The sequence below is a fragment of the Actinomadura coerulea genome, from assembly GCF_014208105.1.
GTDB lineage: Bacteria > Actinomycetota > Actinomycetes > Streptosporangiales > Streptosporangiaceae > Spirillospora > Spirillospora coerulea.
Genome location: NZ_JACHMQ010000001.1, coordinates 6,676,137 through 6,733,108, shown reverse-complemented (window position 1 = coordinate 6,733,108; position 56,972 = coordinate 6,676,137). Strand labels below are relative to the sequence as shown.

Here is a 56,972-nt window from a genome sequence, read left to right as displayed (position 1 = left end):
GCGGGAGCCCAGGACGTCTATGGCCATGTTCGCGCAGTGGTGCTGGACGGCCTGGAACGAGCCGACCGGGTGGCCGAACTGCTCGCGTTCCGTGGCGTACTGGACCGTCATGTCGAGGACGCGTTGGGCCGCGCCCACCATTTCCGCGCAGGTGGCGGCAGCGCCGAAGAGCGAGATCGCGGCGGCGGCGTCGGGGCCCAGGGCGGCTTCGCCCGGGACCCAGAGGGCGTCCAGCTCGGCGTGGCAGGGGCGGTCGTGGCCGATCGTTCCCAGCGGTTTCAGGGCGACGTCCGCGGCGTCCACCCAGAAGGCGTGCGGCTCGCCGTCCAGGCGCGCCACCAGCAGGATGTGCTCGGCGGACGCGGCGAACGGGACGAACGTCGCCGTGCCGTCCAGGACGTAGCCGGAGTCGGAGCGCGACGCGACCGGGCCTTCGCCTGGGCGGTCCCAGGGGAGCGGTGCGGCGGTCACGATCTGGCCGTCCGAGATGGCGTTCAGCCAGCGCTCCTTCTGCGCGGACGTCCCGAACCGCGCGACGGGCATGCCGCAGCAGGCGACCGAGGCCAGCAGCGGGCTCGGGACCTGCGCGTACCCCAGTTGCTCGAACAGCAGGCAGACGTCCAGGAAGTCGCCGCCGACGCCGCCGTGCTCCTCGGGGAAGGCCAGGCCCGTCCAGCCGAGCTCGACCATCTCCTTCCACAGCGGCGCGGAGAAGCCGGCGGGGTCGCCGCCGAGGGCCCGCGCGCCCGCCGCCGGGGCCTTGGACTCCAGGAGTTCGCGGGCCGTGGCGGCGATCAGCTCCTGGTCCTCGGTGAGGCTCAGGTCCATGGCGGCGGCACCTTGTCCGAGCGGACCCACACGCCCGGCCGCTCCTCCCAGAACAGCTGGACGAGGATGCCGCCGGTGTGCTTCGGGTGGACGAACGTGTGCTTCCAGGCGGCGCCGTCGGTGACACCCTCCTCGTCGTCGAAGGTGGGGACGTCGTGGTGCTCGCAGGCCGCCAGGGCCGCGTCCCAGTCGGCGACCTCGAAGGTGACGTGGTGGGCGCCCGGGCCGCCGCGCTCCAGGAAGCGGTCGATGAACGAGTCCTCGCCGCGCGGCATGATCACTTCCCAGCAGATCGTCGAGCCGGGGATGTTCAGGACGAGGTCGGCCATGTCGGGGTGCTCCTCGTCCGCCGTCCGCCAGACCTGCACGAACCCGGCGAGGTCGCGGTACCAGCGGGCGAGGACGTCGCGGTCGTGGAACGCCTGGCAGATGTGGTCGAGCGCCACGACGCCGAGCGACGGGCCGTCCGGCTCGGACGGCTCGGCGGCCGAGGCGGCGCCGTCGCCGCACATGTCCAGGGTGCCCGGCCCGCGGAGCCGCCACAGCACGCCGGTGCCGTGCTCGGGCGGGCTCAGCGACGCCTCCAGCCAGCGTCCCCACGCCCAGTCGGTCGGCTTGATGCCGCGCACCTCGAGTTCCGCGCGGACGGCCTCCAGGTCGGGGACCTCCGCGCCTACGTGGTGCAGGCCGGGACGGCCCTTGTGCTCGTCCAGCCAGGTTCGCAGGGACGAGTTGTCACCGGCCGGCGCGACGACCTCCCAGGCCTGTCCGCGGCTCCCCGGGATCTCCAGGCGGGCGCCGCGCACGCCCTCGGCCGGGTTGTCCCAGCTCCGGACGCGCCGGAACCCGAACAGCCCCTCCAGCAGGGCGACCTGCCGGTCGAGGTCGGGGGTCACCTGCGCGACGTGATCGATGCGGTAGATCTGCACGGGTCCTCCTAGCTCGGGTGGGGCTCGATCCAGTCGTAGCCGTAGGTGACGAGTTCCTTGACGAGCCGCAGGTTGTAGCGGTTCATCGCCGCGATCCGCTCGGCCAGCTCGCCGATCCGCCTGTCGAACTCCGCGGCCGGGTAGACGTCGTTGACCAGGCCGAGCCGCAGCGCCCGTTCGGCGCCGATGCGGGCGCCGGTGAACAGCAGCTCCTTCGCGCGGGCCTTGCCGATCCGCTCCGGCAGCCGCTTCACGCCGCCCCAGCCGGGCGCCGACCCGCCGAACTCGGGCTGGTCGGGGTCGCCGTCCTCGGTCATCTTCGGGCGGTACGGGGGGCGCGCCGACAGGGTGATCTCGACGAGGCCCATCTTGGCGTCGTCGGAGGCGATGATGAAGTCGGCCGCGAGCGCCAGCTCCAGGCCGCCGCCGACCGCGTAGCCGTGCACCGCGGCGATCACCGGGACGGACAGCCGCTCCATCATCGCGAACGTCTTCTCGCCGAGCCGGCCCTGCTCGATCCGCTCGCGCGGGGTCAGCTTCTCCGACCAGGACAGGTCCATGCCGGCGCAGAACGCGCGCTCGCCCGCGCCGCGCAGCACCACGACGCAGACGTCCTCGTCGTCGTCCACGCGCGTGAAGATGTCGCGCAGCTCCGTCATCGTGGTGGGCGTCAGCGCGTTCAGCTTGTCCGGCCGGTTCAGCGTCAGCCAGGCGACCCGCTCCTCGATCCGCAGGTCGATCGTCTCGTAGGCGTTCTCGTCGAGCATGGGCGTGCGCTCCTCCCGTGTGTGGTCAGCCGCGGGGCAGGTTCAGGCCCCGGGTGGCGATGACGTTGCGCTGGATCTCGGTGGTGCCGCCGAGGAAGGTGGAGGCGACCGCGTCCCGGCGCATGTGGGTGTACAGCGCGTCGAGCGGCGCCCCCTCGCGCTCCCACAGCGCGGCGGACCGCCCGAACGCCAGCGCGCCCGTCCGCGCGAGCCGCTGGTGCAGCTCGGCCCCGAACAGCTGGTTGACGGACGCCTCGAAGCCGGGCTCGTCGCCCGCCGCCTGCCGCGACACGGTGTAGCGGGCCAGGTTGTACAGGACGGCGATCTCGGTCCGCCGGCGCGCGATCTCCTGCCGGAGGGCGGGGCCGCGCCGGGCGTGCCGCTCCCCCTCCGGGGACCGCAGGCAGCCCACCAGATCGGCGAGGGCGTGCTGGTACTTGATGGTGGCGCCGATCCCGGCCCGCTCGAAGCCGAGCGCGGACATCGCCACGTACCAGCCGCGGTTCTCCTCGCCGACCCGGTTCGCCACCGGCACCCGGACGCCCTCGAAGAAGATCTCGCAGAACGGCGCCGCCCCGCGGATGTCGGTGATGGGACGGATCGTGACCCCGGGCGCGTCCGCCTCGACCAGCAGGAACGTGATGCCGCGGTGGGGACGGTCGGCGGACGGGTCGGTGCGGACGAGCACGAACAGCCAGTCGGCGTACTGGCCGAGGGACGTCCACACCTTCTGGCCGTCCACGACGTACTCGTCCCCGTCGCGGACGGCGCGGGTGCGCAGCGAGGCCAGGTCGGAGCCGGACCCCGGCTCGGAGAAGCCCTGCGCCCACGTCGCCTCGCCCGACGCGATCGGCGGCAGGTGGACGGCCTTCTGCTCGTCGGTGCCGTGGACCAGCAGGGTCGGGCCGAGCAGGAACGCGCCGATGCCGTTCACGGTCGGCACCCGGGCCCGCATCATCTCCTCGTGCAGGACGAACTCCTCCAGCGCCGGCAGCCCTGCGCCGCCGTACTCCCGCGGCCAGTGCGGCGCGATCCAGCCGCGCTCGGCCAGCGCCGCCGCCCACGCCCGCGCGCCCTCGCGGCGCCCGGGGTCGTCCGCGACCCGGTCGACCGGCCAGTTGTAGCCGGCGACGTCCTCGGGTTCGAGGCTCTGCTCCTCGGCCCGCGCCGGACGGTACGACGCGGGGAACCGCTCCCTGACGAAGGCCCGGACCTCCTCGCGGAAGGCGGCCTGCTCCGGTGTGTCGTCCCAGTTCACGGGTTGCTCGCCTCCCGGTCCCAGGTGGTCGGGGTGATCCCGCCGTCGCCCTGCGCGCGCAGCTTGTACTTGGCGACCTTGTCCGTCGGGGTGCGCGGCAGCGCGTCGATGAACTCGACGTAGCGCGGCACCATCGAGCGCGGCAGCCGCTCCTCGCAGTAGGCCACCAGTTCCTCCGGGTCGAGCCCGGTGTCCGGTTGCACCACGACCGAAACCTTGATGTCCTCGTCCTCCAGTTCCGAGGGCACGCCGATCGCGGCGCACTCCAGCACGGCCGGATGCCGGTTGATCTCGGTCTCCAGGTCGAAGGCCGAGATGTTCTCCCCCCGCCTGCGGATGGCGTCCTTCATCCGGTCGAGGAAGTAGAAATACCCGTCGTCGTCGCGCCACACCCGGTCGCCCGTGTGGAACCACATGTTGCGGAAGCAGCGGGTCGTGGCCTCCCAATCGCCGTAGTAGCCGGTGGTGAGGACGAACGGCTGCTTCGGCCGCAGGACCAGCTCGCCCGGCTCCCCCGGCCCGACCTCGCGGTCGCACTCGTCCACGACGGCCACCTGGAACCGCTCCTCGTGCGCCTGCCCGCACGAGCCGAGCCGCCACTCCCCGTACGGGCTGCCGGTCGCGATGCCCGCCTCGGTGCTGGTGTAGGTCTCCACGGACCGGACGCCGAACCGCTCCCGCAGCGGCTCGTCCAGGCTGGACTTGCCCATGTAGAACGTCTCCAGCCGGTGGTCGCGGTCGCGGGACGTCGGCGGGCGGTTCAGCAGGATCGGGATCATCGAGAACACGCTCATGCACACCTGCGCGTCGAAGCGGCGCACGTCGTCCCAGAACCTCGACGCGCTGAACCGCTCGACGATCGCGATGGAGCCGCCGCCGAGCAGCGCCGAGAGCATGCCGTCCCAGAGGGCGGCGGCGTGGAACAGCGGCAGCGGGCAGTAGACGGTCTTGCCCCAGCGGTCCAGGAAGTCCAGCGAGTCGTAGGCGCAGGTCAGCGCGAGCGCGTGCGGGACCATCGCGCCCTTGGACGGCCCGGTCGTGCCGGACGTGTACATGATCGCCTGCATGTCGCCGAAGCCGACCTTCACCTGCACCGGCCCGGAGCCGCCGGCCGGGAGGGCGGACATCTCCCGCGCGGGCTTGCCGAGCCGGTCGAGCAGCACCCCGGCCTCCGCCGCGTTCCGCACGACGACCCGCTCCAGCCTGGGCAGGCGGCCGGCGATCTCGACGAGCCGCTCGGCGTAGGGGCCGTCGACGATCAGCCAGCCGGAGTCGGAGCTGTCCAGGACGTGCCGCAGCAGCTCGCCCCGGTAGGCGATGTTGATCGGCACGGCGACCGCGCCCAGCCGCGCCAGCGCGAAGATGACGTGGACGAAGTCGGCGCAGTTGGGGAGCATCACGCCGACGTGGTCGCCGCGCGCGACGCCGGCGGCGGAGAACGCGCGGGCCAGCCGGTCGGCGGCGGCGTCGACCTCCCCGTAGCTGATCTCCCCGTCGCGGAATCTGAGGAACGTCTGTCTTCGGTGAACCTGCGCCTGTGACCGGAGGACGTCCCCGAGGACGAAGCTCTCCAGCGTCTCCTTGCGCATCCGGACCTCCGCTGTCGCTGCGTGGCGTGGGGCGGCTCGATGGCTGGCGGCTCAGTGGCTGGCGGCTCAGTAGCTGGCGGCTCGGTGGCTGGGCGGGTCGGTGGGCGGCTCGACGGCGGACGGGCGGGCGGCGGCGCGGAAACGGGCGGCGGCGTTCCGCAATCAGACATTGCCTTAAATAGAGGAACACGAAACGCTAAACACGGCAATACTGACCTAAAGGCCACAAAGACGTTCATGCGGTTAGTTACTGGGACGTCTGATCGTCCATGTGACGCGGGCCACACCGTCCCGCTCGCCGGGTTTCGGACACAAGCCCCCACAGGCGAGGTACCCCGCTGGGACGTTACGGTCGGACGATGGCTGAGGTGATCATCGAGGCCCGCGGTGTGGCGGTGGAACTGGGCGGCGCTCCGATTCTGGCCGGCGTGGACCTGACGGCCGGGGTGGGCGAGGTCGTCGCGATCGTCGGCGCGAACGGGGTGGGGAAGACAACGTTGCTGCGTTGCCTGGCGGGGTTGCAGGCGGCGGACGGGCGGGTCGGGGTGTTGGGTCGCCCGCCGGTCGACGAGCCGGGGTTCTGGCGCGACGTCGCCCTGGTCGGCGACGAGCCTGCGTGGTATCCGGGGCTGAGCGTCCGTGAGCACCTGGAACTGATGCGGACGGTGTACGACTCGGGCGGCTCGCCCCGGCCGCGGATGGACGCCGGAGCGGCACTGGAGCTGTTCGATCTGACCGCCCGGGCCGACCTGGCGCCGCTGTCGCTGTCGACCGGGCAGCGGCAGCGGTTGTCGCTGGCGATGGCGCTGCTGCGCCCGAGCCGCGTGCTCCTGCTGGACGAGCCCGAACGCGGTCTGGACACCTCTTTCCGGGGTCGGCTGGCCGGGATCCTCGCCGGGTACGCGGACGAGGAGAGCACGGTGGTGATGGTGACCCACGACCTGCGCCTGGCCGAGGCCGCCGGCGCCCGGCTGGTCACCCTGGCGGCGGCATGACCGGCGTCGCGAGTATGGCGGAGGTCCAGGCGTACATGCAGGGGCGGGGGCGCCGCCGGCGTACGTGGTCGGATCGCTACGCGGGCCTTCTCGGACTGGCTCTGGCGGTGGTGATCGCTGCTCCTGCGGTGGGCACCGCGCTGGCGGCCGTTCCGCCCGAGGTGGACCCCTCGCGGGTGTGCGCGGGCGTGGCCCTGCTCGCGCTGCTGTCGGCGGGGGCGCTCTCGGCGGTCAGAGCGATCGGACCCGTGGCGCTGCCCGCGGCGGACGCGGCGTGGCTGGTGCTGTCGCCGCTGCCGCGCCGTGCCGTGCTGGGCCGTACGGCGCTGATCCTGGCGGGGGTGTCGGTCGTGGCCGGCGCGGTGGTGGGGGTGGGCCTGCTGACCGTTCTCGGCGCGGGGGACCAGGCCGTCCCGCGCCTGCTCGCCGCGCTGGCGCTGGGCGTCGCGACGATGGCGGGCGGGATGTCGGCGGCCGTGCTGGCCCAGGCGTCCGAGCGGTGGGACGCGTGGCTGACCGGCGGGATCACCGTCATCGTGATCTCGGCGGGCATCGCGGCCGTCATGAGTTTCGGTCCGGGCCTCCACCTGGCGGCGTCCGTCGCGGCGGCGCCGCCCTCGGCCGTACCGGCGGCGGTGGCCGCGGTGACGGCGGCCGCAGGGCTTGCCGTCCGCGCGTGGACGGCGCTCGGCCGCATCCCGGCCCGTGTCGTACTGGACGCCTCCACCCGTGCCGGTCACGCGGCCGCGGCGGCGATCATGATGGACCCCGGTGCTCTGACCTCGATCGTCGAGGCCGCCCACTGGCGTGGCCGTTCCCTGCGTTCGCGTCCCTGGCCGAGCGGCCTGGCCGGGGGCCGCGTACCCGCGCACGTGCGGGAGCCGCTGGCCGTCGCCTGGCAGGAGTGGCGGTGCCTGGCTCGCCGCCCTGTCCGCGTCGCCCTTCTGGCGTCCTCCTCGCTTCTTCCGGCGCTGGCCGCCCGCGCCACGACGGACGCGGCGGGCGACGGGGTTCCCGCTGTCGCCGCCGTCGTGCTGGGCGTGGGGGCGCTGGCGGCCGCGGCCACGGTGACGACCGGAGCCCGCCGCGACGGGGAGGACCCGGCGCTGGCGCGGCTGCTGGGCGTGCGTCCGCGAGCGCTGCTCGCCGCGCGGGCGGCGCCGCCGGCGCTGCTGGGCGGCGGATGGCTGGTGGCGGCGCTGACGGTGCTGGGCGCGACCGGGGCGGTGCCCGCCGGGCCGTGGTGTCTGCTGGGCGCCGCGTGCGCGCCTGCGCTGGCGGCCGGCACGCTGCGGATGGCGCGGCGGCGGCCCGTCGATCACGGGCTGCCCGTACTGGACACACCGGTCGGCGGGGTGCCGACAGGGCCCATCCTGTGGGTGCTGACCGGGGTGGACGTCGCGGCGCTCGGCTGCGCGCCCGCGTTGACGGCGCTCACCGGCGGGATTTCCGCGGGGCTCCTGGCGGCACAGGCGGCGTCGGGCGCCGCGGTGCTGGCCGCGTACCTCGTCCTGCGAGGACGCCGCTACTGAATCGTCCCTGCCCGCGAAAGATTTTGCAGACGAATCGCTTCGCCGCGCAACTGAAGGGTGAACCTCCGGGCAGGACACCGGGCTATGGAGAGGATCGGTCCAGAGCCCGGTGAGCGGGACGAGTACCCCGGGACCGAGCCCGTGAGCCTGGTCAAGCGCGGGCGCCCGCACACCGACTGGATCGTCTACGGCGTCGCGGCCGTGCTGTCGGCCTCGTTCGTGATCTGGGGCGGGGCCGACACCGGCGGTCTCAGCTCGGTCGCGGAGGCGATGCTGGACTGGCTGCTGACGAACCTCGGCTGGCTGTTCGTGCTCGCCGCCACCGGCTTCGTGATCTTCTCGCTGTGGCTGGCGTTCAGCCGGTACGGCCGCATCCCCCTCGGCCGGGAGGGGGACGAGCCGGAGTTCCGCACCGTTTCGTGGATCGCGATGATGTTCAGCGCGGGCATGGGCATCGGGCTGATGTTCTTCGGCGTGGCCGAGCCGCTCACGCACTTCGTCGAGCCGCCGCCCGGCACCGACCCGCCGCGGAGCGAGGCCGCGATCGAGACGGCCATGGCGACCACGATGTTCCACTGGACGCTGCACCCCTGGTCGATCTACGCCGTGCTCGGCCTCGCGATCGGGTACAGCCACTACCGCCGGGGGCGCACCCAGCTGATCAGCTCGGCGTTCGTCCCGCTGCTCGGCCGGCGCCGCGCCGCTGGCCCGGCGGGCAAGGTCATCGACATCCTCGCGCTGTTCGCCACCCTGTTCGGCTCGGCCGCCTCGCTCGGCATCGGCGCGCTGCAGATCCGGACCGGGATGCAGGAGGCGGGCTGGATCTCCTCGCTCGGAACCACCGTCCTCGTGCTGATCATCGTGGTGCTGACGGTCTGCTTCGTGGTGTCGGCCGTGTCGGGCGTCGCGCGCGGCATCCAGTGGCTGTCCAACATCAACATGGTGCTGGCCGTCGTCCTCGCGGTCTTCGTGTTCGTGGTCGGGCCGACCGTGTTCATCCTGGAGCTGCTGCCCACCTCGCTCGGCGTCTACATCCAGGACTTCGGGCAGATGGCGTCCCGGTCCGGCGCGACGGGCGGGGAGCCGATGAGGACGTTCCTGTCCAACTGGACGATCTTCTACTGGGCGTGGTGGATCTCCTGGGCGCCGTTCGTCGGGATGTTCCTGGCCCGGATCAGCCGCGGCCGCACCATCCGGCAGTTCGTCGGCGGCGTGATCCTCGTGCCGAGCGCGGTCAGCGTCGCCTGGTTCGCGATCTTCGGCGGGACGGCCATCGACCAGCAGCGCAAGGGCCTGAACCCGTTCGGGAACGGCACCGAGGAGCAGATCACCTTCAACGTCCTCGGAAACCTGCCGTGGGTGGCGGTGACCGCGGTCGTCGTCATGGTCCTGGTGGCGATCTTCTTCGTGTCCGGCGCGGACGCCGCGTCGATCGTCATGGGCACGCTGTCGCAGCGCGGCTCGACCTCCCCGTCCCGCTGGGTCGTGATCTTCTGGGGCGCGATGACCGGCGGGGTCGCCGCGGTCATGCTGGTGATCGGCGGGGACAAGGCGCTGAACGGCATCCAGAACATCACGTTCATCGGCGCGCTGCCGTTCGCGATCGTGCTGATCCTGCTGTGCGTCGCGCTGGCGAAGGACGTGCGCTCCGACCCGATGATGCGCCGCCAGCACAAGGGCGCCGAGGTCCTGGAGGACGCCGTCATCGCCGGGGTCATCCGCCACCGGGGCGAGTTCGAACTCCAGATCAAGCCGTCCGAGCCGGGAAGCGCCGCCGGGGACGCGAAGGACGCCGGCCAGGACCCGCCCCGCTGAGGGACGCGGTCACACGATCGGGCGCCCGGTCCTCAGGCGGCGGCGGACGTCGCGCAGGTAGAGGTTGAAGGGGAACTCGCGGGCCGGGCGCGGCAGCGCCCGGTTGCCCACCGCCAGCACGCGGACGAAGCGGTCGAAGCGCGCCTGGTCGCGGGGCGTCCACGGGAAACCGAGCTCGTCGCGGAACGGCTGGGGCAGGAAGCCCATCGTCAGGAAGCGGTGGAACCGGCCGAACGTCCGGTGGACGGGCGCGGGCAGGAAGCGCATCTCGGCGAGGTCGCGCAGGTAGCCGCGGGTGACGTCGTCCATCTCGATCTTCGCCAGGCCCGCCCGCCAGTACTCCTCGAAGGCGTCCCGGTCGGGTGGCCACATGTCCGGGGTGACCTGGAGGGTGGTGCCGAACCGGGCGCCGTGCCGGTACAGGTCGGCGGCCTGGTCCCGCGACGGAGTCCCGTACAGCATCGTGTAGATCATCTCGATGCCCGTGTAGAGGCACGCGGCGACCCACAGCTGGAGCTCGCGGTCGAACGCGTTGTAGGCGACGGGCTCCTTCGCGCGGACGTGCCGGTGCGCGCGGTTCACCTCGCGGCGCATGGCCTCGCGCTCGGCCTCGGTGCCGAGCATGGCGACGGCGATGTAGCTGAGCGTGGTGCGGGCCCGCTTGACCGGGTGCTTGTCGACGCGGCCGCTGTCGACCGTGCTCTCCGCGACGCCGCGCCCGATCGGCAGCCGGGAGAGCTGCATGACGACGTTGGACGCGGCGGCGGCCAGCGCCACCCCGCTGATCGAGTCCAGGACGACCTTCGGCGGCGTCTCCTCAGCGGTCGCGGTCATGCGGGCCCCACCTCCGTACGGGCTCGCGCCTGCGCCCGTACTTGATACAACGAGTCGATTTCCGTCTCACTGTGCCAGTGTAAGTAAGCACTTGCAAGGCGTCCGCGGCGAGAGCGCCCTCACACGCGGCCCGCCCGGAGGCCGGGACCGGGCGGCCCCGGCCCCGTGCGGGCGGCCCGGTCAGGTGTAGGGGTTCTCCTTCGCCAGGACGCGGCCCGCGAACTCCTTCAGGGAGTCCAGCGCGCGCAGGTACGGCATCGGGCCGTAGGAGACGCGCGCGACGCCCAGCTCCGCCAGCTCCGCGAGCGACGTGCCCGGGAAGTTGTTCGCGTTGACCGGGCCCGGGATCCCCTTGACCAGGGCCGGGATCGCGTCCGGCGGCGCCGCGATCGGGTACACGCAGTCGGCGCCGGCCTCCAGGTACAGCCGGCCCCGCGCGATCGCGGCCTCGACCGGGTCCGGGGCCCTGGCGACGAACACGTCGGCGCGGGCGTTGATCACCAGGGCGTCCCCGGCCGCCTCCCGGACGGCCGCGATGTACTCCGCCTGGACCCGCGGTTCGGCCAGTTCCCCGGCGTAGGTGTCCTCCAGGTTGCAGCCCGCGGCGCCGATGGCGAGCAGCCGCTCGACCAGCTCGCCCGGCTGAAGCCCGTACCCCGCCTCGGCGTCCACGGTGACGGGGACGGTCGCCGCGCGGATCACGCGCCCCGCGGCGGCGAACATCTCCTCCGCGGGCGCCCCCTCGTGGTCGGGGTAGCCGAGCATGGCGGACACGGCGGCGCTCGCGGTGGCGAGGGCCGGGAACCCGGCCTCCTGAACGATCTTCGCGCTCCCCGCGTCCCAGACGTTGGGCAGCAGCAGCGGATCACCGGGACGGTGCAGATCCCGCAGGCTCGCGGCGTTGTCGGTCATGTATGTCTCCCTTCCTTCCCAGGAGGAACGGAGGACGCGGCCGCTTTGTGACATCCGCCGAGGGCGGCCCCCTCCCGCCGTCCCGGCCATGGGCTAGCGTCGAGCTGATCATTCGCTTGCGACGAGGGAGTACGCAATGCAGCCGTGGTCCGCCGATCTCGCCGGCCGCCTCGAAGACCGCGTCGTCAGCAGCGAGCTGCTGCGCGGCAACCCGCTCGACGACCCGCACGAGCGGCCGGTACTGGTGTACCTACCGCCCGGCTACGACGACGAACCGGAACGCCGCTACCCCAGCGTCTACGTGATCACCGGGTTCACCGGGCACGTCGGGATCTGGCGCAACCGGACGCCGTACCGGCGGTCCTTCCCCGAGACGGCCGACGCGGTGTTCGCCTCCGGGGAGGCGCCGCCCGCGATCGTGGTGTTCGTGGACGCCTGGACGGCGCACGGCGGCAGCCAGTTCGTCGACTCCCCCGGCACGGGCCGCTACCACTCCTACATCTGCGACGAGATCGTCCCGTGGGTGGACGGCCACTACCGGACGCTCGACGCGCCCGAGCACCGGGCGATCAGCGGCAAGTCCAGCGGCGGCTACGGCGCGATGATCACGCCGATGCTGCGTCCCGACCTGTTCGGCGCGCTCGCGACGCACGCGGGCGACGCCCTGTTCGAGTACTGCTACCTGACCGAGTTCCCCAAGTGCGTCCGGCACCTGCGCAAGTACGACGGCGACATCATGCGCTGGTGGGACGACTTCGGGAGCCGCACCTCGTTCACCAAGCCCGAGGACATGGAACTGCTCAACATCCTCGGCATGGCGGTGTGCTACTCCGCGCGCGAGGACGGCACGCCCGACCTGCCGTTCGACCCGGTCACCGGTGTGCTCCGGCCCGAGGTGTGGGACCGCTGGCTCGCCTGGGACCCGGTGCGGATGGTGCCGGGGCACGCCGAGGCGATGCGCTCGCAGCGGGCGATCTGGATCGACGGCGGCACGCGCGACGAGTGGTACCTCGACATCGGCGCGCAGGCGTTCCACCGGGCGCTGCTCGACGCCGGCGTCGCCGAGGACGTGATCCACTTCGAGCTGTTCGACGCCGGCCACGGCGCCATCGACTACCGCTACCCGCTGGCGCTGTCCTGGCTCTGCCGCCGCATCGCCCCCTGATCCCGCCCGGGGCGGGCCGGGCGTCTCAACGCGCGCGCCGCCCCCGCGGTTCCCTGCCGGACGGGCCGGGCCGATCCTTCGGCCCGGCCCGTTCGCGCTGCTCCGCCACGGAATTCCATTGGTTTCAGAGAGACGCCCGTCAGAATTGAAAATCCAGAACCAAATGGATTTATTGACACCTTTCTCGAACCAGGGTGCACTTCGGGTCAGCTCATCCGGATGAGTCCCCCATCCAACCCCCCCGCCGGGCGGGCGGCGGTTCACGGATCGCTCTTACCAGGGCCTCCGCGTGCCCACCCCCTCCGCCCGCCCGGCACGTGGAAGGAGCACCCCCGTGAGACACCAGACCGCGATCGGGGCGGCGGCGTTGTCCGTCGGCCTCGCCGTGGCGATGTCCTCGCCCGCCTCAGGTGCGACACCCCGCACCCCCGCGGCTCCGGCCAAGCCGGACCCCCGCACCGTCGCCGCCGCCTCGGCCGACCGCCTGGTCGCGGCGAAGCCCGCCGCGTTCAAGAAGGCCCCCAAGGACAAGATCGTCCGGCGCGGGGTCACCTCGGGCCTGCGCGGCCTCCAGTACGTGGCCTACGAGCGCACCTACGACGGCCTGCCCGTCTACGGCGGCGACTTCGTCGTCACCACCAACGCGAGCGGCGGCGTGCTGAGCACCTCCGTCGACCAGACCCGCACCCTCGACGTCTCGACCAAGGCGTCGATCGGCGCGGCGCAGGCCGCCGAGACCTCGCGCGCCCGCGTGTCCAAGGTCGAGACCGCGTCCACGCCCCGCCTGACGGTGCTCGCCGAAGGCTCCGGACGCCTCGTCTACGAGACCGTCGTGAGCGGCACCCAGAAGAAGGCCCCGACGAAGCTGCACGTTTTCGTCGACGCCAGGACCGGCAAGGTCGTCAAGACCTATGACGAGGTCCGGGACGCGGCCGACGACCGCAGCTACTACCACGGCACCGTGGACCTCAGCACCGCCGCCACGTCCATGACCGACCCGCAGCGCTCCGGCATCCGGTGCGGCGGCCAGAACGGCTCCGCCTACACCGGCACCGACAGCGCCTGGGGCAGCGGAAGCGGCACAGACCTGGAGACCGCCTGCGTCGACGCCCTCTACGCGGTCCAGAAGGAATGGGACATGCTGGGCTCCTGGCTCGGCCGCAACGGCATCAACGGCAGCGGCGGCGGCTTCCCGCTCCGCGTCGGCCTGAGCGACGTCAACGCCTACTGGAACGGCAGCTACACCAACTTCGGCCACAACCAGGCCGGCACCAAGCAGGCCACCTCCGTCGACGTCGTCGGCCACGAGAACGGCCACGCCGTCTTCACCACCACGCCCGGCGGCGACAGCGGCGGCAACGGCAACGAGAAGGGGGGCATGAACGAGTCGGCAGGCGACATCTTCGGCACGCTGACCGAGCACTACATGAACGAGCCCTCCACCTACGACCCGCCGGACTACCTGGTCGGCGAGGAGGTCGACCTGGTCGGCCAGGGCCCGATCCGCAACATGTACAACCCGTCCGCGCTGGGCGACCCGAACTGCTACTCGTCCTCGATCCCGAGCACCGAGGTGCACGCGGCGGCCGGCCCGCAGAACCACTGGTTCTACCTGCTGGCCGAGGGCTCGAACCCGAGCAACGGCAACCCCACCAGCCCGACCTGCAACAGCTCCACCGTCACCGGCATCGGCATCCAGAAGGCCGGCCAGATCTTCATGGGCGGCCTGAACCGCAAGGTGACGAGCTGGAGCCACGCCCGAGCCCGCGTCGAGACGGTCAACGCGGCGCTGCAGCTGTTCCCCGGCTCGGCCACCGAGTGCAACGCGGTGAAGGCGGCGTGGAGCGCGGTCAACGTCCCCGCGCAGAGCGGCGAGGCGTCCTGCGGCACCCAGCAGAACGACTTCTCGATCACGCTGAGCCCCGGCTCGGGCAGCGCCCAGGCGGGCGGGACCGCGACCTCCGCGGTCGGCACCCAGACCACGGGCGGCAGCGCCCAGCAGATCTCGCTGTCGGCGACGAGCAGCCCGTCCGGCCCGACCGCGACGTTCTCCCCGTCCACGATCACCTCGGGCCAGTCGTCCACGATGACCGTCACCGTCCCGGCCGGGACCGCCGACGGCACCTACAGGCTGACCGTCCTCGCCGACGGCGCGTCCGTCGACCGCACGGCCACCTACACGCTGACCGTCGGGCAGGGCCAGCCCGGCTCCGTCTACTCCGACGACTTCGAGTCGGGGACGGGCTGGACGACCAACCCGAACGGCAGTGACACCGCCACCGCGGGCCGCTGGGAGCGCGGCACCCCGCAGCCGACCAGCTACTCCGGCACCAACCTGCAGCTCGCCGCCGCGGGCGGCAGCGGCGCCCTCGTGACGGGCGCGGCCGCCGGAACCGACGCCGGGACCTACGACCTCGACGGCGGCGTCAGCAGCGTCCAGTCCCCGGCGATCAGCCTGCCGAGCGGCACGCTGTCGCTGAAGTTCTCCTGGAACCTCGCCTACCTCAACAACAGCTCGACCGACGACTACCTGCGCGTCCGCGTCGTCGGCGCGAACGGGTCGAGCACCGTGCTGAACCAGAGCGGCGCCGCGGCCAACAAGGTCGGGGCGTGGCAGACGGCCACGTACGACCTGTCCGCCTACGCCGGCCAGTCCGTCCGCATCCTCGTCGAGGCGGCGGACAACGGCACCGGCAGCCTCGTCGAGGCCGGCATCGACAACGTCTCCATCACCAAGGCCTGACCGCCCCCCGCCCGCGGCCCGTGACGGGGCCCGCTCCCCCGTCACGGGCCGCGCCCCTACCTGGAGGAACGCATGAGATCGCGCATGATCGCGACCTTGGGCGCGGCGGCGCTGGCGGCGTCGGCCCTGCTCGCCCCGTCCGGCGCGTCGGCCGCCCCCGCCGCGCTGGCCGCCCCCGACATCTCGCTCGCCAACGTCAAGGCGCACCTGTCCCAGCTGCAGAGCATCGCCACCGCCAACGGCGGCAACCGCGCCCACGGCCGCCCCGGCTTCCGCGCCTCGATCGACTACGTGAAGGGCAAGCTGGACGCCGCCGGCTACCAGACCAGCGTCCAGTCGTTCACCTACAACGGCTCCACCGGCTACAACCTCATCGCCGACTGGCCGGGCGGCGACACGAACAACGTCCTGATGACCGGCGCGCACCTCGACAGCGTCACGGCCGGGCCCGGCATCAACGACAACGGCTCCGGCTCCGCCGCGAACCTGGAGATCGCCCTCACCATCGCCCGCGAGAAGTACGCGCCCAAGCGGCACCTGCGGTTCGGCTGGTGGGGCGCCGAGGAGCTCGGCCTCGTCGGCTCGACCAACTACGTCAACAACCTCGCCTCCACCGAGCGGTCGAAGATCAAGAGCTATCTGAACTTCGACATGGTCGGCTCCCCGAACCCCGGCTACTTCGCCTACGACGGCGACGGCTCCAGCGGCAGCGGCGGCCCCGCCGGATCCGCCGAGATCGAGCAGACGCTGCGCGCCCACTTCCAGTCGATCAACGTGCCCGTCCAGGACACCGCGTTCGACGGCCGCTCCGACTACGGGCCGTTCATCCGGTACGGGATCGCCGCCGGTGGCCTGTTCACCGGCGCCGAGGGCCGCAAGACGACCCAGCAGGCGCAGCTGTGGGGCGGCCAGGCCGGCGTCGCGTTCGACCGCTGCTACCACTCGTCCTGCGACACCACGTCCAACATCGACGACACCGCGCTCGACCGCAACGCCGACGCCATCGCCCACGCCGTCTGGACGCTCGGCGGCGACGGCGGCACCACGGAACCGCCCGGCGACACCGTCTTCACCGACGACCTCGAATCGGGCACCGGCTGGACCGTGAACCCGAATGGCACCGACACCGCCACCGCGGGCCGCTGGGAGCGCGGCACCCCGCAGCCGACCAGCTACTCCGGCACCAACCTGCAGCTCGCCGCCGGGGGCGGCAGCGGCGCCCTCGTGACGGGCGCGGCCGCCGGAACCGACGCCGGGACCTACGACCTCGACGGCGGCGTCAGCAGCGTCCAGTCGCCCGCGATCGCGCTGCCGGCCGGCTCGAAGACCCTGTCGTTCTCCTGGAACCTCGCCCACCTGAACAACAGCTCCGTCGACGACTACCTGCGGGTCCGGGTCGTCGGGCCGAACGGCTCCACGACCGTCCTCGACCGGGCGGGCGCGGCCTCCAACCGCGCCGGCTCCTGGCAGACGCAGACCGCGGACGTCTCCGCCTACGCCGGCCAGACCGTCCGCATCGTCGCCGAAGCCGCCGACACCGGAACCGGCAGCCTCATCGAGGCCGCCCTCGACAACATCAAGATCACCAAGTAGCCGCTGGCCGGGGGCCGGTTTCAGAGTTTTCCACGGCCCCGTTCACACGGTTGAAAATCCAGTGGCGGATGGATTCGTTGACACCACCCCACCCGCCGGGATCCACTCGTGAACAACCCGACCCAAGGAAGACGGGGCCCGCCCCCCGCCCGAACCGCCTCCCCCGGCCCTGCCGGGGGAGGCGGTTTTTGTCGACACTCGAAGCCGCATCACCATCACCAGTGGCCCCAGCCGTCACACCAACCACGCGACAACCTCAATGGTTGCGATCGCGTCCGAAGGCAGGTTCGAGCGAAGCGAGAACCTGATCGCGCAGCGAGCCGCCAAGGCGAGACGGGGCGATGCCAGCGATCGCCCGCATTGCACGACGATGGAGGGCCGCCAGGCCCGAAGGAGGAGTGCAATGCTAGAGGCATGTGCCGCAGTATTAAAACGCTTCGTCCGCCGTACTCCGACGACGTCACCGATGAGGACGTGCGGGCGGCGGCGCTCCAGTATGTGCGGAAGATCTCCGGGTTCCGGGCGCCCGCCTCGCATAACGCGGAGGCGTTCGACCGGGCCGTGGAGGAGATCGCGCGGAGCACCGCCGCCCTTCTCGAAACCCTGGAGGTGCGGGGGCGCCGTTAGTTCTCGGCGGCGACCAGTTCGGCGATCTGGACGGTGTTGAGGGCCGCGCCCTTGCGGAGGTTGTCGCCGGAGCAGAACAGGGCGAGGCCGTTCTCGACGGTCTCGTCGCGTCGGATGCGGCCCACGTAGGTGGGGTCCTGGCCGGCGGCCTGGAGCGGCGTCGGGACGTCCGAGAGGACGACGCCGGGCGCGCCCGCCAGCAGCTCGCTCGCGCGCTCGGGGCTGAGCGGGCGCTCGAAGCGGGCGTTGACCTGGAGGGAGTGGCCGGTGAAGACGGGGACGCGCACGCAGGTGCCCGACACCTTCAGGTCCGGAAGCTCAAGGATCTTGCGGCTCTCGTTGCGGAGCTTCTGCTCCTCGTCGGTCTCGGCGAGGCCGTCGTCGACGATCGAGCCCGCCATCGGGAGCACGTTGAACGCGATCGGGCGCACGTAGACCGACGGCTCGGGGAACTCCACGGCCGTCCCGGAGTGGGTCAGCCGGTCGGCGGTCTGGACGGTCTTGGCCGCCTGGTCGTGCAGCTCGGCGACGCCGGAGAGGCCGCTGCCGGAGACGGCCTGGTAGGTCGAGACGACGAGGGCGGTCAGCCCGGCCTCGGCGTGCAGGGGGCGCAGCACCGGCATCGCGGCCATCGTGGTGCAGTTCGGGTTGGCGATGATGCCCTTGGGGCGCCGCGTCGCGGCGTGCGGGTTGACCTCCGCGACGACCAGCGGGACGTCCGGGTCCATCCGCCAGCCCGAGGAGTTGTCGATCACGACGGCCCCGGCGGCGGCGACCTTCGGCGCCAGCTCCTTGGACGTGGCCTTGCCCGCGGAGAACAGCACGATGTCGAGTCCGGTGTAGTCGGCGGCCGCCGCGTCCTCGACGGTGACCTCGGTGCCGTTCCACGGGAGCCTGCGGCCCGCGGAGCGCGCCGAGGCGAAGAGCCGCAGCTCGTCGACCGGAAATCCTCGTTCGGCCAGGATCTCGAGCATCTTGGCCCCGACCTGTCCGGTGGCCCCGACGATGCCGACTCTCATGCCGCTCCCTCGTGTAGATCGCTTGACCGGGCGAGTCTGCCCAGGTCGCATACAGGACGTCCAGTGATTAACCCTACGCGGAGGGGTCGAGCGATGCTTAACGGAAGGCGTCCAGCCCGGTGACGGCCTTCCCCAGGGTCAGCAGGTGAACCTCCTGGGTGCCCTCGTAGGTGAGGACGCTCTCCAGGTTGTTCATGTGCCGGATGACCGGGTATTCGAGCGTGATCCCGTTGGCGCCGAGGACGGTCCGGGCCTCGCGGGCGACGTCCAGCGCGGCGCGGACGTTCGCGAGCTTGCCGAACGAGACCTGCTGCGGCGTCACGTTCCCCTCGTCCTTCAGCCGCCCGATGTGCAGCGCCACGAGGCCTGCCTGGCCGAGCGCGACCTCCATCCAGGCGAGCTTCTCCTGCGTGAGCTGGAACGATCCGATCGGCTTGCCGAACTGCTCGCGGGTCTTGGCGTAGTCGACGGCCGCCTCGTAGCAGGAGCGCCCGGCCCCGACCGCGCCCCACAGGATCCCGTAGCGGGCCTCTGCCAGGCAGCCGAGCGGGCCCTTCAGGCCCTTCACCCCGGGCAGCATCGCCGACTCCGGCAGGCGCACGCCGTCCAGCATCAGCTCGGAGGTGACCGAGGCCCGCAGCGAGAGCTTCCGGTGGATGTCGCTCGTCGTGAACCCCGGGGTGCCCTTGGGGACGAGGAAGCCGCGGATCCCGTCGCCGGTGCGCGCCCACACCACCGCTACGTCGGCGATCGAACCGTTCGTGATCCACATCTTGGCGCCGTCCAGGACCCAGTCGGCGCCGTCCCGGGTGGCGCGGGTGAGCATGTCGCCGGGGTCGGAGCCGCGGTCGGGCTCGGTCAGCCCGAAGCAGCCGATCGCCTCGCCCGCGGCCATCCTCGGCAGCCACTCGTCCTTCTGGTCCTCCGACCCGTACTTGTGGATCGCCGCCATCGCCAGGGACCCCTGGACGGACACGAAGCTTCGCAGCCCCGAGTCGGCCGCCTCCAGCTCCCGGCACGCCACGCCGTAGGCGACGGCGCTCGTCCCGGCGCAGCCGTAGCCCTCCAGGTGCATGCCGAGAAGGCCCATCTTGCCCAGCTCGGGCGCCAGCTCGCGCGCGGGGAACGTCCCGTCCTCGAACCAGTCCGCCAGGTGCGGCGCCACCTTCTCCGCCACGAAGGCGCGCACGGTGTCGCGGACCATCCGCTCCTCGCCGGTGAGCCGGTCGTCTACGCGCAGCACGTCCATGCGGGGTCTCCTCCGTCCGGGGCCGTCCGCGACGAGGGTACGTCGGAGGCCCGACCCTGACCGGGCAGGGGTGCGATCAGGGATGAATCAGGGCGAATCCGGATGTCAGAGTTACCTTTCGCTGGGCATGATCGAGGCATGGACATGGACAAGACCACGGGCACCACCCCGAGCAAGCAGCTCCGCCGCACACGCGAGGGACGCATGATCGCCGGGGTGTGCTCCGGCGCCGGACGGTTCCTCGGCGTCGACCCCAACCTGCTCCGGCTCGGCCTGGCCATCTTCACGATCTTCGGCGGTGCCGGCGTCGTGCTCTACGCGATCGCGTGGCTGCTCATCCCCGAGGAGGGCGCGCCGAAGTCGGTCGCCGAGGACCTGTTCAAGAAGGCCAGTGACTCGCCGACCGTCCAGGACGCGGTGCAGAAGACGAAGGACGCGGTGAACAAGAACCGCACCCACGCCTAGGACGCCGGGATGCCGGACAGCTCGTCGCCGCCCCCGGCGGAGGGGGTGACGACGACGGGCTCGACGTGCTCGCGCGCCCCGGCGATGACGCCGCCGCGGACCTGGTTCCAGCCCAGGGTGAGCATCGCGGCGGCCGACAGGCCGAGGACGCCGGCGAGCGCCACCACCGTCTCCGGCCCGAGCACCTGGGCCGCGGCGCCGCCGACGAGGATGCCGACGCCCTGCCCGGCGAGGATGCCGGACTGGGCGAGGCCGAACGCCTGCCCCCGTCCCGACGCGGGCACCGCCCCCACGAAAGCGGTGTTGGCGGCGAGCTGGTAGGCGCCGCCGACGCCCGACAGCGCCCACAGCGCGACGACGCACCACAGCGGCGGATGCGCGCCCGCGCCGATCAGCGGCAGGCACGCCAGCATCGACATCCACCCCATGACGTGGAGGCGGCTCGCCGGACGGACGAACCGGCTGAACAGCAGCGAGCCCACCACCATCCCCGCCGGCATCGCCGCCAGCAGCAGCCCGGCCGTCACCGCGCCGCCCCCGAACGTCGCCGCGTACGGGACGGCCAGGCCCTCGGGGATCACGTAGAAGGCGCACAGCCACGCGAACAGCACCAGCGACCGCAGCACCGGATCGCCGAACACCAGCCGCACGCCGTCGCGCGTCCCGCGCCACAGCCCGAGCGACTGGGGCTCCCTGCGCCGCTGCGCGGGCCGCCGCCGCAGCCCGCCGATCAGCACGACGGCGGACGCGGCGAACGTCAGCGCGTCCAGCCCGAGCGCCTCGTACGTCCCGACGACGGCGACGGCCGCGCCGCCCAGCAGGAAGCCCAGGACCTGCGTGATCTGCTGGGTGACGCTCGCGATCGCCGAGCCCGCCACATATCGGTCGCCTTCCAGCACGTCCGGCATGACCGCGGCGCGGGCGGCGGAGAACGGCGTCCCCAGGAGCACCGTCAGGAACACCAGCCCCGCGAGGCCCGCGACAGGCATCGGCACGAGCGCCATCACCGCCACGAGCCCGGCCCGTACGACGTCGCAGACGACCATCACCGTCCGGCGGGGGAACAGGTCGGCCAGGCCTGACAGCACCGGGCCGCCCACGATCGGCGGAAGGTAGGTCAGCGCGTACATCAGCGCCGTGAGCAGCGTCGACCTGGTGTGGTCGTACACGAGCACGGCCAGCGCGACCTGCGCGAGCTGGTCGCCGACGAAGGACAGGGCCTGCGCGAGCCAGAGAGCGCGGAACTCGCCCACCGCGAAAACCTCGCGGTAGGTCGCCTGCTCACCCGGCGGACGACGATGCCGGCCGGTCTGCCTTCCCGCCACGCACGCTCCAGTTCAGCCCGCCCGGTGCCGGGCGCCCTCCCCTATTAACTCACGCTGCGTGGCAGTCGCGTGACCTACAGTGCGCATTTCCCTGATCAATATCCGAGTTCGTGCAGCCGCTCGTCGTCGATCCCGAAGTGGTGCGCGATCTCGTGTACGACTGTTATCCGGACTTCTTCCACAACATCCTCCGCGGTGTCGCAAATCCGGAGTATCTCGTGGCGGTAGATCGAAATGTGATCGGGCAGGACGGCCCCGTACCAGTCGCCCCGCTCGGTGAGGGGGATGCCCTGGTACAGGCCGAGAAGGCCGCGCTCAGGCGCATCGTCCTCCACGACGATGACCACATTGCGCATGTGGGCGGTGAGCTCGGGCGGGACACTGTCGAGAGCCTCCGCCACGAGGTCCTCGAAGGCCTCTCGCGACAACTCCATCACACTCGTCATTCTGCTCGACAGAAGGGGAACACGTGCCCAAGGTCCGCGCCGCGTCGACCCAGGCCCTCGCCGCCGTGCGCGCGCAGGCCGCGCGCGCCCGCGCCGCCTGCTCGCCCGTCACCCGCCGCGCCCGGCCCGTCCTCACCAGCCGCTGGACGCGGTTCTCCCTCGTCGTCGTCGTCGGCCTCGCCGGGGGCTACCTCGGCCTCCTCGCCGGCGGCAGCTACGTCACCCCCGTCGGCCCCGCGGACGTCCAGCTCACCCTCCAGCCGTCCCTGCACGGCGGGACGACCCTGAAGCTGCCGCCGCTCGGCTCCCTCCGGCTCGACACCCACGGGGGGCCGGTCTCCCTGGAGGCCCGCCTCACCGACCTGCGCCCCGACCAGGCCAAGAAGCTGATCGAGGACGACACCGAACTCGACCGCCTGACCGACCAGATCACCGGCCAGCTCCGGCACGGCCTCGCCGAGCTCCTCCTGCGCGCCGTCCTCATCGGCCTGGCCACGAGCTTCGTCGCGTCCCTGGCCCTCTTCCGCTCCTGGCGGCGCGCCCTGCTCGGCCTGGGCTCCGCCGCCGCCGGCCTCGCCGCCGTCACCCTCATCACCTGGGGGACGTTCAACCCCCAGTCCATCGCCGAACCCCGCTACACCGGCCTGCTCGCCAACGCCCCCCAGGTCGTCGGCGACGCCCGCAGCATCGTCGAGCGCTTCTCCGCCTACCGCGCCCAGCTCGCCCGCCTCGTCGGCAACATCTCCGAGCTGTACGCCACCACCTCCACCCTCCCCACCTACGAGCCCGACCCCTCCACCATCCGGGTCCTGCACGTCTCCGACATCCACCTGAACCCCGCCGCCTGGAACGTGATCAAGTCCGTCAGCACCCAGTTCAAGGTCGACCTCATCGTCGACAGCGGCGACCTGATGGACCACGGCAGCAAGCCCGAGGACAAGTTCGCCGACGAGATCTCCGACCTGAAGGTCCCCTACGTCTACGTCCGCGGCAACCACGACTCCAAGGAGACCCAGAAGGCCGTCGAGCGGGAGAAGAACGCCATCGTCCTGGACGGCTCGACCCGCGAGGTCGCGGGGCTGCGCGTCTACGGCCTCGGCGACCCCCGCTTCACCCCCGACAAGAGCACCCGCGACGACTACGTCGGCGCCGACCAGCTCCGCGCCGAGGGCCTCAGGCACGCCGACGAGCTCCGCAGGGCGGGCAAGCTCCCCGACCTCGTCGTCACCCACGACCCCACCGAGGGCGAGGGCTTCTCCGGCGTCGCCCCCATGGTCCTCGCGGGCCACACCCACGCCCGCTCGACCAAGCTCCTGCCCACCGGCACCCGCCTCTTCGTCCAGGGCTCCACCGGCGGCGCCGGCCTGCGCGGCCTCGAACACGAGGAGCCCACCCCCATCGAGCTGTCCGTGCTCTACTTCAGCCGCGCCAGCCACCGCCTCCAGGGCTGGGACGACCTCCGCCTCGGCGGCCTCGGCCTCACCTCCGCCCAGATCGAACGCCACCTCGAACCCGCCCCGGACCGCGCCGTCCAGCCCCGGCCCCCGGCCGCGTCCCCGCCGGCGTCCCCGACGTCCCCGTTCCCCTCGGAGTTCCCGTCCGACTGGCCGTCCCGCACCCCGTCCCCGACCGCCAGCCCGTCCCGAACCCCCTCCCCGAGGTAACCGTTTGCGCGCCGCCCCGCCACGTCCTCTAGACTTGGCGAGTCGAGTGGCGCCCATCTCCGCCACCCCGGGCCCCCTTCGTCTAGCGGCCTAGGACGCCGCCCTTTCAAGGCGGTAGCGCCGGTTCGAATCCGGTAGGGGGTACACACGGTTAGGTGGGGTCCTCCTCGGATGACCCTCACCTCACGCCACCACCGAAAGAGCGACACGACCACACTCGGATCAGGTGCTTCCGGCGTGGTGGGTCGCGCAGTCCGCCGCCCGGCGCTGCATGGTCCTGCGCTGTTGCGTGTTCGCCGTCAGGGCCGCGGAGCTGAGGAAGTACTGCCGCGCCTCCTCGTGGTTCCCGGCGCCGCAGGACAGGTCGCCCGCGACGGCCGGGAGGAGGTGGTAGCCGCGCATCGCCGGATGGTCCAGGAGCGGGCGGACGACGTCGAGTCCGGCCTGCGGCCCGAACGCCCGGCCGATCGCGACGGCGCGGTTGAGTTCGACCACGGGCGACGAGGTGATCTGCACGAGCCCGTCGTAGAGGGCCGCGATGCGAGGCCAGTCGGTGTCCGCGGCGGTCGCGGCCCGGGCGTGGCACGCCGCGATCGCGGCCTGGAGCGCATAGGGCCCCACGGTGCCGCGCAAACGGTGGATCTGCTCGATGAGCGCGAGCCCGCGCTGGATCAGCAGCCGATCCCACCGGGTCCGGTCCTGGTCCATCAGGAGCACCGGGTCGCCCTGCGGGCCGACGCGGGCGGTCAGCCGTGACGCCTGGAGTTCGATCAGCGCGAGAAGGCCGAGGGTCTCGGTGTCGTCCGGTGTCAGGCTGGCCAGCATCCGGCCGAGCCGCAGTGCCTCGGAGCACAGTTCGGGGCGGACCCAGCTGTCGCCGCTGGTGGCCGAGTATCCCTCGTTGAACACCAGGTAGACGACCTCCCGGACGGCGGCGAGGCGGGCCGGACGCTCGGCCGGCCCGGGAAGCTCGAAGCGGATGTCGGCCGCCGCGAGAGTACGTTTGGCCCGGACGACGCGCTGGGCGATCGTCGCCTCGGGGGCGAGGAAGGCTCGGGCGACCTCGCCGGTGGTGAGGCCGCAGACCAGTTTGAGGGTGAGCGCGGACCGCGCGTCCGGCGACAGGATCGGATGGCAGGACATGAAGATCAGCCCGAGGAGGTCGTCGGCCAGGTCGCCGTCGACGATCTGACCGATGTCGAGCTCGGTGCTCCGAGGTGTCGTCGCCGCGACGAGGCGGTACTTGTGCCGCTTGGTGTCGCGTCGCCGGATCCGGTCGACGGCGAGGAACCGGGCGGTCGTGTTCAGCCAGCCCGCCGGGTTGCCGGGGACGCCCTCGTGCCGCCACTTCTCGATGGCGGCGACGAAGGCGTCCTGCGCGAGCTCCTCGGCGGTGTCGAGGTCACCGACGAGCCTGACGAGGCGGGCGACGACGCGGGGGGACTCGACGCGCCACAGCGTCGCCAGCGTGGCGTCGAGGTCTCCTGCTTCCATGACGGCGGCGGCCGAGTCCGGGGCGGCGTTCTACTGCAGGTCGGAGAACTCGACGACGCGGCGTACGTCGACCCGTTCCACACCGGTCATCAGCGCGAACTTGCGGGCGTGCTCGATCGCTTCCGCCAGCGAGTCGACCTCGAGGATCGCGAAGCCGGCGATCAGTTCCTTGGCCTCGGCGAACGGGCCGTCGATGATCCGCACGTCCCCGTCAGCGATCTCGAGCCGAGCGCCGGCCGAGCTCGGATGGACCCCTTCGCCGCCGAGCAGGACGCCGGCCATCGCCGACTCCCGCATGTACTCACCGATCGCGGCCTGCTGTTCCGGCGTGGGCGTGACGCCGTTCTCCATGGCCTCGGTCTCGTAGTGCATCACCATGTAACGCATGGTCGGGTCTCCCTTGTCGTGATGATCATTGTCGTGGGCTCGGCGCACGGTGTGCCGTTCGAAGCCGCACGTTCTCGACACCGGGGCCACACATTCTTACCGCGATCCGTCCTGCCGGGTGCCGGCGAGCCGGCGGCCGACCAGGGGCACGATGATCGCGGCCGCGATGAGGTGAGCGGCGACGAGAGTCAGCTTGGTCCCCGTGGAGGTGGCCGCCGCGGTCAGCGGGGCGACGAGGGACACGAGCGCGAGCACGCTCGCCACGATGACGTAGGTGCGGGCCGGGCGGGACGAGCGCCGATTGATCAGCGCGGCGATGCCGGTGCCGACGACCATGACCATCGCGATGGAGATCGCGCAGGCGCCGGCGTTGACCGGCACGACGCTGGAGGCGCTCCCGCCCGGGTCGCCGACCGCGAGGTGGACGCCCGCGGCCCGGACGACGGCGCTGAACGCCTCGGTCGCCGCCGCGGCGAAGCCCGAGGCGATCAGGCTCGTCCATAGCAGTGCGCGGAACGGCACCCGGGCGGCGGCGGTGTCGGAGTGGGGGCTGGCCGGTCCGGCGGTCATCGCAGGCTCCCTGGACTTGGGTCGAGCACCGCTTACCCGGTGCCTTCACGCGTTCTGCCGAACGGCCGGCGGCCGAATCGACCGCCGGCGCGTACAAACCACCGAGACTCGGATCACTACCGGCCGCGGAGTCCGCCGAACAGGTGGCCGATGTGTTCCACGGCCTCCGGCGGCGCGAGTGCGGCGGGTCAGGTGGCCGCCGCGTCGATGGCCGGTGTCCGCAGCGTGCGGTGGGCTGCGGCGAGGCTGGTGGCCAGGGTGAGTGCGGCGGCGATCGCGGCGACGGCGAGGTAGAGCAGGATGCCGCCATCGGGGATGGGTGAGCCGGAGCGGGTGATGCTGAACGGGATGATCGTGACGAGGGAGGACAGTGTGCCGAACAGGACGCCGGTGGCGGCCAGAACCGCTCCCTCGCCGGCGACCATGTGCAGCACCTGGCGGGGTGTGGCGCCGATGAGCCGTTGCCGGCCGAATTCGCGGCGCCGGCTCACGGTGGTCGCGACCAGGGAGTTGACCACCATGATGGCGGCGAAGAGCAGGATCATGCCGATGACGATCATGTTGGTGGTCTCGGCGTTGCGGTAGGCGGCGGTCTCGTTGATGCCTCTGGCGGCGTTGACGGCGTTGTCGGTGGCCTGCATGTAGAGGGTGCCGGTGGCGATGCCGGTGAACAGGATGATCGGCATGACCGCCGTGGACATGGGGCCGGTGCGCTGGGCGAGGTTGAGCGCGGCCAGCTGGCCCGCGGCGCCGCGGCGCCGCAGTGGGCCCTCCAGCCAGGCCGTGACGCGGCGCAGCAGCGCGGGGGCCAGCAGCGCCAGGCCGATGGAGAACCAGATGGCGGCCGGGCCGGCCGTGGCCATCGGCTCGAAGTCGTCCTTGCCGCGCATCGCGGTCGCGGTGATGACGCCCAGGTCGGTGCCGAGGAACAGGAACACCGCGGCGGCGGCCACCCGTTTGCGGCTCATCCGCGCGTCGCCGCCGGCGGCGTCCAGGAGGGACGCGCTGGCGCTCATCCGGGCCGTGCGCCGGGCGGCGGTGAGCGCGGCGGCGGCGGCCGCGACGAGCGTGACCCCGTAGCCGAGGTGGAGGGCGAACCCGCCGAAATGATGGGTGATGCTCGTGGCGACCTGACCATTGGCGGTCAGCCGGTCCAGCAGCCACCCGCCGGTGTACGCGGCGGGGACGATCGCCAGGGACACCGCCGCCACGGCCAGGATCAGAGCCTCCCCAGTGATCATCAGGGTGATCTGGCCCGGCGTCGCGCCGATGTTCTTCAGCAGTGCCATCTCCGCGGCGCGTTGCCGTACCGACAGGGTGAGGGTGGAGGTGACCGCGAACGTCACCAGCAGCAGCCCCCAGCCGCCCACCACAAGGCCCAGGACATTGAGGGCGCTCTCGCTGTCGGGATCCACGCCCTTGGTGCCGGCGGTGTCCAGCAGGGAGCCGAAGGCCATGAGGATCATGGCGCCGCAGAACATCGCCAGGAAGCTGGCGGCGAAACCGCCGGTACGGCGCCGAAGGGTGTTCAGGGCGAGTGTGAGCATGGGTCAGACCGCTTCCGAGATCGGGCCGGCCTGGGCGGCGCGCTGCCGCTCGGCGAGTTCGCCCAGGTGGGTCATGCGTTCGGCCACCGCGTCGGGGGTCGGGCCGGTCAGGTGTCCGACGATCCTGCCGTCGGCCAGGAAGAGCACCGATCCGGCGTAGGAGGCGGCGACCGGGTCATGGGTGACCATCACCACCGTCCGCCCCTGCTCCGACACGGTGCCGGCCAGCAGCCGCAGCACCTCGCGGGCGCTGCGGGTGTCCAGCGCGCCCGTCGGCTCGTCGGCGAAGATGACGCTGGGACCGGTGACCAGTGCCCGGGCGATCGCGACCCGCTGCTGCTGGCCGCCCGAAAGCTGGGCTGGACGATGCCCCTGTCGACCGTCCAGCCCAACCTGGGCCAGCACCGCCGCGGCGGCGGCCAGGTCGGCCCGCTTGCCGGCCAGGCGCAGCGGAAGGGTCACGTTCTGCAGCGCGGTCAGTGTGGGTAGCAGGTTGAAGTGCTGGAACACGAAACCGATCTGCTCGCGGCGCAGGCGGGTGAGTTCGGCCTCCCTGCGCCCGGACATCTCCACACCGCCGACGACGACGCTGCCTGCGGTCGGGACGTCCAGCCCGGCCGCGCACTGCAGCAGGGTGCTCTTGCCCGAGCCGGACGGGCCCATGACAGCGGTGAAGGTACCGGCGGGCAGCGTCAGGGACAGCCCGTCAAGGGCGGTCACGGCGGCAGGCCCGGTTCCGTAGATCTTGCGAACGGCGTTCAGCCGTAGCGCGTCAGTGGGCATCTTCGTCCTCGTTTCGGGGGGGTGTTCCTCGGACCATAGACATGTTTTGGGCAGATGCGCAAGGCATCCGCCTAAGTCGAACGCCTCAGGCAGGTGCTATGCTGCGCGGATGGGAAACCGGGAGGACCTCTTGGAAGCGGCGGTTCGATGCATCCAGGAGAAGGGCTACGCCAAGACGACGCTGCGTGACATCGCGGGCGTCGCGGGCGTCAGCATGGCCGCGGTGGGCTACCACTACGGGTCGACCGAGAAGCTGCTCAACCTGGCGCTCGTCCGGGCCATCGAGAACTGGTCCGCGACCTTCGGGCAGGTCCTGGCCGACGGCGAGCCCGCGGATCAGGACGGCCACACGGGATTCTGGCAGCGGATCATCGACTCCCTGAACGATCACGACCGCACCGCACTCGCCAGCTTCGAGGCCTTCGTGCAGTCCCAGCGCGTGCCCGAGCTGCGCGCGCAGATCGCGGCCAGCCAGCGCGAAGGGCGCCGCGGGATGGCCGCCATGGCCACCGGAACATCCGAGGAGGCCGTGACCGAGCGGGCGGCCCGCACCATCGGCTCGGTCCAGCTGGCGCTGATCACCGGGTTGATGGCGCAGTGGATGACCGATCCGGAGCACGCTCCGACCGCCTCCGAGGTGGTCGAAGGCCTCAAAGCCCTCAGCTCGTCCCTGGCCTGACCCGGAGGGGAGCGCAGGCCCGTCCGCGGCAACGCGCGGAACGGAACCTGGGCGGCGGCGGTCTCCGAGTGGTCGCTGGCCGGTCCGGCGGTCATCGCGGGCTCCCTGCACGTAAGTCGAGCACCGCGTTTCCGGTGCTTCACAGCTTTCCGCCGAACGGCCGGCGGCCGAATCGACAGCCGCCGCGCATACGAACTCCCGAAATCCGGATCGATACCTTCCGCGCACGACCGGACACGCGTGATCACCCGCGAGCCGGCAGCCGGGCGGCCCGGCGGAGCTCCTTCACCGCGGCCCACGCTGCGCTCACGGCCGCAACGCCGGGAAGCCGCTCCGCGGCTGCGGCGGTCCGAAGATTCCGCACCGCGCGAAGGCGAACCGCCCTTCAGGGCCGACGCCATTGCCCGCCGGACATCGGCTCTCACGGCTCCTCGATGATTAGGGTGCCCATATTCCCTACCGCCGTTCTGGTAACATTGCGGCGCAACCTATAACTGAAAAGCCGTCCTGGCTCTTCGGTCGTCCGTGAAAGCGGGCGCAGAGAGGGCCGGGGCGATGCCACCGGAATCCCTTTGTGCGCCCCAACAAACAAAGGGGTTCCGATGAAAGGAAGAAAGTGGCGCCCGCGAGAGTTCCTCGCAGGCGTCCGCAGGTATCTGGGGACGCTGTCAGGCGATCTGCGCGCTGCGGACAAATGGGTTCTCGCGATGGTCATGATTGCGAACGCGGCGGGCGTCGCCAACGGCTTCGTCCTGTCCCTCACGGGCGCGACCGCGAACGTGGGGCCCATGACGGCGGCCTGCGTCTCGGTGTTCTTCGGAATGCCGGTCATGTGGCTGTACTTCAGACCGTCGCTGCGAAGCCGCTGGGCCGTATGGATGCCGGCCCTCCTCCTGGGCATCGGCATGGGGGTGAACAACGCGGCCTTCCAGTACGGCCTGCGGTGGGTTCAACTGCAGCTCCTGCAGCCGCTCTCGTTCCTGGTCAGCGCCATCTTCCTGGTCGGTCCCAGGATCGTGCGGGACGCCAGGAACGGGAGGTACTCGACCGCCATGTGGCCGATCCTGGCGGGCCTCGGCATCTGGGTCCTCGCGGCCGACACCGCCGGCAAGTCTCCGGACGCCGGCGGGAGCGCGTTCACCGATGCCATACCGCAGCTCCACGTCCTGGGCCGGCTCGTTCCGGATTGGGGCCTGGGACTGGGGACGCTGTTCATCACCGCGGCCACGCACGCCTACTACAGCAGGAAAATGGAAGTGTTCGGCAAGGATGTCCGCGGGAAGATCACCACTATTTCCGGCATCCCCGCCTTCGTCTTCCTCGGACTGGGTGCGTGGACGTTCGAGAGCGACTGGACCGGCGTGACTGATGGCTATTGGCTGTATCTATTGATTTGCGCGTGCAGCGGAATGCTGCTCTCGCTTCTCAATGGCGTCGTCATGGTCAGGGCCTTCGACCGGGGCCTTCTCGCGTCGACGACCGTGATGCTCTCTCCGCTGCGGACCCTCCTCGGGACCTTCCTGGGGCTGGCCGTGGCGCAGACCGCCCCCGGCCCTCTGGGGCTGGCGGCGATCGGCCTGATCCTCGTCGCCTCCTGCGGGGCGGCGGTGATCCAGGGTCGGAAGGCCGACTCTGAGTGACCCGGCGGCGGGGAGGCTCTGCCTCCCCGCCGTTCGCGCGCCGCCGGTACGGCCCCGGATCAAACCTGTTGGCCGGGCCGTAAGGCCGCGGCTAGGGTTCGTTCCACCTCGCGGCTGCTGAACCTCGGGGAGTCCATCGCCCGGCGGGCGATGTCCCGTGCGTCCCCCTGCGGACGACCACGTCTGTGACCCATGCCCGAAATCCAGCAGCCACCAAGGAAAGCCCATGACTGCGCTCCAGCAGGATTCCCGCCTCGTCCGCACCGACGACCGCTGGCTCCATCTCCCCAACCGGTGGGGCATCCCCGTCGACATCTGCGCCGGCGCCGACGTGCCGATAGAGACCAGCGCGGTCGAGGAGATCCTCACCGTGCTCGAAACCGCCGACACCCTGGCGCGGCTCGCCGACGCGACCGGGCACGGGGAGGCGGGCGTCGACCGCGTCGCCCTCACTCCGGATCTCCACAAGGGTGCCGGGATCCCGATCGGCACCGTCCTGCGGACCAGCGGCGCGCTGATCCCGCAGGCGGTCGGCAACGACATCAACTGCGGCATGCGGCTGGAGACGACCTCGCTCGACGTCGACCGGGTCCGTCCCCGGCTGGACGCGCTGGAAGGACGGCTGCGGCACCTGTTCTTCGAGGGCGGCCGCCGGATCGCGCTGTCGGGGATCCAGCGGGAGGCCCTCCTGCGGGACGGGCTGCCCGGCCTGCTCGCGGTACCGGGGGACCCCGCGAGCGGAATCTGGTCGCAGCACCGGCCCGAGGACGGGCGGCCAGGCCGCGTCCACGGCGAGCGGTACCCGGTCACGACCGCCGAGCCGTTCCGCGACTGGATCGACAGTGCGGGCGGCACCAGCTACGACAGCATCATCGGCGGCGTCGGCGGCGGCAACCACTTCGCCGAGCTGCAGTACGTCGCGTCGGTCCACGACCGGCAGGCCGCCTACGCCTGGGGGTTCGAGCTCGGGCAGGTCGTGCTGATGGTGCACAGCGGCTCGCTGTCGCTGGGGCACCAGGCGAACGCCGACGGCCTGGAGCAGGCGAGGAGGGCGTGGCCCGCGTCCGTCCCGCTGCCGGACAACAAGATCCTTCCGATCCTTCTCGATGAGCGGAACGAGGCCGCGCTGCGGCGCTATCTCGACGCGTTCGGCAACGCCGCCAACTTCGCGGTCGGCAACCGGTACTTCCTCTCGCTCATGCTGCGCCAGGGCCTTGCCGCGGAGTGCGGCGACCTCACCGGCGAGCTGGTCTACGACGCCCCGCACAACCTGCTGTGGCGGCACGACGACGGGACGGTCGTGCACCGCAAGGGCGCGACTCCCGCGGGCGGGTACGCGGAGATGGCGGGCGGGCCTTACGCGATGTGGGGCGAACCGGTCATCGTGCCCGGGTCGATGGGGGCGGCCAGCTACGTGCTGCGGGGGCACGGCGACCCGCGGACGCTGGCCAGCGCGTGCCACGGCGCCGGGCGCCGCGTTCCGCGCGGAGCGGCGTCGCGGGCCGGCGACGCCGAACTCGACGAGTTCCTCGCCGGGTTCCGTGTCGTCACGCCCCTCGACCACCGCGACCCGGCCGTGACCCGCCGCGCGGACGTCATGGCCGCCTGGCGGCGCGACCTCAAGCAGGAGGCGCCGTGGGTGTACAAGGACATCGGCCCCGTCGTGTCCAGCCTCGAACGGGCCGGCGTCGCGGACCCGGTGGTCGAGCTGCGGCCGCTACTGACCGTCAAGGGATGACCCGCCGGGCGGGTCCGGCCGTCCCGGCTCCGGGAGCCGGCCCCGCCCCCTTTCGCTCCGCCACCACGGCCTTTCGCCTCGGCCGCCTCCCGGCGGAATAGTTGAAGGATCAGCATTGATGCGCCGTCGGTGAATTGGCGCTTAGGCGGCCGGGTAATCGACTGTCCGAAAAGCGGGACCGCGCCGCTCCATACGCGCGACCTCCCCGTTCGCCGTCAACCCGTAGTCGCTCGGCGGACAAGGGGTTGAAATCCACTGGAAGTTGGGTCAAGATCGCCCAGATGCTCCCCCGCGGGCGGCGGTTCTTTTCCGACCCCGCCCGCCGTCTGACGCTTGTGCGTGACCACCTGCAGCCATCGGCAACTGGGAGGCGCCCGAGTGAATGGGTCTGACCTGCGAACGGACGGATTACCACCTCGAATTGAGCAATCGACCCCCGCCTCCGGCTCGGGCGTACGGCAGACATCGGATCTGCTGCAGACCTCGCCCTATCTGACATTCGTCCGCCCGGGCGACAAAAGCCCGGTGGTGTACGCGATCGACGAACTGACGCCGGCATATCCGGACGTGACCGCGCCGGAGTGGGCCGCGTTCGGGGCGATCGGGCTGGACCGTTCCGTCGTCTGGCACGGGGACGCCGCCGCGCTCGGCGCCCTGCACGACGCCGCGGCGGCGCCGGTCGGCCGCCCGGTGCTCGCGGCGGCGCACGGCCCCGAGGTCGTCGACGACCTGGCCGGCCGCGGCTGGCTGCAACGCCCCGAGGACCTGTGCGCCGAGTACCTGCTGACCACCGCCCAGATCGAGGTCACGGCGCACTGCAACTGGGGCTGCGAGTTCTGCCCCGTCTCGCTCGACCGCAAGCCGCCGGCGACGATGCCGATGCCGCTGTTCGAGGAGATCATCGAGAAGATCGCTCCGTACGACACCATCCGGTACGTCACGTTCCACTTCTACAACGAGCCGACACTGGACCGCTTCTTCGCCGAGCGCCTGGCGGTCCTGCGCACGCACGGGCTGAAGCTGCGGCTCTTCACCAACGCCAGCAGGCTGACCGAGGAGAAGATCGCCCTGCTCCGGCAGGGGGACACGCTGTTCCAGCTGGTGGTGAACCTGCCGGCGCTCGACGAGGACTCGTTCCACGACCTGACGGGCACCAGGGGCCTCGCGCGGACGCTGGCCGGCGTCGAGGCCGCGCTCGACGCCGGGCTGCCGATGGAGATGGTGGTCAACGGCGGCGGGGCCGACGCGCGGCGCCGGCTCGGCGAGCTGCGGGAGCGGTTCGAGCCGCGCGGCGTCGCGGTCCGCTCGACGCTGCTGTCGGACCGGGCGGGATCGCTGGCGGAGGACTACCACCAGGACGTCCGCGTCGAGGGCAGGCTGCGGGGCTGCGGCTGGCCGGTGAACCACGCGCACTTCTCGGTCGCCGGCGACATGTTCATCTGCTGCAACGACTACTACCAGCGCGAGAAGTTCGGCAATATCCGCTCCGGTTCCGTGCACGACCTCATGACGGGTGAGGCGGCGGTCCAGCTGCGCCGCAGGGTTTTCGGTGTCGCCGAGGCGCCCGACGACTACCTCTGCCGGACGTGCCATGACCAGCTGCCCGACTTTCCCCGCCGGCAGTTCCGCCCGCTCGCCAGCTTCCCGTTGAAAGGCTGCCACCGGGGGGTGGGCCGTGGTTGACGAAACCCCTCCCGGCCGGATTCGCATCTGGTACGTCTCCGGACAGCGGCTCTGCAATTTCCGCTGCGCGTACTGCGTTTCCGTCAACGATTACGCCAAGAGCAATATCGCCGACTGGTCCGACGAGGACCGATCCCGCTTCGAGAAGGTCGTGGACTGGATCGCCGACCGTCCCTTCCGGGTCGGGGTGCGGCTGGCGACATTGGGAGAGCCGTTCGCGTCCCGGCCGTTCCTGTCGAAGGCGGCCGGGCTGAGCACGCGTCCGAACATCGACTTCGTCGAACTGCTGACCAATGGGTCACTGCTGAAGCGCCGCCTTGAGCAGCTCGACCGCGAAGGGGACATCCGCAAGATCTCACTGTGGGTGACGTACCACCCGACGGAGATCCCGCTGGCGCGGTTCATCGCGAACGCCCGCTTCGCGCAGGAGCGCTACGGATGCTTCGTCGTCGTCAACGGCCTGCTGTTCCCCGACAACGAGCAGCAGGTCGTCGACCTCGGGCGGGCCGCCGAGGACGCGGGCCTGCGGTTCAACCTCGATCTCGGCTACGACCCGCTCACACCGCACGGCGTGCACACCGAACTCGGCGCCATGGTGCCGGTGCTGCGCGAGCAGGCGGAGAACGGGATCGACCGCGCGATCCGCCTCGGCGCGCATCCCGAGCTGCTCGACCTCAACATGGCCGCGATGCGGGACCTGCGCGGGCAGATGTGCAGCGCGGGCCACGACTACTTCTACATCGGCATCCGCGGCGACGTGTACCGGTGCTCGCGCTATCAGGCCCTGGACAAGGACCGGATCGGCAACGTCCTGGACGAGGGCTTCGAGCTCCGGCCGGCCGGCGAGCCCTGGACCGCCTGCGGAGCCGGGTTCGGCTGCGGCAACAAGGAGGACTTCCTGCACCTGCGGCGGCGCCGCCCCACCGCCGGACCGCCGCCCCCCAGCCTCGGCTGGGTCGAGCGCGACGCGTCCGCGGCCGCCGGCCGGGCCCGCCGCGGCGGCGTGCCGGGCGCGCTCACGCACGCGGCGCCGGCCGGGCCCTCCACAGAGGAGACACACTGATGCGCATCGCGGACATGACGTGGCAGGAGTACGACGACGAGATCGGGCGGCGGATCGTCGTCCTGCCGATCGGCTCGATCGACGGCCACGGCCCCCACCTGCCGCTCTCCGCCGACACGATCATCTCCGACCACCTCGCCCGGCAGCTGGAGGAGCGGCTGGACGTCCTGGTCCTGCCGCCCCTGACCTACGGCCTGGCCACCGACCCCGCGGCCAGCGGAGGCCGGTTCCCGGGCGTCACCAACGTGCGGGCCGCGACGTTCACCAACCTGGTGCTGGACGTCCTGCGCGCCTCCTACCGGCACGGCGCCCGCAGGTTCGTGCTGCTCGACTCGCACAAGGTCAACCTGGGCGCGCTCAGGGAGGCGGCCGAGCTGTTCGCCGACACCGCGCCGCAAGCCCGGATCATGGCCGTCACCTGGTGGGACGTGGTGACCGAGGAGAGCCGCAACGCGATCGCCGCCGAGACCGGCGTCGCCCGCCACGACGACCACCACGCGGCGATGGTGGAGACGAGCCTGGTGATGCACGCCGCGCCGCACCTGGTCCGGGAGGAGCTGCTCGCCGACGACGAGATCCCGCGCCGGGCGCGCTACTTCGTCCTCCCCGTGCCGCAGGATCTGCGGACCAAGACCGGCGTCGTCTACCGGGCGGCGGCGGCGAGCCCCGCCATCGGCGCGCGGCTGATGACAGAGATCGTCACCAACCTGGTCGCCGCGGTCGCCCGCGAGCTCGGCGAATCCCCGCAGGAGGTCCTCCCGTAATGCTGATCATGGCGATCAAACCAGGCCATGACGGATCCATCGCGGTGGTCGAGGACGGCCGGCTGCTGTGGTGCCTGGAGTCGGAGAAGGACACGTTCCCCCGGTACGCGCCGCTGACTCCGACGACGCTGCTGGAGGCCGCCCAGCGGCTGGACCGCATGCCGGACGTGGTGGCGCTCGGCGGCTGGGCCAAGCCGCGCACGGGCGGCGCGATCGGCGCCGGCTACTCGGGGGTCTCGGCCGTGCGGAGCAGCAGGATCCGGTTCTTCGGCTCCGAGGTCGAGTACTTCACGTCGTCGCATGAGCGCTCGCACCTGATGACCGCCGTCGGGATGGCGCCGCCGGGGGACGAGGAGCTGAGCACCGTCCTGGTCTGGGAAGGCGTGATCGGCTCGTTCCACCTGGTCGACCGGGACTGGCGGGTCGTGCGCACCGTCCCGGTGCTGCCCCACCCGGGCGACCGCTACGCGTTCCTGTTCTCGCTGGCCGATCCGACGTTCCCCGACCACGGGCAGACGCCCCGCACGGACGGCAGCGGCAAGCTGATGGCGCTGGCGGCGTACGCCGACGCGAAGGACGCCGACGCCGACATCGAGTCCGCCGTCGACCGCATCCTGGCCGCGCCGGTCGTCAACCCCGCGCCGAAGGCCGACTTCGCCGACACCGTGCTCTACAACGCCGGCGTCCAGTCGAAGGCCGCGAAGACGGCCGCGGCCCTGCTCACCAAGCGGATCTTCGACATGTTCGCCGAGGCCGCGGTCCGCGAGCTGCCGGCCGGCACGCCGCTGCGGATCTCGGGCGGCTGCGGGCTCAACTGCGACTGGAACGCGGCGTGGCGCGACCTCGGGCACTTCAGCTCGGTGTTCGTTCCGCCGTGCACCAGCGACTCCGGGTCGGCGATCGGGACCGCGATCGACGCGCTGGCCCACCACGGCCGCACCACGCCGATCGACTGGTCGGTGTACGCCGGGCTCGACTTCGTCGTCGACACGCGCCCCGATCCGGGCCGGTGGCACGACCGGCCCCGCGACGACCGCGCCCTGGCGGCGGCGCTCGCGTCCGGCCGGATCGTCGCCTGGGTGCAGGGACGCTGGGAGGTCGGTCCCCGCGCGCTGGGCAACCGGTCGCTGCTGGCCGAGCCCTACTCGCCGGCGACCCGGGACCGGCTCAACGAGATCAAGCGGCGGGAGCCGTACCGGCCGATCGCGCCGTGCTGCCGCGAGGAGGATCTCGCGGAGGCCTTCGTCGAGGACTTCCCCGACCCGTACATGCTGTACTTCCGGCGCGTCCGGTCGCCGCGGCTGGCGGCGGTGACCCACGTCGACGGCTCGGCCCGCGCCCAGAGCGTCACCGCGGCGGGCAATCCGCCGCTGCACGGCCTGCTGAGCGCGTTCGCCGACCGCACCGGGCTGGGCGTGCTGTGCAACACCTCGCTCAACCACCTGCGGCGGGGGTTCATCAACCGGATGTCGGACCTCGCCGCCTACTGCGAGGAACGCGGCATCGACGACATGGTCGTCGGCGACCGCTGGTACACGCGGACGGCCTCGGGAGGCGGACATGCCGGCTGACCTGCGCACCCCCCGCTCCCGGCCGCTGGTCAGCGTCATCATCCCCACCCTGAACCGTGCCGCGGCGCTGGACGCGGCGCTGAACAGCGTCAGGACGGCCGCCCGGAGGCTCTCCGACGACGGGGACGCGGTCGAGGCGATCGTGGTCAACGACGGCGGCCGGTCCGTCGGCGGCCTCGTGGACGCCTGGAAGCCGCGGCTGCGCGTCACGCTGATCGAGCTCGACCGCTGCTCGGGCGGGGCGTCGGTGCCGCGCAACGTCGCCATCGACGCCGCCCAGGGCGAGTACATCGCGTTCCTCGACGACGATGACGTCTTCCTGCCCCCGCACCTGGCCGTCGGGTGCGAGCCGCTGCGGCGGGGGGAGGCGGACTTCGTCTACCTGGGCGCCGTCGTGTCCGAGCGGCGGCTGGACGCCCTGCCGAAAAACCTCGGCGACCACCGGCTCAAGGCCTACCCCTACGATCTCCGCTTCCTGATGGTGGCGAACTACCTGCACACCGGTTCGGTGATCGTGCGCAACTTCCGGCGCACCGACGTCCGGTTCGATCCGCGGCTGGACGTCTGCGAGGACTGGGACCTGTGGATCGCGCTGACCGCCCAGCTGAACTACCGCGTCGCCTTCGTGGACGAGATCACCTCCGTCTACCACCAGATCCCCGACACCAGCGGGGTGGTGTCCGGAGCGCAGCTGATCTCGCCGTCGAAGTTCGCCGTGGCCCGCGACTACATCAACGCCAAGTGGCCGGTGGCGGACCCGGTCGTGGAGGGGTACCGCGCCTGGCTGGTCGCGCTGGAGCGGCACCGGGACGATCTCATCGCGCGCCGCCGGCGCATGCCGAACCTGCTGTTCGACGAGATCCTCGGCTACCTGCACGAGCGGATCACCCGGGGGCTGCCGCCCGACCACTCCCACATCGCCCGGTTCTTCACCGCGGCCGCGCCGGTGGGGCCGGAGGCGATCGCGTGAGCCCGCGGTCCGGCGAGCCGCGCGGCCTGCTGTTCTCCCCCGCGTCGAGCTATCCCACGCCGATGGCGTACGTCATCGACCGCGACGGGACGATCCTGCACACCTGGAGCCACACCCACGGCCAGCCCCGCCCGGAGGACGACCCGCCGAGCTACCTGCGCGGCTGGAACCACGTCGAGATGGACGGGTCGGGCGGCCTCTTCGCGGTCGTGCCGCTGCGCGCGCTGCTCAAGCTCACCCGCGACTCGCGGCTGGAATGGGCGTGCGACGTGGCCGCGCACCACGATCTCGCGATCGACGCCGACGGCACCGTCCTGGTCCTCGGCGAGGCGCCCCGCCGTGTGGGCGACGGCCCGGCCGCCCACGTGGTGCTCGACAACCTGGTCACGACGGTCTCCGCCGACGGCGTCGTCGAGAGTGAGGCGTCGCTGTACGACGTCCTGCGGACGGACCCCGGCCTGCGCCGGTTGATCGACACGGAGGTACGGCGGCGCGCCGCCGCGTTCCGGCGGCGCGGATGGCCCGTCCCCGGCGACGGCGTCCCGGACGCGGCGGCCGCCGAGACCCGGGAGATCCTGCGGACGGGAACCCATACGGGAGAGCGGCGCCGCGCACTGCGGCTCCTGCGCGCCCTTCCCGGGTCACCGTGCGACGTGCTGCACGCCAACACCCTCGAAGTTCTGCCGGCCCACCCGGCGGGCCTCTGGGCGCAGGGCGACCTGCTGGTCTGCATGCGGGAACTCGACGCCATCGCGGTGATCGGCCGCGCGGGCGACCGGGTGGCGTGGTGGTGGGGGCCCGGCGAGCTGTCGAGGCCGCACCAGCCCACCCTGCTCCCGGACGGCCGGATCCTGGTCTTCGACAACGGCGTGGAGAGGCGGCGCTCGCGCCTGGTCGCGGTGGATCCGGCCACCGGCGAGATCGGGTGGAGCTGGACGGCCTCCCCGCCGGAGTCGTTCTTCTGCCCGCTCGCGGGCGGCGCCGAGCCGCTGCCGGACGGCGGCGTCCTGGTCACGAACTCCACGGCCGGCGCCGCCTTCGAACTGACGGACGGCGGACGGGTCGGCTGGGAGATGTCCCTGCCCGTCGAGGTGTACGGGGCCGAGCGCGGGCGGGTCTCCATCTACCGGATGTCGGCGGTGCCCGCCGGCGTCCTCGCCGGGGAGCCGGCCGGACGTGCCCCGGCGGCGGCCGGGACGGGGGAGCGGGTGAGTTCGTGAAGACCTTGATGATCATGAGGAGCCAGACCGGTGTGCCCGGGCGGGCCGGCGTGCCCGGGGGGCAGATCGGCATGATCCAGATCGCCCGTGCGCTGCCCCCGCTCGGAACCGAGGTGAGCCTGTTCGTCGGCGGGCCGCGGATGGCCTACTTCGCGGGCCTCGACGACCTCGATCCGCGCTACCTGCGCTGGCCGACCTGGCTCGACACCGCCATCGCGTCCGCGCCGGGCGGGGTGCGCGCGCTCGGCCGGCGCCTGCGGCGGCGCCGGTGGCTGGCCGCGGTCACGGCGCTGCCGGAGTTCGCCGGCGCGGACGTGATCCACGTCCAGGGTCTCGAGGACGCCGAAGCGCTGCTCGACCGGGTCGACGGGCCGATCGTCGTCACCCACTGGGGACGGGTCGGCCGGTGGCTTCCCACCGGAACCGACGCGCGCGCGGACGAACTGCTGGCCGAGCGCATCAGCCGGATCCGCGCCGGAGCCAGGATCGTGGCCATCGGCCAGGCGCAGGCCCAGGCGCTGACGGACGCGGGCCTGCCGCCGTCGGCCGTCATCCCGCCCGGGATCGACCTGGAGCACTTCGCCCCGGGCGACCGCGCCCGGGCCCGCGGCACGCTGGGGCTGCCCTCCGACGCCAAGATCGTGCTCTACGTGGGCCGCCTCGCCGCCGACAAGAACGTCGAGACCGTGCTGTCGGCGTTCGCCGGCATCAGCGCGAAGGTCGGGAACAGCAGGCTGCTCGTCGTCGGCGACGGCCCCTTCCGGCAGGACCTGCAACGCGCCGCCGCGCGGCTCGGCGTCGAAGCGTCGGTGTCGTTCCTGTCCTTCGTCCCCCACCAGCAGCTGCCCGCGTACTACCAGGCCGCCGACGTCACCGTCGTGCCGTCGAACCTGCTGGAGACGTTCTGCATGGTCGCCCTCGAGGCCATCGCCTGCCGCTGCCCTCTGGTCGTCACCGACCAGGTCCCGGAGATCCTGAACGACTTCCCCGACGTCCCCTCGGTGTCCCCCTACGACGTCGCCGGCTTCCAGAAGCACATGCTCGCGGCCCTGCGCGGCGAGCTGGGTCCGGCCGCCGACGGGCGCGTCAGCGAGTACGCCTGGAGCGGGATAGCCCGTCAGTACGCTGACCTGTACCAGACCGCCGACCGCCGCGGCGGCGGCGAGACCTCAAGCCGATAGGCACTCGCGAGGAGCCGACGAATGCACTCTGCCCTGAACGAAGGGACCCACCCCGACGTCGCGCGGGAGCGGTTGCGGCACGTCTACTGGATCGGCGGCGGCAGCGGGGCCGGGAAGTCCACCATCGCGCGGCGCATCGCCGACCGGTACGGGATGCGGTTGTACGACACCGACGCGGTCATGCCCGACCACGCCCGGCGGTTGCCCGCGGAGGAGGCCCCCTACCTGCGCGAGTTCGCGGCCATGGACATGGACCAGCGGTGGGTGTCCAGGAGCCCGCGCGAGATGCTCGACACCTTCCACTGGTACCGGGGCGAGGGGTTCGGCCTGATCGTCGAGGACCTCCTCGCCCTTCCCGCCGACCGCCCGGTGCTGGCCGAGGGCTTCCGGCTGCTGCCCGGCCTCGTCCGGCCCCTGCTCACCGAGATGAGCCGCGCCGTGTGGCTGCTGCCCACCCCCGGGTTCCGCGAGGCGGTGTTCGACGGCCGCGGCGGCCCCGCGTGGGGGTTCGTCGCCAAGACCGGCGACCCGGGGCACGCGCTGCGGAACCTGCTCCAGCGCGACGCCATGTTCACCGAGCGGCTCACCGAGCAGACCCGGGACCTGGGCCTGAACGGGCTCAGGGTGGACCCCGCGGTCACCGAGGACGACCTTGCACGGCGAGTCTCCGCGGCGTTCGGCCTTGAGCAGTAGGCGGTCACGACGCGGCCGCCCCGGGCCGGGCCGCGGCGGCCGCGACCGCCGGGAACGGCCTCCGGCGGGTCCGCCCGGGTCAGGCGCGCCCGTCCAGCAGGCGTTCCAGGTACACGCCGACGCCGTCCTCGACGTTGGCGAGCGTCACGTCCGTGGCCGCGGCCCGCACCTCCGCGTGCGCGTTGGCCACGGCGACCGACCGTCCGGCCCACAGCATCATCGGAACGTCGTTGGGCATGTCGCCGAACACCAGGACGTCGGCCGCCGGGATCGCCAGCTCGCCGGCGACGGCGGCGAGGGCGCTGCCCTTCGTCACCCCCCGCCGGCTCATCTCGACCAGCCCGAGGTACCCCTGCCGGGTCACCTCGACCAGATCGCCGACGGTCGCGGCCACCAGCGCCACGAACGATTCCGGCTCGCGCCCGGGGGCGCGCGCCTGGAGCTTCACCACCGGCCCGCCGGTCACGTCCGGCAGCACGGTCGGCGGCGGGGCGTCCGCGGCCTTCCGGTTCCGGGGCCAGCCGGGCTCGTGCAGGACCCGGCCGCCGCACTCCACGTGCGCGGCGAAGACCACCTCGGGCACCCGCTCGCGGAGCAGCGCGCACACCCGCCGGACGTGCGCGGGAGGCATCGGCCGGCAGGCGAGCACCCGCTCCCCCGCAGGGTCGTACACCACCCCGCCGTTGGCGCATATCGCCAGGTACCGGGCACCGAGCTGGGAGTAGACCTTTCCGAGCCGGTGCTGCGACCGTCCGGTCACCAGCACCACTCCGGCGCCGGCGTCCGCCGCCCGGCGCAGTGCGGCGGCGTTGCGCGCGCTGACGGCGCCCCCGTCCCCCAGCAGCGTGCCGTCGAGGTCGGTCGCGATCAGTCGCGGCCGCGCGGCCGGGTGGGCGGGAGGCGGGGGCGAGGACGTCACGCCGCGACGATAGCCCCGGCCGCGAAGCGCGCGACGACCCGGCGCACGGCGCTCGCGGACGACCACCGGAGAACACCGTGACCGAGACGTCCGACCGCCTCCGGGACCTCACCGGCGAAGCGTCCCTGAACCACGTCGTCCTCGGCCCCGCCGGGTCGATCGGCGTCGAAGGGCGGCTCGCGGAGGACGCGTGCTCCCGCGACGCCCTGCACGCCCTGGCCGCCGGCCTCGGGCTGACCGGCCTGCGGAGGGACCGCCTGGCGGACGACCTCGCCCGCGCCGCGGCGTCGTCCGACGCGGATTCGGCGCGCTCGGCCGCCGCCGTGCTGCACGCCTTCGGGACGCGTCTCGGAGCGCTGATCGCGACGCTGCGCGACCCGGCCACCGCCGCACGCCAGGGGAGCACGCCGTACCGCCGGGACTTCCTCGCCCGGTGGACGACCGTCGAGCGCGTATGGCTCGCCGGCGGCCTGCTGGCGGGCGCGTGCGGCCCGCTCGTCCTGGAGGGAGCGAGGGCGACCGCCGGTCTCGCTCCGCACCCGTGCCCCGTGGCCCTGCCGCCCCGGCCGGAGCTCGCCCCGCTCATCGGCGCGGCCCGGCACCTGCCCGCGAGCTCCGGCACTGAGGCCGCGGTGGTGGCCGACCTGGGCCACACCAGCATCAGGACCGCCGTCGCGGAACGCCACGGCCGCACCCTGCGGCGCCTCCGCCACCTCCGTGCCGGGCCCGCACCCCGCCTGCCCGGCACCGTCGAGTCCGCCGTCGGCGCCGCGCTGGCCGAGGCGGTGCGGGACGTCGCGGACCCGACGGCCAAGCGGATCCGCGTCATCGTCAGCGTCGCCTCGTTCGTGCGGGACGGGCTGCCCGCCGACGACGGGCAGGGGATCTACGGATGCCTCGCGGCGGGTGCTCCCGCGCTGCTGCGCGCGATCCGCGACGCCGCCGGCGTCGGCGCCGACCTGCGGTTCCTGCACGACGGGACCGCCGCGGCGTCGGCAGCGGGCGGCACGGGCGACGCCGTGATCACGGCGGGAACGTGGCTGGGCGTGGGCTTCGCGCCCATGGGAGGGCCGCCGCGGCTCACCGTGCCGCGGGACCGGCTGCCCGTCGCCTGGGCGGACGAGGCCGGCCCGCCGCCGGACGCGCTCGGCTGAGGATCGAGGGGAGGGTTCGACGAAGTGGAGCACGGCGACCAGGGCGAAGGCGCGGACGAGGCCCCGGCAGGCGCCTCCAAGGCACCGGCCGGGACGTCCGGTACGGCGCCCGCCGGCGCGTACCGTCCGACCCTCGTCGTCGTGAGCGGGCCTCCCGGCTCGGGCAAGACGACCCTGGCGGGCCTGCTCGCGCGGACGCTGCCGTGCCCCCTCGTGTCGCGCGACGCCATCAACGAGGGCATCTTCCACACCTTCGGGCACGACCTCGGCGTCGCCGGCAAGGAGTCCGTCGCGCGCATGGCCTTCGACGCCTTCTTCCAGACGGTGGACCTGCTGCTCTCCTCGAAGGTGTCGGTCGTGGCCGAGGCGGCCTTCCAGCATCGGAGGTGGCGCCTCGGGCTGGACTCGCTCAAGGCCGGGGCGGACGTCAGGCTCGTGCACTGCGTGATCGATCCCGGGCTGGCCCGCCGGCGCGTGGCCGCGCGGCTCCGCGAGCAGCCCGACGGTCCCGGTACGCGGCGGGCGGCGCTGGCCCGGCGAGGAGGAACCGGCGGCGCCGCGAGCGGATGGGAGGAGCCGTCGCTCGCGGCTCCCTCGCTCCGCGTCGCCACGGCGGGCGGCTATGACCCGGACATCGACGTGATCATCGACTTCATCCGTGCAGAACGTGGATCCGGCACTCAGTAGAGGGTGGCATAGGTGAACTCATTATCGTCCGTCGCAGTAATCGGGGGAAGCGGCTTCATCGGGTCACATCTGTGTGAACTGCTGTTGGACATGGAGTGCCGGGTGTACTGCGTGGACAACTTCGCCACCAGTGGACCCCATAACGTGGCACATCTGGCGGACCGGCCCGGGTTCGCACTCATCGAACACGACATCAACGAACCTCTCGACCTGGCCGGCGCGGTCGGGGCCGTGGTGCACCTCGCCTCGCTGCCCAGTCCGGTCGACTATCTGGCACGTCCGGTGGAGACCCTCCGTGTCGGATCCCTCGGCACGCTCAACACCCTGGACTTCGCCCGGGAGAAAGGCGCCCGATATGTGTACGCGTCGAGCAGCGAGGTCTACGGCGACCCATCCGTGCACCCGCAGACGGAGTCGTACCACGGCAATGTGAACCCCATGGGGCCGCGCTCCTCATATGACGAGGGGAAACGGTTCGGCGAGGCGGCCTGCGAGGCGTACCGGACCGTGTACGACGTCGACACCACGGTGCTGCGCATCTTCAACACCTACGGCAGCCGCATGCGGGCGGAGGACGGCCGGCTCGTGCCCACCTTCATCCGCCAGGCGCTGGCCGGACGGCCCATCACCGTGCACGGCACCGGGCGGCAGACGCGTTCGCTGTGCCATGTGGACGACACCGCGAAAGCCCTGGTCAAAGCGGCCCTGGCCGGGCACGCGGGGCCGATGAACATCGGGAATCCCGACGAGCTGCCGGTCGTCGCCATCGCCGAGCTCATCCGGGAGCTGTGCGACTCGCGGTCGCCGATCCATCATCTCGGCGCCCGCGAGGAGGATCCCACGAGGCGGCGCCCCGACATCGGCCTGGCCCGCCGGGCGCTCGACTGGGAGCCGCGCGTGAGCTTGAGAGCCGGATTGACCGACACGATCGCCTGGTTCGCCAGCCATTCGTCACTGGCCGTCGTGAACCCCTGACGTTCCTTTTCCCGATGCGGGCATGGTACGCCATGCCCGCATCATTCCTGTGATTCCTCCGCCCCCCGGGAGAGCCCGCGACCGAATCCGGTCACGGGAGCCGGGTTGCGGATCGGCACCTTTCACGGACGCACCCAATGCCGCATCACTCGAAGGATATTTTCCTACCGATCGGCTGAACTGGGAAAACGACGGCCCGGCCCTGCCTCACAAAGGGTTTCTCAACCACAGGGCCGGGTCGCCGCCTCCCATGCGCCCCTGCCGACGGGTGAAGAGTCCGCCGCGTGAATCGAGGGGCTTGCACGCCGACCAGAATACCAGCCGACACCGTCCGGCCCTTGTGTTACGTTCGGCCTTACGTAACTCGACAAAATAGGACCGATCCCGGTCTTCGAGTTGCGCCCGTCAATCGGGTGCAGCGAGGAGGACCGGGATTGAAGACCCCGGACCTCCTCGTGAGCACCACTCACAAAGGAGGGGGTCCCTTTGAGGAACCTCGAAAGCCGCGAACGCGCTCGCGCGCTCGCGTTCATCCTCACCATCTGCGGCTTCGTGCCGCGGCGGGTGAAGCTCGCCCGCGAGTGGCTGACCAACGAGGTGACCGGACCCGCCAAGAGGCGGCGCCCGGCCATCGCGTGGACGGTCGCCGTGGCGGCGATGGTCGTCGGCACCGGCAACAACGTCCTGCTCCTGAAGTCGGGAGCGACGGGCATGCCCGCCTTCGTGACCGCCTTCCTGACCGACGTCGCGGCGTGCACGGCCCTCTGGCTGGTCGTCCGTCCCAAGTGGCGGCAGGTCGACAGGCGGGTCAAGCGCTCGGCGCTCATCTTCGGATGCACCTCACCGGTCAGCATCTGGAGCGGGCAGGAAGCGCTGCACCACATGCCCTACGCGATGGTCGCGGTGCTGGCCCTGATGGTGGGGCCGATGATCGCGGCCCTGGTGTCGGGACGCAAGAACTGGCAGATAGTCGGGTGGGTGCTCGTCTCGGGCACCGGCGCCACGCTCCTGTACGGCATGGCGGCCTGGCAACTCTCGCCCATCGGGATCCTGAGCGTCGTCCTCAACGGGATGATGTACTGGGCCATGGCGCGGATCTTCACCGGTCTGGGCCGCCTGGAGGAGGAGTTCGCCAAGGAGGCCGAACTGGCGGTCAGCGCCGCCAGGAAGGCCGAACTGGCGGCCGGCACCGCCGAGGAGGCCGAGCTGGCGGCCATCGCCGTCAAGGAGGCCGAGGCGAAGGCCGGCACCCGGAAGGAGGCCGTGCTGACGGCCAGTGCCCTGAAGGGGCTGGTCTCGGTTCCGGCGCTGTTCCTGCTCTTCCTGTGGGCCGGCGGCCCGACGCAGGTCGGCCAGCACAGCGTGTGGTCCACGGTCGGCGCCCTGAGCGTCGGCACGCTGGCCACGATCAGCGCGCTGTGCTCGAGCGCCGCCTGGAAGCGGGGCTTGAGCATCTCCGCACACGCTCAGCTCCAGCCGGCCAAGCCGCTGCTGGGCCTGTTCTGGGGGACTCTGGTCGCAGGCCAGAAGCCCCCGAAGTTCACGCAGGACACGATCGCCGGGTATCTCCTGGTCTGCCTGGGAGCACTGGCGGTCGGCCTCATCTTCGTCGAGCAGAAGACGAAGGAGCAGATCAGGAAGGCCCGCGCCAAGAAGGCGCGGGCCCAGGAGGAGCCTGACATCGCCTGACGGCGCAAGCCGTCGGGGATGCAGTAGCGGAGACGGTGCCCTAACACCGTGACCGCACCAGTCGAACGGCGGGGGGCTTCCGCCTCCCGCCGTTCTTCTTCGCCCGCCGTGATCCTAGCGCCTGAATAAAACGTTCCAAAGCCGTGCCCGACGGGAGCACCGCGCGTCGCGGCGCGGTCTCCGGCGGCGCTTCGTGTCATGAGTGAACCTAGAGGCGATGAACCCTGCTGACGAGTACGGCGAAACCGAAGGCGGAGGCCCGGACGGAGGCCGGTCGCGGTGGGCGCGGGTGCCGGCGGCGCCGATGTTCCGCTCGCTGCGCAACCGCAACTTCCGCCTGTTCACGGCCGGAGCGCTGGTGTCCAACACCGGCACCTGGATGCAGCGGGTGGCCCAGGACTGGCTGATCCTGGAACTGAGCCACAACGACGGGACGGCGCTGGGCATCACCACCGGCCTGCAGTTCCTGCCGATGCTGCTGTTCGGGCTGTGGGGCGGGGTGATCGCCGACCGCTACTCCAAGCGCCGGGTCCTGGTGCTCGCCCAGGTGGCGATGGGCCTGCTCGCGCTGGTCCTCGGCCTGCTGGCGGTCACCGGAGGCGCCCGGCTGTGGCACGTGTACCTGCTGGCGTTCGGGCTGGGAGTCGCCACGGTCGTGGAGAACCCGGCCCGGCAGACCTTCGTGGTGGAGATCGTCGGCAGGACCGACCTGCCCAACGCCATCGCGCTGGGCGGCGCCTGCTTCAACATCGCCCGGGTGCTCGGCCCCGCCGTGGCGGGGCTGCTGATCGCGGTGATCGGCACCGGACCGGTCTTCCTGGTGAACGCGGCGTCCTACGCCGCCGTGCTGGCCGCCCTGGCGTCGATGCGGACCGGCGAGCTGCGCTCGGCCGACCCGGTGCCCCGGGGCAAGGGCCAGCTGCGGGAGGGCCTGGCCTACGTGCGGGCCCGCCGGGAGCTGGTCACGGTCCTGCTGCTGCTGGGGCTCGTGGCCACGTTCGGGATGAACTTCGCGGTGACCATCCCGCTGATCGCCAAGGAGGTCTTCCACACCGGGGCGTCCTCCTTCGGGCTGGCCTCCACCATGCTGGCCGCGGGCTCCCTGGCCGGAGCGCTGGTGGCGGCCCGCCGGGCGCGCCCGACCCGCCGGCTGATGCTCGGCGCGGCGGCGCTGTTCGGGGTGCTGGAGATGGCGGTGTCGCTGATGCCGTGGTACTGGCTGTTCCTGGTGCTGCTGGTCCCCACCGGCGCCGCGGTGCTGACGTTCACCACCACCGCCAACTCCACCATGCAGCTCGACGTCGACCCGGCCATGCGCGGCCGGGTGATGGCGCTGTACACGCTGGTCTTCCTCGGCACCAACCCGCTCGGCGCGCCCCTCATCGGACGGCTGTCGGAGCTGCTCGGGCCGCGCTCGGCGATGACGCTCGGCGGCGCGGTGTCCGCCCTCGCCCCACTGCTGGTGGCGGCCCTGATGCTGCCCGGCACGGTCCCCGGCCCCACCGCCCCCGCGCCGGACCCGGCCGCTCCCCGCCCGCCCACCGGCCGCGGAAGGTTCCGCCGTTAGTGGGCCCCTGGCCCGGGTTGGCGACACCGTGTTGCTATCTTGTCGACATGATGTCGATAAATGCGCGGGTGTGGGGCTGATGTTCCTCGCGCTTCGCGAGCTCCGCTTCGCCAAGGTCCGGTTCGGGCTGATGGGCGCCGTCGTGGGCTTGATCGCGGTCCTCATGGTCATGCTGTCCGGGCTGTCGGTGGGACTGGTCAGGGACGGGGTGTCCGGGTTGCAGAACCTGCCCGTCACCTCCTTCGCGTTCGAGCGCGACGTCCAGCACGACTCCGCCTTCTCCCGGAGCGTGGTGGACATGTCCGCCGTGGACGCCTGGCGGAGCCGTCCGGGCGTGGCGCAGGCCGCCCCCTACGGGAACACGCTCGCCAACACCAAGAGCGGCCGGGGCGTGGACGTCGACCTCGCGCTGTTCGGGGTGGCGCCGGACTCCTTCCTGTCGCCCGAGGTCGGCGAGGGCTCGCGGCTGAAGGACGCGGACGGCGTCGTCGTCAGCGCCACGGCCCTGGACGCCGGCCTGCGCGTCGGCGACACGATCACCGTCGCCCGGCTCGGGACGAGGCTGCGCGTCGTCGGGGCCACCCCCCGGCAGGACACCTTCGGGCATGTCGACGTGGCGTACGTGCCGCTGCGGACCTGGCAGCTGATCAAGGCGGGCGCGGCCCCGGGCGACCCGGTGCCCGCGCACGCCACGCGGGAGATCACCGCCGTGGCGGTGCGCGCGAAGGCCGGCGCGCCGGTCGACCTCGCCGCGGGGGACGCCGCCGCCGGAACCGAGAGCCTCACGCTGGAGGACTCCTACGGCGCCTCGCCCGGCTACTCGGCCGAGACGGCCACGCTCCAGCTCATCCAGGTGTTCCTGTACGCCATCTCCGCCCTGGTCGTCGGGGCGTTCTTCGCCGTCTGGGCGATCCAGCGCAAGCACGAGGTCGCCGTGCTGCGCGCCATGGGCGCGTCGAGAGGCTGGCTGCTGCGCGACGCGCTCACCCAGGCGTTCCTCCTGCTGGTCGCCGCCGTCGGGATCGGCGCCGGAATCGGCGTCGGCCTCGGCTCGCTCATCACCGGCGGCGGGATGCCGTTCGCCCTCAGCGCCCCGAGCGTCACGGGCGCCGCCGCGGGGCTCGTCCTCCTCGGGCTCGCGGGGGCCGGCGCCGCCGTCGCCCGGATCGCGTCCACCGACCCGGCCACCGCCCTCGGAGGCAACCGATGACAGAGCAGACCACGTCGGCCCCCGGGCCGCGGGAGACCGGAGCGGCCGGCCGCACCGGACTCGTCATGGAGGGCGTCGGCCTCAGGCACGGCGACGGCTCCGAGACCGTCCAGGCCCTCGACGACGTCGATCTCGCGGTGCGCCCCGGAGAGCTGGCCGCCATCGTCGGCCCGTCCGGGGCCGGCAAGTCGAGCCTCCTCGCGGTCGCGGGCGGGCTCGCCCGCGCGGACCGGGGCACGGTCACGCTGGCGGGGCTCGACATCACGGCCGCCGGCGCGAGGGCCAGAGCGAGACTGCGCCGCGAGCACGTCGGGTTCGTCTTCCAGACGGGCAACCTGGTCCCGGCGCTCACCGCCGTCGACCAGCTCCGGCTGCCGCTGCGGTTCCGTCCGCGCCGCGCGCGCTCCGGCCGCGACGCGCTCGCCCTGCTGGAGGACGTGGGAATGGCGGACAAGGCCGGCCGGCGGCCCCACCAGCTGTCCGGCGGGGAGCGGCAGCGGGTCGGCATCGCCCGGGCGCTGGTGACCGGGCCGAGCGTGCTGCTCGTGGACGAGCCGACCGCCGCCCTGGACCGGGCGCGCAGCCACGAGATCGTCCGCCTGCTCGCCCGCGAGGCGCGGCAGCACGGCGTGGCGGCCATCATGGTGACCCACGACCACGACGTTCTCGACCACTGTGACACGGTGTACGAGATGATCGACGGACGCCTGGCCGCGCTCGCCTGAGGCCCCGGCCGGGCCGTCCGGCGAGGAGGAGGGGGCCGCGTGCCGAAGATCCAGGCGCCGACCGTGGCGGAGCACCGCGCCGCGCAGCGGGCGGCCCTGCTCGACGCCGCCCGCACCCTGCTGTCCGAGGACGCCGAGCGCGCCCCCGGCCTGGCGGACGTCGCCCGCCGGGCCGGGCTCGCCCGCTCCAGCGTCTACGCCTACTTCCGGTCCCGCGACGACCTGCTCGACGCCCTCATCGTCGACACCTTCCCGCGCTGGTCCGCCTACGTCGAGGCGCAGATGGCGAAGGTCCGGACGCCCGGCGACCGGATCCTCGCCTACGTCTACGCCAACCTCCGCCTCGTCGCCCGCGGAGACCACGCGCTGGCCCGCGCCCTCGCGGCCACCGGCCGCACCGACACGCTGGCCAACTCCAGCCGGCTGCTGCACGACGAACTCCAGACGCCGCTCCGCGCGGCCCTGGCCGACCACGGCGCCTCCGACCCCGACCGGACCGCCGAACTCGTCCAGTCGATCGTCTACGCCCTGACTCGGATGATCGAGGACGGCCTCGCCGAACGCGCGGCCCGCCGGCTCGCCCACGAACTACTCGCCCCCTACCTGGAGCCAGCGGCGCCGTAGCCGGGACGAACCCGCCCCCCTCAAAGCGGTCCCGCTGGGTAAGGATCTCTTATGAGCAAGGTCGAGCGGCTGCCTCGGCGGGTGTACGAGCCGGAGCTCGCCCGCCTCCAGGCGGAGCTGGTGAAACTGCAGGAGTGGGTGCGCAGCGAGGGCGCCCGCGTCGTGGTGGTGTTCGAGGGGCGGGACGCGGCCGGCAAGGGCAGCACGATCAAACGGGTCACCGAGTACCTCAATCCCCGCGTCGCCCGGATCGCCGCGCTGCCCGTCCCGACCGACCGCGAGCGCACCCAGTGGTACTTCCAGCGCTACGTCGAGCACCTGCCCGCCGCCGGGGAGATCGTCCTGTTCGACCGCTCCTGGTACAACCGGGCGGGCGTCGAACACGTCATGGGCTTCTGCTCCAAGCAGGAGTACACGCGCTTCCTCCACCAGTGCCCGATCTTCGAGCGGCTGCTGGTCGAGGACGGGCTCCTCCTGCGCAAGTACTGGTTCTCCGTGAGCGACGCCGAGCAGGAGCGCCGTTTCCGCAGCCGCCTGGCCACCCGACGCGCCGGTGGAAGCTGTCGCCGATGGACCTGGAGTCCATCACCCGCTGGGAGGACTACTCCCGCGCCAAGGACGAGATGTTCGTGCACACCGACATCCCCGAGGCGCCCTGGTACGTCGTGGACAGCGACGACAAGCGGCGCGCGCGGATCAACATGATCGCCCACCTGCTGTCCACGATCCCGTACCGGACGGTGGAGCCGCCGCGGCTGCCGCTCCCCGAGCGGCCGCCCCCCAAGGGCTACGAGCGGCCGCCGCGCGACATGCAGACCTACGTCCCCGACCACTCCGCGTCCCTGCTGTGAGAACGGCGCCGCCCGGGGCGGTCCGTCAGCGGCCGCGGTTCCCTACTTCTTGGAGGGGGCGGAGCCGGCCCGCTTGACGATCCCGTCGCCCTCGCTCACCGCGTTCCAGAGGGAGCCGTCGACGCGGATCTTCCTGCTCTTGCCGTCGGTGAAGGCGACCTTGAGGTAGTGGTAGAGGTTCGACCCGTCCGGCATGTTGCGGGACTTGCCGTCGACGACGCCCTCCCACTCCTCGTCCTCGTTCACCCGTCGTGACCTGAACACCGGTTCACCGTCCTTGCCGTGATGGCTCGTTCACTTCCTGTGATCAGGCTAGGGCGCGGCGGATCCGCGGGCCTCGACCGCGCGGGGGGTCTTGCGGATGCGACTTCAGGGTGACGGGCGGGGCCGGACGATACCGAGGTCGTAGGCCATCACGACGGCGTGCACGCGGTCGCGGGCACCGAGCTTGCGCAGGACGGACGAGACGTGGGTCTTCACGGTCGCCTCGGCGAGGGACAGGTACCCGGCGATCTCGGCGTTGGAGGCGGCCCGGGCGACCAGCGTGAGCACCTCCACCTCGCGGTCCGTCAGCTCGGCCAGCCGTCCGGGCCGGGCGGGTTCGGCCGGCCGGACGGCCACGAACCGGTCGAGGAGCCGGCGCGTCACGGTCGGGGCCAGCAGCGCCTCGCCCCGCGCGACCACCCGGACGGCGTCGGCCAGTTCCGGCGGGCGGACGTCCTTGAGCAGGAAGCCGCTCGCCCCCGCCCGCAGCGCGGCGTACAGCGGCTCGTCCAGGTCGAACGTGGTCAGGATGACGACCTTGGGCGGGTCGGCGGCGGCGGTGATCCGCCGGGTGGCCTCGATGCCGTCGGTGCCGGGCATCCGCACGTCCATCAGGACGACGTCGGGGCGCAGCCGGGCGGCCTCCCGGACGGCCTGGTCGCCGTCGCCCGCCTCGCCGACGACCTCCAGGTCCTCCCGGGCGTCGATGATCATGCAGAATCCGGCCCGGACCAGGTCCTGGTCGTCGGCGACGAGCACCTTGATCGTCATGGCGGCTCCCTCGGGGCGGCGGGGCGCGGGCCCGGACCCCCGGCCGGGTCGGGTCCCGCCGCCGGCGGCCCGCCCATCATCGCAGCGCGCGGCCAACGCCGGCGGCCTCCCGCACCGGCCGCTACCGGGCCGTCGCCTCCCAGAACCGGCAGTCGTGCTCCGTCCGGGCGTCGACGGTCCGGATCGCGGTTCACCAGCAGGTCTCTCCCCGCCCGCCCACGGATGTAGGGGCGGGGTCAGATCCAGCCTTGCTGCCAGGCCCGGTGGGCGGCGGCGTGGCGGGTGGGGGCCTGGAGCTTGGTCATGGCGGTGGAGAGGTAGTTGCGGACGGTGCCGGGCGCCAGGTGGACCTGGGCGGCGATCTCGTTGACCGAGGCTCCGGTGCGGGCGGCGCGCAGCACCTCCAACTCGCGGTCGGTGAGGGGGCACTCGTCCTCGGTGAGGGCGGCCGCGGCGATGTCGGCGTCGACGTAGCGGTGGCCCGCGGCGACGTCGCGGATGATCTCGGCGAGCCTGGACGCGGAGGTCGTCTTCGGGACGAAGCCGCGGACTCCGGCGGCGAGCGCGCGGCGCAGGACGGCGGGACGGGCATGCCGCGTGACCAGGACGACCCGGGTCGGCAGCTCGGCCCCGATCTCCTCGGCGGCGCTCAGGCCGTCGGCCGGCGGCATCTCCAGGTCCAGGACCGCGACGTCCGGCCGGTGCTCGCGGGCCAGCCGGACCGCGTCGGTGGAGGTGGACGCCTCGGCGACCACGGTGAGGTCGTCTTCGAGCGCGAGAAGGGAGGCCAGGGCGCTGCGCAGGAGGTCCTCGTCGTCGGCGATCAGGAGCCGGATCATCGGCCCTCGCCGTCTCCGGCGGGCAGTGACGCCGTGAGCTCGAACCGGTCGGCGTCGCGGGTCCAGGTCAGGTCGCCGCCCGCGGTCCTCAGCCGGCCGGCGAGGGCGCTCAGGCCGGTGCCGGGTGCGGCGCCGGGACCGGACGCGCCGTCGTTGCCCACCCGGAGGCGGGCGACGCCGCCGGTGACGCGGTAGTCGACGGACGCGTGGCGCGCCCGGCTGTGGCGCAGAAGGTTGGTGGTCGCCTCCCTCATCACCAGGCCCAGGAGGTGGCGGGCGGTGTCGCCGATGGCGGCGGGCTCCGCGGTGGTGCGGGCGTCGATGCCCGCGGAGGCGAGGATCCGGGCGGCGTTGGCGATCTCGTCGTCCAGGCTGGTGCGGCGGTAGCCGAGGACCACGGCGCGGGTGTCGCGGAGCGCGTCGGCGGCCAGCCCCCGCACATCCCGCATCTCGGCGGCGGCGCGCGGCGGGTCGGTCTCGGCGAGCCGGGCGGCCAGTTCGCTCTTCAGGGCGATGACCTGGAGGTGGTGGCCCTGGATGTCGTGCAGGTCGGCGGCGAACCGCAGGCGCTCGTCCTTGACGGCGAGTTCGGCCGACAGGCGGCGCGCCTCGTCCAGCCGTCCCGCGATGTCCCAGGCCCACAGGGGGCCGAGGACGGCCCAGACGACGAACAGGGTGACGCCGGGCGGGAACAGCGCGGCGTACAGCAGCTCTCCGTCCCCGCTCAGGAGGCTGACGGCGCCGCCGGGCAGCGCCGCGGCGACGACCGCGGCGGCGACCAGGAGGCGCCGGCGCCCGCGGTCCAGGTAGGTCGCGGCGACCGCCGTCATGAGCGCGGGCGCGATCGGCCACACCCCGTAGTCGCGCACGGCCAGGGAGCAGACGGCGAGCACGAGCGCGGCCAGCGCGCCGGCGGCCGGCCGGCCCGCGGGCGGGCGCGGCCGCGCACCGGCCGACAGCCGCGCGTTCAGCAGGGCCACCACCGCCGCGGCCTCGACCGCCAGCGCGGCCGCGCCGAGGACGCGCGGCTGGACCGGCACGTCGCCGTCCAGGATCCATTCGCCGGTGAAGAGGATCAGTACCGCCACGTTGGTGCCCGGCACCGCCCACCACGTGTAGCGGCGGAACCCCGCCAGCCCCGTCTCGTCGGCCCCTGTGCGCACGCCGCCATTGTTCCAGCGGAACACCTCCCGGGAGGGGTGTCATTTGTCCGATATCTGCATGACAGATGTCATCCGCGCACATGGTGGTCCGCCACTACCCCGGACGTTCGCGCCGCCCGAGGGTGGAGGCGTCGCCCATCCGAGGAGGATCACCGTGCAAGCACAGGAAGTCACACGCCACGGCTGGAGCCACGCGCTGATGCGGCGCTGGCCCACGGCGGCGGCCCTCGCCGCCGCGGCGGTCGTCTGGGGCGGCGGCCTCGGTGACCTGGACGAGGCGGTGTCCGGGTTCGGCGAGCTGGTGCTCGTGCTGGCCCTGGAGTACCTGATCCTCGCCCGGATCGGCCGGCGCGGGGCGTCCTGGCCCGTCGTCGGGTCCATGGTCGTGGCCATGGTCGTGATCGGCCTGCAGGACGCGGTGCCGCTGTCCGCCGTGATCGCGGCCACCGCGCTGGTCCTGCTCGTCTGGGAAGCCGTCGCCGGGGCGCCGGACGGGCGGGCCGTCTTCGGAGCACAGGCGGCGGGGATGGTCGGGTTCGGCGCGATCGCGCTCGCGAGCCTGGCGGTGGACCCCGACCTCGGCCGCTACCTGGTGGCGGCCGGCTGGCTGCTCCACGGGGTGTGGGACGCCGTCCACCTGAAGCTCGACAAGGTCGTCTCCCGCTCCTACGCCGAGGCCTGCGGCGTGCTCGACGTGGCGGTCGCCGCCATGCTCGTCTTCCTGCTGTGACCCCGCCGCGGACGCGGCCGCGGCCCGGCACCGCCCGCCCCGGACCGGTGCCGCCGGACGGAGGGTCACGCGAGGAGGACCGCCGGTTCCGGCCTGGAGTGGTTGCGGCTGATGTTGCGCTCCAGCAGGGCCAGGGACTCCCGGACCCCGACACTCCCCTCGGTGTGCTCGGGCAGGCGGCCGTCGTCGCGCTTGAGCCGGACGATCGCCTCCTCCATGGCCCTCTGGGCGGCGAACAGGCACGGGGTGCTGTAGATCGCGACCTTCACCCCGAGCTCGGCCAGCTCCGGCAGTGAGACGCGCGGCGACCTCCCGCCCGCGATCTGGTTGAACAGCAGCGGCTTGTCGCCGATCACCGTCCGGACCCGGCGGATCTGCTCGACGCTCCGGACGCCGTCGACCAGGACGACGTCCGCGTCGGTGCGCGCCAGCGCCTCGGCGCGGGCCAGCACCTCGTCCTCCTCGCCGGCGTCGGTGCGGGCGACCACCACGAGGTCGCGCCGGGTCCGCAGCACCATGTCGAGCTTGTCGAGGTACTCCTGCAGCGGCAGGATCCGCTTGCCGTCCACGTGCCCGCAGCGCCGCGGCCGCTGCTGGTCCTCAAGGATCACGCCGGACGCGCCGATGAGCTCCAGTTGCCCGATCACGTGGCAGGCGACCTCGGGGTCCACGTAGCCGTCGTCGATGTCCACGAGCAGGTGCCGCCCGGGAAAGGCGAGCCGCAGCCGCTGCACGAAGGCGACGATGTCGGGCCAGGCGATGAATCCGATGTCGGGAAGGCCGTAGTGCGACGCCGCGAAGCCGAAGCCGGACACGAAGAGCCCGTTGTAGTGCTGCGCGGCGACGGAGGCGGAGAACATGTCGAAAACCCCGATCAGCGGGGTGGTCCCTTCCGACATGATCTCGCGTCGCAGCTCTTCTCCGTAGTTCACCGTTCTCTCCTTTCGCCGTGCGGGACGGCGGTTTCCGGCGACCACACGGCAGTCGATATTCCGAGTCGTGAATAGTTACCCATGCGAAAAGTAAAACACGGGTCAAGGAGAAGGAGGGAGGCGGCAAAAAGGTA

General features: G+C 72.3%; 51 protein-coding genes, 1 tRNA gene and 1 pseudogene (1 of these 53 only partly in view). 31 read left to right on the top strand and 22 right to left on the bottom strand.

All coding sequences use genetic code 11. The annotated features are described in order from the left end of the window. The 5 genes in view from BKA00_RS31240 to BKA00_RS31220 are tightly spaced (at most 25 nt apart) and all read right to left on the bottom strand, a layout consistent with a single transcriptional unit that may run on beyond the window. Positions 1–828 carry the 5' portion of an acyl-CoA dehydrogenase family protein gene (locus BKA00_RS31240; RefSeq protein ID WP_185031153.1) on the bottom strand. Its footprint begins 255 nt before the window's first position, so 828 of the gene's 1,083 nt are visible here — the first part of the coding sequence; it begins with the start codon at positions 826–828; the stop codon falls past the left edge of the window. Next, entirely contained in the window at positions 819–1,757 is a 939-nt protein-coding gene (locus BKA00_RS31235) for a VOC family protein (protein ID WP_185031151.1), read from the bottom strand. The genes BKA00_RS31240 and BKA00_RS31235 overlap by 10 nt, the downstream gene beginning before the upstream one ends. A gap of 8 nt (positions 1,758–1,765) precedes the next feature. After that, entirely contained in the window at positions 1,766–2,524 is a 759-nt protein-coding gene (locus BKA00_RS31230) for an enoyl-CoA hydratase/isomerase family protein (protein WP_185031149.1), read from the bottom strand. Between the two features lie 25 nt (positions 2,525–2,549). Beyond that, a complete protein-coding gene (locus BKA00_RS31225) occupies positions 2,550–3,782 on the bottom strand; it encodes an acyl-CoA dehydrogenase family protein (RefSeq protein WP_185031147.1) in 1,233 nt (410 codons plus the stop codon). Continuing rightward, positions 3,779–5,371 carry an AMP-binding protein gene (locus tag BKA00_RS31220; protein ID WP_185031145.1) on the bottom strand — a complete coding sequence of 531 codons (1,593 nt, stop codon included), beginning with the start codon at positions 5,369–5,371 and terminating at the stop codon, positions 3,779–3,781. The genes BKA00_RS31225 and BKA00_RS31220 overlap by 4 nt, the downstream gene beginning before the upstream one ends. Before the next feature lie 359 nt (positions 5,372–5,730). Between BKA00_RS31220 and BKA00_RS31215 the strand changes: the two genes are divergently transcribed. From BKA00_RS31215 to BKA00_RS31205, 3 genes are all read left to right on the top strand, one after another. Then, positions 5,731–6,366: an ABC transporter ATP-binding protein gene (locus BKA00_RS31215; protein WP_185031143.1), complete on the top strand. Its 636-nt coding sequence runs from the start codon at positions 5,731–5,733 to the stop codon at positions 6,364–6,366. A gap of 110 nt (positions 6,367–6,476) precedes the next feature. Further along, positions 6,477–7,898 (top strand): DUF6297 family protein, encoded by a 1,422-nt coding sequence (locus tag BKA00_RS31210; protein WP_338072180.1) that lies wholly within the window; start codon positions 6,477–6,479, stop codon positions 7,896–7,898. A gap of 84 nt (positions 7,899–7,982) precedes the next feature. Next, positions 7,983–9,713, top strand: a complete 1,731-nt coding sequence (locus BKA00_RS31205; protein WP_185031141.1) for a BCCT family transporter — start codon at positions 7,983–7,985, stop codon at positions 9,711–9,713. 9 nt (positions 9,714–9,722) lie between these two features. Here BKA00_RS31205 and BKA00_RS31200 read toward each other — a convergent pair whose 3' ends face one another. Further along, positions 9,723–10,547 (bottom strand): oxygenase MpaB family protein, encoded by an 825-nt coding sequence (locus BKA00_RS31200; protein WP_185031139.1) that lies wholly within the window; start codon positions 10,545–10,547, stop codon positions 9,723–9,725. A 180-nt stretch (positions 10,548–10,727) separates the two neighbouring features. After that, a complete protein-coding gene (locus BKA00_RS31195; RefSeq protein ID WP_185031137.1) occupies positions 10,728–11,459 on the bottom strand; it encodes an isocitrate lyase/PEP mutase family protein in 732 nt (243 codons plus the stop codon). Between the two features lie 136 nt (positions 11,460–11,595). On the opposite strand from BKA00_RS31195, the gene BKA00_RS31190 reads away from it, so the two are divergent. The 4 genes from BKA00_RS31190 (at position 11,596) to BKA00_RS31175 (ending at position 17,587) form a co-directional block, all read left to right on the top strand. After that, a complete protein-coding gene (locus BKA00_RS31190) occupies positions 11,596–12,624 on the top strand; it encodes an alpha/beta hydrolase (protein ID WP_185031135.1) in 1,029 nt (342 codons plus the stop codon). A gap of 334 nt (positions 12,625–12,958) precedes the next feature. Then, complete coding sequence (locus BKA00_RS31185; protein WP_338072179.1) at positions 12,959–15,367, top strand: M4 family metallopeptidase; 2,409 nt, start codon at positions 12,959–12,961, stop codon at positions 15,365–15,367. 84 nt (positions 15,368–15,451) lie between these two features. After that, positions 15,452–16,960: a M28 family peptidase gene (locus BKA00_RS31180; protein WP_185031134.1), complete on the top strand. Its 1,509-nt coding sequence runs from the start codon at positions 15,452–15,454 to the stop codon at positions 16,958–16,960. Between the two features lie 414 nt (positions 16,961–17,374). Then, positions 17,375–17,587 carry a DUF2277 domain-containing protein gene (locus tag BKA00_RS31175; protein WP_179844599.1) on the top strand — a complete coding sequence of 71 codons (213 nt, stop codon included), beginning with the start codon at positions 17,375–17,377 and terminating at the stop codon, positions 17,585–17,587. Here the strand turns inward: BKA00_RS31175 and BKA00_RS31170 are convergent. Next, positions 17,584–18,606, bottom strand: a complete 1,023-nt coding sequence (locus BKA00_RS31170) for an aspartate-semialdehyde dehydrogenase (RefSeq protein ID WP_185031132.1) — start codon at positions 18,604–18,606, stop codon at positions 17,584–17,586. The two genes, BKA00_RS31175 and BKA00_RS31170, sit on opposite strands and share 4 nt — an antisense overlap. A 97-nt stretch (positions 18,607–18,703) precedes the next feature. Beyond that, the gene (locus BKA00_RS31165) at positions 18,704–19,855 is read right to left on the bottom strand and encodes an acyl-CoA dehydrogenase family protein (RefSeq protein WP_185031124.1); all 1,152 of its coding nucleotides are present in this window, start codon (positions 19,853–19,855) and stop codon (positions 18,704–18,706) included. Positions 19,856–19,993: 138 nt separating this feature from the next. Here BKA00_RS31165 and BKA00_RS31160 point away from each other — a divergent pair, with 138 nt between their 5' ends. Next, positions 19,994–20,320 (top strand): PspC domain-containing protein, encoded by a 327-nt coding sequence (locus tag BKA00_RS31160; protein WP_185031122.1) that lies wholly within the window; start codon positions 19,994–19,996, stop codon positions 20,318–20,320. Here BKA00_RS31160 and BKA00_RS31155 read toward each other — a convergent pair. Next, positions 20,317–21,645: an MFS transporter gene (locus BKA00_RS31155; RefSeq protein ID WP_185031120.1), complete on the bottom strand. Its 1,329-nt coding sequence runs from the start codon at positions 21,643–21,645 to the stop codon at positions 20,317–20,319. The two genes, BKA00_RS31160 and BKA00_RS31155, sit on opposite strands and share 4 nt — an antisense overlap. A 95-nt stretch (positions 21,646–21,740) precedes the next feature. Continuing rightward, on the bottom strand, positions 21,741–22,091 hold the full coding sequence (locus tag BKA00_RS31150) for a metallopeptidase family protein (RefSeq protein WP_221493360.1): 351 nt from the start codon (positions 22,089–22,091) through the stop codon (positions 21,741–21,743). Positions 22,092–22,114: 23 nt separating this feature from the next. Between BKA00_RS31150 and BKA00_RS40695 the strand changes: the two genes are divergently transcribed. Both BKA00_RS40695 and BKA00_RS31140 read left to right on the top strand, forming a co-directional pair. After that, positions 22,115–23,755 carry a metallophosphoesterase family protein gene (locus BKA00_RS40695; RefSeq protein WP_230299047.1) on the top strand — a complete coding sequence of 547 codons (1,641 nt, stop codon included), beginning with the start codon at positions 22,115–22,117 and terminating at the stop codon, positions 23,753–23,755. A 71-nt stretch (positions 23,756–23,826) separates the two neighbouring features. Next, positions 23,827–23,899, top strand: a tRNA-Glu gene (locus tag BKA00_RS31140). A 78-nt stretch (positions 23,900–23,977) separates the two neighbouring features. Here the strand turns inward: BKA00_RS31140 and BKA00_RS31135 are convergent. From BKA00_RS31135 to BKA00_RS31115, 5 genes are all read right to left on the bottom strand, one after another. Further along, positions 23,978–25,249, bottom strand: a complete 1,272-nt coding sequence (locus BKA00_RS31135; protein WP_185031118.1) for an RNA polymerase sigma factor — start codon at positions 25,247–25,249, stop codon at positions 23,978–23,980. 30 nt (positions 25,250–25,279) lie between these two features. Beyond that, complete coding sequence (locus BKA00_RS31130) at positions 25,280–25,636, bottom strand: YciI family protein (protein WP_185031116.1); 357 nt, start codon at positions 25,634–25,636, stop codon at positions 25,280–25,282. Positions 25,637–25,732: 96 nt separating this feature from the next. Next, positions 25,733–26,206, bottom strand: coding sequence for a DUF6069 family protein (locus BKA00_RS31125; RefSeq protein ID WP_185031115.1), 474 nt, complete (start codon positions 26,204–26,206; stop codon positions 25,733–25,735). A gap of 188 nt (positions 26,207–26,394) precedes the next feature. After that, positions 26,395–27,753: an FtsX-like permease family protein gene (locus BKA00_RS31120; protein WP_185031113.1), complete on the bottom strand. Its 1,359-nt coding sequence runs from the start codon at positions 27,751–27,753 to the stop codon at positions 26,395–26,397. Positions 27,754–27,756: 3 nt separating this feature from the next. Continuing rightward, the gene (locus tag BKA00_RS31115; protein WP_185031111.1) at positions 27,757–28,536 is read right to left on the bottom strand and encodes an ABC transporter ATP-binding protein; all 780 of its coding nucleotides are present in this window, start codon (positions 28,534–28,536) and stop codon (positions 27,757–27,759) included. Positions 28,537–28,645: 109 nt separating this feature from the next. Here BKA00_RS31115 and BKA00_RS31110 point away from each other — a divergent pair, with 109 nt between their 5' ends. From BKA00_RS31110 to BKA00_RS31060, 11 genes are all read left to right on the top strand, one after another. Continuing rightward, positions 28,646–29,215 (top strand): TetR/AcrR family transcriptional regulator, encoded by a 570-nt coding sequence (locus BKA00_RS31110; protein ID WP_185031109.1) that lies wholly within the window; start codon positions 28,646–28,648, stop codon positions 29,213–29,215. 602 nt (positions 29,216–29,817) lie between these two features. Then, entirely contained in the window at positions 29,818–30,855 is a 1,038-nt protein-coding gene (locus BKA00_RS31105; RefSeq protein ID WP_185031106.1) for a DMT family transporter, read from the top strand. Between the two features lie 226 nt (positions 30,856–31,081). Continuing rightward, positions 31,082–32,593 carry an RtcB family protein gene (locus BKA00_RS31100; RefSeq protein WP_185031104.1) on the top strand — a complete coding sequence of 504 codons (1,512 nt, stop codon included), beginning with the start codon at positions 31,082–31,084 and terminating at the stop codon, positions 32,591–32,593. Positions 32,594–33,118: 525 nt separating this feature from the next. Continuing rightward, a complete protein-coding gene (locus BKA00_RS31095; RefSeq protein ID WP_221493359.1) occupies positions 33,119–34,276 on the top strand; it encodes a radical SAM protein in 1,158 nt (385 codons plus the stop codon). Beyond that, positions 34,269–35,339, top strand: a complete 1,071-nt coding sequence (locus BKA00_RS31090) for a radical SAM protein (RefSeq protein WP_185031103.1) — start codon at positions 34,269–34,271, stop codon at positions 35,337–35,339. The genes BKA00_RS31095 and BKA00_RS31090 overlap by 8 nt, the downstream gene beginning before the upstream one ends. After that, positions 35,339–36,103, top strand: a complete 765-nt coding sequence (locus tag BKA00_RS31085; RefSeq protein ID WP_185031101.1) for a creatininase family protein — start codon at positions 35,339–35,341, stop codon at positions 36,101–36,103. The genes BKA00_RS31090 and BKA00_RS31085 overlap by 1 nt, the downstream gene beginning before the upstream one ends. An 8-nt stretch (positions 36,104–36,111) precedes the next feature. After that, positions 36,112–37,674 (top strand): carbamoyltransferase C-terminal domain-containing protein, encoded by a 1,563-nt coding sequence (locus BKA00_RS31080; RefSeq protein ID WP_276515160.1) that lies wholly within the window; start codon positions 36,112–36,114, stop codon positions 37,672–37,674. Then, complete coding sequence (locus tag BKA00_RS31075; RefSeq protein WP_221493358.1) at positions 37,664–38,644, top strand: glycosyltransferase family 2 protein; 981 nt, start codon at positions 37,664–37,666, stop codon at positions 38,642–38,644. The genes BKA00_RS31080 and BKA00_RS31075 overlap by 11 nt, the downstream gene beginning before the upstream one ends. After that, positions 38,641–39,864 (top strand): arylsulfotransferase family protein, encoded by a 1,224-nt coding sequence (locus BKA00_RS31070; protein ID WP_185031097.1) that lies wholly within the window; start codon positions 38,641–38,643, stop codon positions 39,862–39,864. Before BKA00_RS31075 ends, BKA00_RS31070 begins: the two co-directional genes overlap by 4 nt. A 14-nt stretch (positions 39,865–39,878) precedes the next feature. Continuing rightward, entirely contained in the window at positions 39,879–41,045 is a 1,167-nt protein-coding gene (locus BKA00_RS31065) for a glycosyltransferase family 4 protein (protein WP_185031095.1), read from the top strand. Positions 41,046–41,066: 21 nt separating this feature from the next. Next, positions 41,067–41,738, top strand: coding sequence for a shikimate kinase (locus BKA00_RS31060; protein WP_185031093.1), 672 nt, complete (start codon positions 41,067–41,069; stop codon positions 41,736–41,738). Between the two features lie 79 nt (positions 41,739–41,817). On the opposite strand, the gene BKA00_RS31055 is transcribed toward BKA00_RS31060, so the two are convergent. Continuing rightward, a complete protein-coding gene (locus tag BKA00_RS31055; RefSeq protein ID WP_185031091.1) occupies positions 41,818–42,657 on the bottom strand; it encodes an HAD-IIB family hydrolase in 840 nt (279 codons plus the stop codon). 77 nt (positions 42,658–42,734) lie between these two features. Between BKA00_RS31055 and BKA00_RS31050 the strand changes: the two genes are divergently transcribed. The 9 genes and pseudogenes from BKA00_RS31050 (at position 42,735) to ppk2 (ending at position 52,139) form a co-directional block, all read left to right on the top strand. Further along, a complete protein-coding gene (locus BKA00_RS31050) occupies positions 42,735–43,811 on the top strand; it encodes a hypothetical protein (protein ID WP_185031089.1) in 1,077 nt (358 codons plus the stop codon). Positions 43,812–43,835: 24 nt separating this feature from the next. Continuing rightward, positions 43,836–44,498, top strand: a complete 663-nt coding sequence (locus BKA00_RS31045) for an AAA family ATPase (protein WP_185031087.1) — start codon at positions 43,836–43,838, stop codon at positions 44,496–44,498. A 12-nt stretch (positions 44,499–44,510) separates the two neighbouring features. Beyond that, positions 44,511–45,473 (top strand): NAD-dependent epimerase/dehydratase family protein, encoded by a 963-nt coding sequence (locus BKA00_RS31040; protein ID WP_185031085.1) that lies wholly within the window; start codon positions 44,511–44,513, stop codon positions 45,471–45,473. Between the two features lie 486 nt (positions 45,474–45,959). Then, on the top strand, positions 45,960–47,162 hold the full coding sequence (locus BKA00_RS31035) for a DMT family transporter (protein ID WP_185031083.1): 1,203 nt from the start codon (positions 45,960–45,962) through the stop codon (positions 47,160–47,162). A gap of 217 nt (positions 47,163–47,379) precedes the next feature. Continuing rightward, positions 47,380–48,729, top strand: coding sequence for an MFS transporter (locus BKA00_RS31030; RefSeq protein WP_230299045.1), 1,350 nt, complete (start codon positions 47,380–47,382; stop codon positions 48,727–48,729). A 79-nt stretch (positions 48,730–48,808) separates the two neighbouring features. Further along, on the top strand, positions 48,809–49,939 hold the full coding sequence (locus tag BKA00_RS31025; protein WP_185031081.1) for an ABC transporter permease: 1,131 nt from the start codon (positions 48,809–48,811) through the stop codon (positions 49,937–49,939). Then, positions 49,936–50,664, top strand: coding sequence for an ABC transporter ATP-binding protein (locus tag BKA00_RS31020; protein WP_185031079.1), 729 nt, complete (start codon positions 49,936–49,938; stop codon positions 50,662–50,664). Before BKA00_RS31025 ends, BKA00_RS31020 begins: the two co-directional genes overlap by 4 nt. A 39-nt stretch (positions 50,665–50,703) precedes the next feature. Beyond that, entirely contained in the window at positions 50,704–51,288 is a 585-nt protein-coding gene (locus BKA00_RS31015) for a TetR/AcrR family transcriptional regulator (protein ID WP_185031077.1), read from the top strand. A 51-nt stretch (positions 51,289–51,339) separates the two neighbouring features. Next, positions 51,340–52,139 (top strand): annotated as a pseudogene (ppk2, locus tag BKA00_RS40935) (polyphosphate kinase 2). A gap of 42 nt (positions 52,140–52,181) precedes the next feature. Here ppk2 and BKA00_RS31005 read toward each other — a convergent pair. The 4 genes from BKA00_RS31005 to BKA00_RS30990 form a co-directional block, all read right to left on the bottom strand. Further along, on the bottom strand, positions 52,182–52,403 hold the full coding sequence (locus tag BKA00_RS31005; RefSeq protein ID WP_221493357.1) for a DUF7489 domain-containing protein: 222 nt from the start codon (positions 52,401–52,403) through the stop codon (positions 52,182–52,184). Between the two features lie 105 nt (positions 52,404–52,508). After that, positions 52,509–53,174 carry a response regulator gene (locus tag BKA00_RS31000; protein WP_185031075.1) on the bottom strand — a complete coding sequence of 222 codons (666 nt, stop codon included), beginning with the start codon at positions 53,172–53,174 and terminating at the stop codon, positions 52,509–52,511. A 236-nt stretch (positions 53,175–53,410) separates the two neighbouring features. Beyond that, a complete protein-coding gene (locus BKA00_RS30995; protein ID WP_185031073.1) occupies positions 53,411–54,013 on the bottom strand; it encodes a response regulator transcription factor in 603 nt (200 codons plus the stop codon). Then, positions 54,010–55,176, bottom strand: a complete 1,167-nt coding sequence (locus BKA00_RS30990) for a histidine kinase (RefSeq protein ID WP_230299043.1) — start codon at positions 55,174–55,176, stop codon at positions 54,010–54,012. The genes BKA00_RS30995 and BKA00_RS30990 overlap by 4 nt, the downstream gene beginning before the upstream one ends. 154 nt (positions 55,177–55,330) lie before the next feature. Between BKA00_RS30990 and BKA00_RS30985 the strand changes: the two genes are divergently transcribed. After that, entirely contained in the window at positions 55,331–55,906 is a 576-nt protein-coding gene (locus BKA00_RS30985; RefSeq protein WP_221493356.1) for a hypothetical protein, read from the top strand. Between the two features lie 65 nt (positions 55,907–55,971). On the opposite strand, the gene BKA00_RS30980 is transcribed toward BKA00_RS30985, so the two are convergent. Next, on the bottom strand, positions 55,972–56,838 hold the full coding sequence (locus tag BKA00_RS30980; protein ID WP_185031071.1) for an isocitrate lyase/PEP mutase family protein: 867 nt from the start codon (positions 56,836–56,838) through the stop codon (positions 55,972–55,974). Between the last annotated feature and the right edge of the window lie 134 nt (positions 56,839–56,972).

What these genes read in the sequence shown, in the direction of transcription:
- BKA00_RS31135 (WP_185031118.1), bottom strand. Translation starts at nt 25,249, where the DNA reads ATGGAAGCAGGAGACCTCGACGCCACGCTGGCGACGCTGTGGCGCGTC.
- BKA00_RS31115 (WP_185031111.1), bottom strand. Translation starts at nt 28,536, where the DNA reads ATGCCCACTGACGCGCTACGGCTGAACGCCGTTCGCAAGATCTACGGA.
- BKA00_RS31105 (WP_185031106.1), top strand. Translation starts at nt 29,818, where the DNA reads ATGAAAGGAAGAAAGTGGCGCCCGCGAGAGTTCCTCGCAGGCGTCCGC.
- BKA00_RS31130 (WP_185031116.1), bottom strand. Translation starts at nt 25,636, where the DNA reads ATGCGTTACATGGTGATGCACTACGAGACCGAGGCCATGGAGAACGGC.
- BKA00_RS31065 (WP_185031095.1), top strand. Translation starts at nt 39,879, where the DNA reads ATGAGGAGCCAGACCGGTGTGCCCGGGCGGGCCGGCGTGCCCGGGGGG.
- BKA00_RS31000 (WP_185031075.1), bottom strand. Translation starts at nt 53,174, where the DNA reads ATGACGATCAAGGTGCTCGTCGCCGACGACCAGGACCTGGTCCGGGCC.
- BKA00_RS31075 (WP_221493358.1), top strand. Translation starts at nt 37,664, where the DNA reads ATGCCGGCTGACCTGCGCACCCCCCGCTCCCGGCCGCTGGTCAGCGTC.
- BKA00_RS31180 (WP_185031134.1), top strand. Translation starts at nt 15,452, where the DNA reads ATGATCGCGACCTTGGGCGCGGCGGCGCTGGCGGCGTCGGCCCTGCTC.
- BKA00_RS31150 (WP_221493360.1), bottom strand. Translation starts at nt 22,091, where the DNA reads ATGACGAGTGTGATGGAGTTGTCGCGAGAGGCCTTCGAGGACCTCGTG.
- BKA00_RS31060 (WP_185031093.1), top strand. Translation starts at nt 41,067, where the DNA reads ATGCACTCTGCCCTGAACGAAGGGACCCACCCCGACGTCGCGCGGGAG.
- BKA00_RS31100 (WP_185031104.1), top strand. Translation starts at nt 31,082, where the DNA reads ATGACTGCGCTCCAGCAGGATTCCCGCCTCGTCCGCACCGACGACCGC.
- BKA00_RS31230 (WP_185031149.1), bottom strand. Translation starts at nt 2,524, where the DNA reads ATGCTCGACGAGAACGCCTACGAGACGATCGACCTGCGGATCGAGGAG.
- BKA00_RS31195 (WP_185031137.1), bottom strand. Translation starts at nt 11,459, where the DNA reads ATGACCGACAACGCCGCGAGCCTGCGGGATCTGCACCGTCCCGGTGAT.
- BKA00_RS30995 (WP_185031073.1), bottom strand. Translation starts at nt 54,013, where the DNA reads ATGATCCGGCTCCTGATCGCCGACGACGAGGACCTCCTGCGCAGCGCC.
- BKA00_RS31190 (WP_185031135.1), top strand. Translation starts at nt 11,596, where the DNA reads ATGCAGCCGTGGTCCGCCGATCTCGCCGGCCGCCTCGAAGACCGCGTC.
- BKA00_RS31205 (WP_185031141.1), top strand. Translation starts at nt 7,983, where the DNA reads ATGGAGAGGATCGGTCCAGAGCCCGGTGAGCGGGACGAGTACCCCGGG.
- BKA00_RS31125 (WP_185031115.1), bottom strand. Translation starts at nt 26,206, where the DNA reads ATGACCGCCGGACCGGCCAGCCCCCACTCCGACACCGCCGCCGCCCGG.
- BKA00_RS31170 (WP_185031132.1), bottom strand. Translation starts at nt 18,606, where the DNA reads ATGAGAGTCGGCATCGTCGGGGCCACCGGACAGGTCGGGGCCAAGATG.
- BKA00_RS31175 (WP_179844599.1), top strand. Translation starts at nt 17,375, where the DNA reads ATGTGCCGCAGTATTAAAACGCTTCGTCCGCCGTACTCCGACGACGTC.
- BKA00_RS31020 (WP_185031079.1), top strand. Translation starts at nt 49,936, where the DNA reads ATGACAGAGCAGACCACGTCGGCCCCCGGGCCGCGGGAGACCGGAGCG.
- BKA00_RS31120 (WP_185031113.1), bottom strand. Translation starts at nt 27,753, where the DNA reads ATGCTCACACTCGCCCTGAACACCCTTCGGCGCCGTACCGGCGGTTTC.
- BKA00_RS31200 (WP_185031139.1), bottom strand. Translation starts at nt 10,547, where the DNA reads ATGACCGCGACCGCTGAGGAGACGCCGCCGAAGGTCGTCCTGGACTCG.
- BKA00_RS31030 (WP_230299045.1), top strand. Translation starts at nt 47,380, where the DNA reads ATGAACCCTGCTGACGAGTACGGCGAAACCGAAGGCGGAGGCCCGGAC.
- BKA00_RS31160 (WP_185031122.1), top strand. Translation starts at nt 19,994, where the DNA reads ATGGACATGGACAAGACCACGGGCACCACCCCGAGCAAGCAGCTCCGC.
- BKA00_RS31110 (WP_185031109.1), top strand. Translation starts at nt 28,646, where the DNA reads ATGGGAAACCGGGAGGACCTCTTGGAAGCGGCGGTTCGATGCATCCAG.
- BKA00_RS31215 (WP_185031143.1), top strand. Translation starts at nt 5,731, where the DNA reads ATGGCTGAGGTGATCATCGAGGCCCGCGGTGTGGCGGTGGAACTGGGC.
- BKA00_RS31080 (WP_276515160.1), top strand. Translation starts at nt 36,112, where the DNA reads ATGGCGATCAAACCAGGCCATGACGGATCCATCGCGGTGGTCGAGGAC.
- BKA00_RS31220 (WP_185031145.1), bottom strand. Translation starts at nt 5,371, where the DNA reads ATGCGCAAGGAGACGCTGGAGAGCTTCGTCCTCGGGGACGTCCTCCGG.
- BKA00_RS31025 (WP_185031081.1), top strand. Translation starts at nt 48,809, where the DNA reads ATGTTCCTCGCGCTTCGCGAGCTCCGCTTCGCCAAGGTCCGGTTCGGG.
- BKA00_RS31165 (WP_185031124.1), bottom strand. Translation starts at nt 19,855, where the DNA reads ATGGACGTGCTGCGCGTAGACGACCGGCTCACCGGCGAGGAGCGGATG.
- BKA00_RS31085 (WP_185031101.1), top strand. Translation starts at nt 35,339, where the DNA reads ATGCGCATCGCGGACATGACGTGGCAGGAGTACGACGACGAGATCGGG.